Origin of the sequence: Mycetohabitans endofungorum, assembly GCF_002927045.1 — a bacterium.
Lineage (GTDB): Bacteria > Pseudomonadota > Gammaproteobacteria > Burkholderiales > Burkholderiaceae > Mycetohabitans > Mycetohabitans endofungorum.
In genome coordinates, this window is sequence record NZ_PRDW01000015.1 from 1 (window position 1) to 54,098 (window position 54,098).

Below are 54,098 nucleotides of genomic sequence, written 5' to 3' on the forward strand. Positions count from 1 at the left end.
TGGATCATCTGCTCGACCCCCGGCCCGGATGCCCGGATCCACCGAGAACCGGTTCGCCAGCACGCAGCATGGCGTGCCCGCCCCCACAATGATGTAGCCATACTCGCCGGCGCCACTACGAGCCAGCGATTGCTGCCGCGCTGCGACTAGTCGAACAACAATGGGCACAATGACACGATGATACGCTAAGCTGCATGAGCAGCCGCGCGGCAGGCGCCGTTCGGCCATTTACCGCACTCATCGTCGTGGAGAGATCAATGGCACGTAACATCGAAATGAAGGCCCGGATTCCGAACATCGACGCGCTGCGCGAGCGCGCGGCGGCACTCGCCAACGGCGACGCCCCGCTGGTGTACCGCCAGCAGGATCACTTCTACGATGTGCCGCGCGGCAGGCTGAAATTACGGCAGTTTGAGGACGGCACGCCCGCTGAGTTGATCTTCTACCAACGCGATGACCGCGATGGCCCAAAGGTGTCGTTCTACCAGCGCTGTCCGGTCGCGAATCCGCACGCCACGCATGCGCTCCTGGCTGCGGCACTGGGCACGAGCGGCATCGTCACAAAAGAGCGCACCGTCTACCTGGCCGGCCGCACCCGGATTCATCTGGATCGCGTCGACGGCCTAGGTGATTTCGTCGAACTTGAAGTCGTGCTCGCGCAGGATGACGAGGAGGCAGGCGGCGAGGCCGAAGCACTCGATATCTTCGGCAAGCTGGGTGTATCCGACACAGACCTTGTGCCGCACGCCTATGTTGACCTGCTGCAGGAACAAGTGACGACATGATCCAGAAACTCAGCGCCGACGAGCGCTCGAAGCTCGGCTCGATATTGCCCGCATGGCAGCCGGTCAGCGGCCGTGACGCGATTCGGCGCCAGTTGCAGTTCGCCGACTTCAACGCGGCGTTCGGCTTCATGACTCGTGTGGCGATCAAGGCGCAGGAAATGAACCATCATCCGGAATGGTTCAATGTCTACAATCGGGTCGAAATCACGCTGGCCACGCACGAGGCAAGCGGCATCACCACGCGCGACGTCGAGCTGGCCGGCTTCATCGATTCGATCGCCGGCGCGTCATGCTGTTGAAAGCTCGCGCGGGCGCTGCCTTTCACAAATGTCAGCGCCCGTTCAACCGTATGTAAGCCTGCCACGCATCGCGCGCCACGGGGTCTAGCGCGTCCTCCGGAATGGCGTGCTGACGCGTTACAATCAAAAGCGCATAAGGTTTCGATAACGCGCTCGCCTCGTTGCCCAGGCGCAATTCATCGCCGGTGGACGGCGAGCGAGCACGCCAGTAGTTGATTGCAGCTTCCAGTTCGTGAATCGAGATATTGGACATTACGGGCCCTTGTGCAAAACGCGGGGCCTTGTCGCCCCGGCAGGCGGTCCAACCCATTGTACTTGAGCGACTTTCATGCGACTCCTCCTGATCGAAGATGACCGCCCCATCGCACGGGGTATCCAGAGCAGCCTAGAGCAGGCGGGCTTCACGGTGGACATGGTCCACGACGGCATTTTTGCGGAACAGGCCTTGACGCAGAACCGGCATGAACTCGTGATCCTCGACCTGGGTTTGCCGGGCATCGACGGCATGACGTTGCTGGCGCGATTCAGGCAGACGAATCGCCATACGCCGGTCATCGTGCTGACCGCCCGCGACGAATTGGACGACCGCGTGCAGGGCTTGAACAGCGGCGCCGACGACTACATGATCAAACCGTTCGAGCCGGCCGAACTCGAGGCCCGAATCCGTGCGGTCATGCGCCGCAGCGGATCGCATAGCGACATGCCGCGTCCGGAGGTGAGCCTCAGCGGACTGAGGCTATCCGGCGTCGATCGGCGCATCTTCAACGACGACAAGCCGCTCGAGTTGTCGCCGCGCGAGTTCGCGGTGCTTGAGATGCTGCTGTTGCGCCACGGGCGCGTGGTCAGCAAGGCGCAGTTGCAGGACCACCTGACGCACTTTGGCGGCGACCTCGGCGACACGGCGATCGAGGTCTATGTGCACCGCGTACGCAAGAAGCTCGAGCATTGCCGCGTTGAAATCGTGACCGTGCGCGGCTTCGGCTACCTGCTTCAGGAAATCCGCCAGAATTCGTGATTGCCGCCAAGAGTCTACGCCGCTCGCTGCTGCGCAAGCTGGCGGCGCCGTTGTCGATGCTGGCATTGATGAGCGGACTCATCGCGTACTGGCTCGCGTGGGAATACACCGAGCGAGTCGTTGACCGTTCGATGGTCGACTTGGCCAGCGCGATTGCACGGCAGGTCGAGCTGTCCGGGCCGGACGCGCCGCGGACCGTGCCGCCGCTCACGCATGCGATGTTTTCCGATCCGGTGCAGCAGTTGATCTACCGTGTGAGCCGCGGCAATCAGCTAATCGCTGGCGACCCGGCATTGCCGCTGCACGGCACGCGGGTGCGCCACATGCGCTACGCGTACGTGTTCGACGCCCGCTATGGCGACAGCCTGGTGCGGGTAGCCCAGGTACGGGTCGAACAGGTAAACGGCGATGCAATCATCATCGAGGTGGGCCAGCACGTCACACACGGCTACCAAATCGCTGCTGAATTCCTCGTCGCGATCATGATGCCGCTGCTGATTTTGCTGTTCGCCGGTTGGGCAATCGTATGGCGCGTAGTCAACCAGCAATTGAATCCGCTCACCAACCTGGCTGACTCGCTGAACCGCCAGACGCACCGATCGCTGGAGCCCGTGGACGAAACGCACGTGCCACTGGAAATCCGCCCATTGACCAGTGCGCTGAACGCGTTACTCGATCGGTTGAAAGCGGCGCTAGACGCACAGCGCAAGTTCATTGCAGATGCCGCGCACCAACTGCGCACGCCGTTGACCGCAATCAAGCTACATGCCGAACAGGCCAGCGTGGCCAAGGACAACACGACGTTGCGGCTTGCGCTACACGAGCTGCGCACCTCGGCAGACCGCGCAGTGCGCCTATCTAACCAGTTGTTGTCGTTAGCCCGTGCGGAACCGGAGGAGCAAAACGCGCGATTCGTCGACATCGACCTGACCGAGCTTGCGTTCGACACCGGCGCGGAATGGGTGCCCCGTGCGCTGGCCGCGCAGCTGGATCTGGGCTTTCACTACGATCCGCCACCGGATGGCAAACCGCTGATCGTGCGGGGCAATCCAGTGCTGCTACGCGAGGTCATCGGCAACTTGATTGATAACGCGCTCAAATATGTACCACCGGCGCGGCCCAGCGGCGGCGGCACCGTCACGGTCACGGTCGGCCATGTCGATGTCCCGCTCCACGATGCCGGATCAACCGACGATCGCGCGACTGTGGCCGTCGAACCAGCCACCCGCGCCCCCGGAGCCCGGCCGCCCGCCGACCTACGCCGCTGGGCGGAAGTGGTTGTCGAGGATAACGGCCCCGGGGTGCCGAAGGCGCTGCATGCCGACCTGTTCAAGCGCTTTTTCCGCGGCGATGCGCAGACCGGCAGCGAAGGACCGATGGGCGCGGGCCTAGGGCTGGCCATCGTGCGGGACATCATCGCGCTGCACGGTGGCTCGGTCCACTATGAAGACGCGCCAGGCGGCGGATCGCGATTCATCGTGCGCCTGCCACTGCCGTCGTTACGCCAGCCTGGACACGATGATCCGCCGCCGAGACCAGTCCACTGAACTCTGGCGCGGCCTACGAATGCAACCTGGCCCGCCGGCGCGGGCCCCAGCCGCGTTCAGCGCTTTTTCTTCACCGAGGCCGAATTGCCGTGCTGGCGACTGCTGTTGCGCGGCTTCACGTCGCCGCTGCTGGCACGCGGCTTTTTACCGCCGCCGCCGGGTACCGGCGACGATGTTGCGAGCATCGTGCCGCGGCACTTCTTCGCGCCGCACCGGCATTCATATTCCTTCTTCAGCTTCTTTGTCAGTCGTGCGTCGATGACCAGCCCATAGTCGTAGAACAACTCCTCATCCGGCTCGATCGTGCGGATCGCATGGATGAACACGCGCCCGTCGATCTCCTGCGCTTCGCAGTTCGGCGCACACGAATGATTGATCCAGCGCGCACTGTTGCCGTCAACCTTACCATCGATCACTGTGCCGTCATCTAGCGCGAAATAAAATGTATGGTTTGGCTGCTCGGGATCGTGCGGATGGCGACGCAGCGCTTCCTTCCAGGAAATGCGCTCTCCTTTGTATTCGATCAGCTGCTCGCCCGGCGCAATCCTGCTGGTCGCGAACACGCCTTTGCCATGCACTCCAGAGCGGCGTACGGCGATCCTGCGTGAACTCATCGAATCGTCCTTCCCCGAAGAATCAACTGTGAAACTCCGCATCGTACACGCACACCCTTGTGCTGTTCAACGCGGGCACGCATCGAATGCATCGCGGATCGCACCGACGAGCCGTACCGCACATGTCCCACAGTCCGAGGTCCGCTGGCGTGATACGGCCGGCCGGTTCCACCACACTCGCCTCGATGTCCAGCATGCCGGCCCTGGACAGCGCCAGTTGGCCCAGATGGATCATGTGCCAGTCCGCGACCCCGCCCTGCGACGCTGAGTACTGGCACATCGGCGACATGACGATCCGGTTCGCGAGCGTCATGTCGCGCAGCCGACAACGTTGCAGCGCTCGCCCTCAGGCAGCTTGCGAGAAGATCTTCCAGGTTCTCTTCTGTGTGGGTACGTCGGCTTCTTCAAAGACCGAACAATCGAGCCGCAGGTCTGTGTCGCCCATCGACAGATCGAGCAACTCGCACCGGTGCGGTGTCTTCTTCGGAGTTTTGCTCGGCACAAAATGAGTACATGAGACACACATCCGATGACGCGGAATATGGTCCTTCTCCTGCATCTGCCAGATCATCTTCAACAACGAGCGATAGAAGTGCGATTGCTCCTCCGTGCGCAGCACACTGAGCGCATGCCCGATAAAGTCGGGCCATTGCAACGCCTTTTTGGCAGCCGTCTTGCCGCGCGCGCTCAGGCGCACCGCGAGCGCCCGCCCATCGTCCAGCGCGCGGCGTTTCTCGACCAAGCCCTTGCTCTCCAGGGTACTAACCGCATCGCTGGTGGTGGCCGGCGTCAATGCCGTCTCACGCGCGATCTCGCCCAGACGCATCGGTCCCTTGCGCTGCATCAGCAACACCAGGATTTCTCCCTGGGTCGGCGTTAGGCCCACGCCTTCTGCCCAGCCCCAGGCCTGGCTGCGCATTGCCGTACTCAGCCGCAGCAACCCATGGGTAATTCGACCGGTTACCCTATCGCCGTAGACCCCTTCGCTCATAGTCGTGTTTTGCAATCCATCCAAGATAATTATAAAGATGGGAACCTGCAGCGATGCACTGCGGCTCCCGCCGCCCGGTTTACTGCTGGCGCCGTGCAGCCGTGCGCCAGGACGCCAACAATGAAAGTTCGTACCACGATGTTCTGGTGGCCACGTTACCGGATCGACGTGTCCATTCTATGCGAGCCTGGATGATAGGTCATGTCGCAATCGGACATAAACTGTGGATAAACCCGTGAAAAAACGGCGTCGATCACGGTGCATCGATTCTGAATAAGTGTCCGACGGTAGCGACAAGCTAACATCTGTTCATCGCGATCCACCGTAGCAACGCCGTAATCTCTATTGTTATCATTTTCATAACATATTGATGTACTAGTGTTTTCTGCGATTTTCCACGCTGTGGGCCCGCCTTTGTTAACGACTATTATCGTTGTATACGAAAGTTCTGATCACCCTGGTGAGGAGGTCGAATCGAGTTCACTACCGTATTAAGCGCAAACATTTCCAACGTTTACCAAGCTTTCCGGACGCCTACATATTATGGCGGACAACGATAAATTGCCGAGGTTCCGTGGGGCTATTCGTTATTCAGCAAGTCGATCCGGGCGCGGCCACCACGCGCCATACAGCCGGGATTGCGAAACAATTGCCGGCACAGCGATAGCAGCAACGCGGCGATGTGTCAGCCTCGCCAGCGTAGCGTCTGCTGCCGCACCACTTCGGGTAACGACTGTTCCTGGCTGAAGACATTGCGCAGCCATGTCGCATCATTTTCGCCGCCTCGCGCGATTCGCTCAATGTCGGTCAGCGCGCCGATCGAGCCCAGCGCGCGCGCATGCGGCTCTAGTGCAGCAAGCGTCGCCAGGATATCTTCACCGATCGTGCGCCGCTCACGGGTCTGTGGATTGACAAGTACACCGGAAAGTCCGAAACGGCATGCCTCAAAACGGTTGAACGTATAGACGAGATAGTCGTCCTCGGACAGCGTCAGCGGCCGGTCGAGCAGTAAGTAACGCGCGAGCGCCTGGATGTACGACGCAATCGCCGCAGCCCGATCGATCGACAGCGGCGTATCCATCACGCGTACCTCAATGGTGCCGTAGCCGGGCTTCGGCCGGATGTCCCAGTAGAAGTCCTTCATGCTGTTCACCACACCGGTGCTGACCATTTTCGAGAAATACGTCTCGAAACCTTCCCACGTCAGCTCGTACGGCGCGCGGCCCGAGAGCGGAAATGCAAATACCGAATTTAGCCGCGCCGAATGAAATCCCGTATCCACACCCTGCACGTACGGCGATGAGGCCGACAACGCGATGAAATGCGGAATATACCGCGACATCGAATGCAGTAGGAACAATGCACTGTCCGCGTCCGGGCAGCCGACGTGCACATGCTGGCCGAACACGGTGAACTGCTTGGCCAGATAGCCGTACAGTTCCGATAGATACTGGAATCGCGGCATGTCGAAGATCTGCCGCTCGTTCCATTGCTGGAATGCATGCGTGCCACCGCCGCATAGCCCGACATTGAGTTGGTCGGCCGCGCAAACCAGCATGTCGCGCAGCGCGCGAAGCTCGTCCAGCGCTTGTGCGTGGGAGCGGCAAATGCCGGTCGACAGTTCGATCATGCTTTCGGTGATCTCGGGTGTGACCACGCCCGGGGCCTTTTGGTCCTTGATCAGTCGCATCAGGTCGGATGCGGCCTTGGTCAAGTCATAGTCGTGCGTATTGACGACCTGAATCTCTAGCTCGATGCCGAACGTGAACGGTTCCGAATTGATGAAGGGTTCGAGTGCCATGATCAACGCCTCTGGATGCTTCGCTTGTTTTACACCTGGCCGCAGCCGCGATACGCGGCTGCGCCAATCGTCATTGACGCCGTTCACCCGCGCGCGCCAGTCCCCAATACACGAGCAGTGGCGCAACCAGTTGCAGCGTGACAATCGAGCACATCAGCACGGCTCGGAACGCGGGGTCGAAGTCAGGATACAACGCATAGGTGTCGTCCATCAGCAAGTACGCGAGCGCGGACATCGGCGCAAGCGACACGCCCAGCGCAGTGCCTTGACGCAGGTCGATACCGCTGGGCTTAGCGAATGCCAGTACACCCACCAGCTTGGCGACGAAGCGCGCGACGATTAACACAAGCGCGGCCAATCCACCCATTGCGATCTGCGACCATTGGAAGCTGAGCAGCGTCAACACAAACAGGATCACGGTTAGCAGCCAGCCGGCGCTGCCGAAATGCTCGGGCCACAGCTGCGGGCGCTCATCCAAGTTCTTGAAGATGATTCCCGCCGCGAGCAAGGCCAGGACCGTCGACAGCTTGAACAGATGCGCGATGGCGATCGCCAGGAGCACGAGGCCAAAGATCGCGACAAATGAATGCTCGTCTTGCAAACCGATACGCCGGTACAGGAAATTACAACTGCGCGCGAGCCCATAGGCCAGCACTGACGAGCCGACGATCAAGTAGATCGGCTGCACAATCGTGGCGAACGCGTTGCCGTAGTACTCCTGGTGCAACCAGCCAGACACCAGCTTCACCAATACGACAGCGTACATACTGTTGAGTGCCGCGAGGGTCAGCAAACGCTGCGTGACCTGCCCCTGCGCACGCAGTTCGGTCTTTAACTGGATTACCATCGCAGGCGAAGTCGCGATCGCGATCGCCGCCAGCACGGTTGCCTCGACGACCGGCATCTTCAACGACAGCAATGCGCCAAGCACCGCGATAAACGTCAACGCGCCCTCGGCCAGACTCGATACGATCAGCCATGGATTCTTGCGTAACCAACGCAAGTCGACGCGGCTGCCAAGCTCAAACAGCAATAAGCCGAGTGCCACGTCCATCAACAAGCGTGTCGAAAAACCCAATGTCGCATCAATCGCATGCGCACCGGCGCCCGAAGCCACCAGGCCGATGATCGCATAACCGGTAATGCGCGGTAAGCGAAACGCCCGCCAACAGGCTTCACCGCACAACCCGGCGATCAGTAAGACGAGGCCGGCATAGAAAACCGCGTCGGGAACCAGCGGCCAGCTCGGAAAAAAAGAAAACGCCGACTTCATCGTGATGCCTTCTCCTGTCAAGTATCCAGCGTTTCTGCAAAGTATTTGCCTAGGGGACAGTCGTTGCGCACCACCGGCGCGGCTGGCTCATTATCTACGATCGTCACCGGTTTGCGCGTGGCCGCCGAGCGGCACGCATGGCGAGATACCCCGTGCGAACACCGCATCGAAACACCGCGGTGTGAAGAAATCCGCAGCCTGATATGACCGTTGGGCACATTCCGTCAAGGTGGCGGCTGCGTCGACTGACGGGCGCGCCCGCTGTTGCACCGCAGATCGTTATAGCTATGCGTCCCGCGCGATGCCGGATAAGCCGGATTGGCTGCCCGAGCAAATACGAGCAGAGTAGAAAGTGCCTGATTTTGCCACAGCCCGGCTATCCCGAAGCAACGTTGTGGATCTCGAATGAAATCGATACGCCTGAGCCGGTAAAAACAACGCAGTATTCATTGGCCAGGTATGAACGATAGGTAATTTTGACCGATGCATGCCACCCGCGATGCTATTCGAAGAGTTTGACGGATGTGCGTCCGTTCCCGAGTAGCCGCTCAATGCATTGACACCGGTCTTGTTCACTTGACTCCCGCGTAATCAAACCCCCTTAGTAGATGCGACAGTTGGGTTAGCAAACCGTACTGCACGGGTGTAATGGCAAATTGCTTACAGCGCGCGAAGAACAGCGAGTAGTGAAGTTAATTGACTTGGTGCATGAGGAAATCTGGCTGTGTTGTGTAGACGGTCCTGACATATCGTACGTTCGTCTAGCTCGGCATGACCGAACGTTGGTTTTAAGGTTTACCGTATATGTAAACGTAGTAGCAGTTAACAAAGCGATGCTCTGCCTGTGGATAACCTAAGTTAACCTCTTGTAAACATCTACTTGCCATATTGAGAAGTCTCCGGAAAAAATGTGCGGCGCGCATTGCTTTCGCCGAACAACTTTCTTACCGCAAGTTCACAGCCAGCTGTTACCCAGAATGGGTCCACATGTCGTGCGTCAGTAACCCATACGGTTATCCACAGCACGAGGTGGATAACCGCGAACGGGCGTCAGGCTAACGCGCCGCTCTATCGCTGAGCTGAAGCGCGCAGTGTCCGCAGCAGGTAACGCGCCGGATCCAATGCATCGGCCAGGTCCCGCTCCAGAGGCCAAGGCTCGCCGTTGATCTGGCTGGCGAGCAATTCGCCGCCTATCGCCGACCACACGAGTCCTCGTGAACCATAAGCGAATGCACCGTACAGGCCAGGGCGCCGTTGCAGGTCCGGCAGCCGTGCACCGGACTGGGAGGCGCCGGCTGCCATCGGATTCGCTTCGTCCGCCAGCGGACCGACCATGGGCAGCCGGTCACTGACCACGCAGCGTAGGCCCACCCGCCCCTGTACCCTGGCCCAGTCGATTGACGGCGCAATTCCCGGTATTAGCGCGCGCAGGCGGGCGAGATTCTCGTCATGTGACGCGCGCCGCTCGTCCAAGCCGGTGTCGTCCATGTCGTAGCTGGCACCGGTCATCAGGCGGCCTTTATCCAGTGCCAGTGCGTAGCCATCGCCGATTACGGGCACACGAAGCGAAGTCGGCGCGGCATGTGGCAATATTGTCAATTGCCCGCGAGCCGATCGCACCGGCGCGTGTGCCAAATGGCCCAGACGGACCGCGTCGTGCGCGTTGGCGATGACCGCGACGGGCGCCGTGGCGATCCGCCTGCCCGCTGCATCAAGCGCGTGCCAGCCTTCCACATCATGGACGAGTTGCTCAACGCGCACGCCGAACAGCGTGCGCCACGCCGGGCTTTGGCCGTTTGCGGCGAGCGCGGTGCGAGCCGCGGCCAATTGGGCGCGGCACAGCGATGGCGGCGCGATCCACCCGCCATATGGAAACCAGACGCCGCCGCGTTCAAGCGTGACGCCAGCGTAGACGCTGGCTGTATCGCGGTCCACCGCGACGGCGAATCCAGTTGGCAGTCCGGCCGCGGCGAGGGCGTTGCGTAACGCCGCGGCGTCGACGTCGTCTTGCGCGAGCTGCAGCAGCCCGCCGGCGTGCCAATGCAGCGTATGGCCGGCGTCGGCCAATGCCTGCCAGGCTCGCAGCGCATACAGGAAGCCCGCACTCGAGAGCCGCGTGGCGGGTGTCACCGTGCGCGCGATCATCGGATGGAACACGCCCGCCGGGTTACCTGACGCTTCGCTCGCCGGTGCTTCGCGTTGTTCCAGCAGTGTGATCGCCCAGCCACGCGCAGCCAGCCGCTCGGCTACCGCGCAGCCGGCCAGTCCCGCGCCGACCACGATCGCATGGCGGTGCGTCCAGGCAGCGCGCGGCGGCGGTTCGTGGCGCCGGACCCGGTAGGCCGGTGCAAATTCACCGACCAGCATGTCGCGCTTGGTGCCGTAGCCCCGTGCCTTACGGTGCACGAAACCGGCGACGGTGAGCGCGGCTTTGACCTTGCCGGCCGAGGTATAAGTGGCGAACGTGGCGCCGACTTCGGCCATCCTGGCCAGCGCCTTGAAGATCGCGGGCGACCATAGCGCGTCGTTCTTGGCCGGTGAGAAGCCGTCGAGATAGAACGCATCGGCGCGCACGGCCAGCTTGGGCAGCATTTGCGCTGCATCACCCAGTGCCAGTGTCAATGTGACGCGTCCATTATCGAACGCCAGCCGATGGATGCCGGGCGTGAGCATGGGCCAGGCGCTTACCAGCTCGTGCGCGAGGCCTGCAAGTTCGGCATGCGAATCGAGCAGGCGCGTGAGCAGCGTGTCAAGATTGTCGCGGCTGAACGGATGTTTTTCGACGGAAACGAAATGCAGCCGATCGCATCGCGAGGGGTCGCCGCGCCATTGCGACCATGTGACGAGGAAGTTCAAGCCGAGCCCGAAGCCGGTCTCCACAATCGAAAACACCGCCTTGTGTTGCCAATTGGCGGGTAGCCGATTTCCCGTAACGAACACGTGCAGCGCCTGGCCGATACCTCCCATCGCGCTATGGTAGACATCGTCGAACAGCGGCGAATAAGGGGTGCCATCCTCGCGCAATGCAAGCTGCGCGGCAACGAGCGGACCAGTCATCGGGTTCTAACGTTGGCAAAAACCAACGCTGACCGGGTTTTTATTGGGATGGGAGCGAACATCACGTTCCTTTTCGGCACAAACTGCGCACAGCGTGTGAAAGAGCAGGTAAATTCTGCAGAACCCTTGTCAATAAAGGGTTTGCCGTGGTTATCATAGCAAGTATCGTCTACACACGTAGGGGGGTGCCAGTTCGAGCTGGGAGGCGGCAACGCTAATGTTGCATCGCCGCAGGTGGCTCGGGGAACGCTTGCAGCAAGATCGCGGGACTCGACGCCAGGGCGCGCGCACGTATAATCGGCGCGTTTGTGGCGTTCATAATCAACCAACTTTAAAAGGATACGTATGAACAAACAGGAACTGATCGACACGGTCGCCGCGCAGACCGGTGCCAGCAAGGCGCAAACCGGCGAGACGATCGACACGCTGCTCGAAGTTATTAAGAAGGCCGTGTCCAAGGGCGACAGCGTCCAGTTGATCGGCTTCGGCAGCTTCGGCTCGGGCAAGCGCGCAGCGCGCACTGGCCGTAACCCGAAGACCGGCGAGACGATCAAGATTCCCGCTGCAAAGACGGTCAAGTTCACGGCCGGCAAGGCGTTCAAGGACGCCGTCAACAAGCGTTAAGCGCTGACGCAGGCAGCCGTGCCGCCCGCCGTCCGTGAGCGGGTGCACTTTCCCCGCGCCACGTCCGGTGAACGTGCCGGACGTGGCGCGCGGCGCCGCGGTGTACATTGACCGGCTAGCGAACGCCGGCAACCCCGGGTGTGTTCCCGGGCGGGTCATCGGCATCGCTGATGTGATCGAACGTTTCGCTCCATTGCGGAAACGGGTCGGCGAATTCCTGCCATGCCGACGGATCGGCGCCCTCCTGTCCCGCTTGCCATTGCGTATCGGTCAGCACGCACGCGTCAAGCCGTGCTTGCCACGCATCGCGATCCAGATGCGCACCGATCAGCACCAGTTCCTGGCGACGATCACCGATCGTCGGATCGCTCCAATCCCCCTGCCAATCCGTTTCCAACTCCGACAGAAACGCGTCGTCCTGCGGCCACGTGTCGCGCGGCTGGGCGGCCCACCACGTCCCAGCTGGCCCGTGCCGGCATACCGTGCCGGCCTGAGACAGCGTGCCGGCAAGATCGTTGCGGGTAGCGAGCCAGAAAAAACCCTTGCTGCGCAGCACGCCGCGCCAGGCCGTCTCGTCGTGCAGCAGGTCCCAGAATCGTTGCGGATGAAACGGCCGGCGTGACCGATACACCACATTGCCGATGCCGAATGCGTCGGCCTCGCCGGAATGATCGTGATGCAGTGACGCGAGCCAGCCTGGCGCGCTTGCCGCCAGATCGAAATCGAAGCGGCCGGTGTTGAACACGTCGGTCAGCGGCACGTCAGCAAAGCGCGAGACGACTTGGCGTGCGCGCGGATTGATCCGCGCAAGGATGTGCTGTAGCCGGGATAGCTCGTCGGCGCTGACCAGATCGGCCTTGTTCAGCACCAGCACGTCACAAAACTCCACTTGCTCGATCAGCAGCTCGACCAGCGCGCGATCATCGCCGGCATCGGCGGCCATGCCGCGGTCGGCCAACGCGTCGGCCGATTCATAGTCACGCAGGAAATGGCACGCATCGACCACCGTGACGATGGTGTCCAGCCTGGCAAGGTCGGCGAGTGCTACGCCGTCGCTGTCGACGAACGTGAAGGTTTCGGCGATCGGCAACGGTTCTGCGATGCCGGTCGATTCGATTAGGATCGCATCAAAGCGGTTCTCTGCGGCAAGCCGCTTGACCTCACGCAGCAGATCGTCGCGCAACGTGCAGCAGATGCAGCCATTCGAAAGCTCAACGAGCCGCTCATCGACGTGCGACAGCTCGCTCGCGCCGCGTACCAGTTGCGCATCGATATTGACCGACGCGACATCATTGACGATGACGGCCACGCGTAAGCCGGCGCGGTTCGCGAGGATATGATTGAGCAGTGTGGTCTTGCCGGCGCCAAGGAAGCCGCAGAGTACGGTGACAGGCAGGGGGGCGGAAGTCATCGTCACATTCTACGCCTGCCGCCGCCGTCGCTTGTGCCGTTCAACTCAGGTCAGCTCAGCGCTGCGCGAGCAGGTTCCACTTGTTCAGGATCGCCATGATTTGCTTAGCGTACTTGTCGCGCAGCGCCGGTGTTTCGGAATGGTAAGAACCGACCGCCTGCCAGGTATTGCCGTACTTGTCCATTTGGCGCCGCAAGTGCCAGGCGGCGATGTAGACGGCTTTGCATGGTTCCATGAGCGTTTGGTGCGAGATACCGTACGACGCAAGCTTGGGTAGATGGATCGAGTTGATCTGCATCAGGCCGTAGTCGGTCGAGCCATTCGCGTTCTTGTGCAGCGCATCGGGCCGGTTGTGCGACTCCTGCCACGCGATCGCGCGCAGGATCAGTGGATTTACGTGATGATAGGCAGCCGCGTTGTCGAAGCAGTCCGCATGCGCGCGCGGCGACGTCAGCGCGAGCAGGCTGGCGGCAAAGGCGACCGAGGTGACGGATCTCAATTTCATCGTTTCGGACAGGAGCAGTTTCAAGGCGGCACCCGGCGTGTACAATGCGACTCCGGCACGGCCGGCGCGTGCCGGCACGCGTACCCTCGTGCCACTTCGTCGCTCATGGTAACGCATCGGGATGCCCGGTCTGGGGCGTGGCTTCGCGCCGGCACGCGTCACTGCGCGGCGCGCCACCGAGTTGTGCCGCGCGTGGCCCATTATCTGGCACGATAGGCGGCGGAACTAGGCGTTTGCCCACAGAGGCGGCAGGCGGAATAATCCGCCGCTGGCATTTTTGCCATTGTGAGCAATGCGTGCGCAAGTAAGGATCGGTTAGAGATAGCTTTTTGTCCGAATTCGACGAATGATCGTTCTTGTGATAGTTCAGCGTTAAAAAGCTGTTAATGTTGCAATTTTGGCACCCCGCATGGCATCTTTTGCGGCATTACACCAAACTACTTGCATAATTGATCGGCCTGAGCACCGCCCGGCCGGCGCCAAACACCACTATCCAATGACACAGAATCGTTTTCCTGCGCGGCGCATGGCGCGTTCGCTGCTGGTCGCGGGTCTGATCGCCGCCGTGCTCGGGGCGTCGCCCGCTCGCGCGCAGGTCACCTTGAATTTCGTCGACGCTGATATTGACCAGGTCGCCAAGGCAGTCGGCGCGGCGACCAACAAGACGATCATTGTCGACCCCCGCGTTAAGGGGCAATTGAACCTTGTTTCCGAGCAGCCGGTGCCGCAGGATCAGGCGCTCAAGACGCTGCAGTCCGCGTTGCGGATGCAAGGTTTCGCGCTAGTGCAGGACCATGGGGTGCTGAAGGTCGTGCCGGAAGCCGATGCGAAGCTGCAAGGCGTGCCAACCTATATCGGCAACACGACACCGGCCCGCGGCGACCAAGTGGTCACGCAGGTGTTCCAACTGCGCAACGAGTCAGCGAACAACCTGCTGCCGGTGTTGCGTCCATTGATCTCGCCAAATAACCAAATTGCCGCCTATCCGGCGAACAATACGTTGGTGGTGACCGACTACGCGGACAACGTGCGCCGTATCGGCCGGATCATCCAGGGCATCGACACGTCGGCCGGGACACAGGTGCAGATCGTGCCGTTAAAGAACGCCAGCGCAGTCGATGTCGCGCAACAACTGGGCAAGCTGCTCGACCCGGGTGCGATCGGGGGCACCGATGCAACGCTGCGCGTGAGCGTGAACGCTGACCCGCGGACCAATTCGGTGCTGCTGCGTGCGGCGAGCCCGTCAAGGCTGGCGGCGGCGAAATCGTTGATTGCGACGCTGGACGCGCCGACGACGCAACCGGGCAATATCCACGTGGTGCCGCTGCGCAACGCGGAAGCGGTGCGCTTGGCCAAGACGCTGCGCGGCATGCTCGGACAGGGCAGTCGCGGCGCAACGGGCTCGGAATCGCTAGGCAGCGGCGGCAAATCCGATTCATTCGGCGGCGGTCTTGGCAGCTCCACCGGCGCCTCTGGGCTGCCACCGCTGCCGTCGGGCTCGTCCAGTGCAATGAGCAGCAACCCGCTGTCGGGCCGTGGCGGCGCCGGCGGATTCGGCTCCGGGCAGTCGAGGGACCAGAGTTTCAGCGACAAGGAAAGTAGCAACGACGACAATGCGCAGGGCGGCATCGTGCAGGCCGACCCAGCCACCAATTCGCTCATCATCACCGCGCCAGAGCCGTTGTACCGGAACATCCGCAACGTGATCGACCAGCTCGACCAGCGCCGGGCGCAGGTCTACATCGAAGCGGTGATCGTGGACATGAACGCGACCACCGGCGCCAACCTTGGTATCCAATGGCAGGGCGCGCTGCTGTCGAACAACGGCAATAATGCACTGTATGGCGGCTCGAACTTCAATGCAAACGGCAGCCAGGGCATCGTCGGCTTGACTGCCACTGGCGCTATCGTCGCGCAGAACCCGGCCACTGCGGCCGCACAGATTGGTCCGAACAACCTGCTTAATAACGGCCTGAACATCGGCCTGTTGCACCGCTTCGGCAAGATCTTCGGCCTGGGCGGCCTGTTGCAGGCGCTGGCCACTAGCAGCGATACCAACATCCTGTCCACGCCTAACCTGATCACGCTGGACAATGAAGAGGCGCGGATCGTGGTCGGCCAAAACGTACCGGTGGTGACCGGTTCGTACGCGACGCCGACCGCCAATACGACGACGTCGGTCAGCGCGTTCAACACGTTCGATCGCCAGGACGTGGGGATCACGCTGCATATCAAGCCGCAGATCAGCGAGGGCGGTGTGCTGAAGCTGCAAATCTACCAGGAGGATTCCGCCGTGCAACAAGGCACGGAGTCCAACCCTGGTGGGGTGTCGATCACCAAGCGCTCGATCCAGTCCACCGTGCTCGCGGATGACGGCGAGATCATCGTGCTCGGCGGCCTGATCCAGGACAACTACATGAACGGCAATTCGAAGGTGCCTTGGCTGGGCAATATCCCGGTGATCGGCAGCCTGTTCCGTAGCGAACAGAAGGCGCGCACGAAATCGAACCTGATGGTGTTCCTGCGCCCGGTGATCGTGCGCGATCAGAGCACCAGTAGCCAGCTGGCGCTGGACCGCTACGAATACTTGCGCGCTGAGCAGGCCGCATACCAATCGGATAACCGGATCATCAAGGACCGCGAAACGCCGTTGCTGCCGCCCGCGCCGCTGGGGCCGAACGAGGGAGGCGGGCCCGCGGCGAACAACGTGTTCGACCTGCGCTCGACATATGGCCACGGCGGGCCGTACCATGGCAATGGAGCCGATGCGCGTGACAACGGCGCGGCGGCGGCGAGCGCACCGCCCGCTGTTGGTACTGCACCGGGTGCCCTCGGTGCAACCGACGCGTCCGTCGATAATGCCGCTGCACTGGTGGGCGCGTCGCCTGCACCCGCGTCGCCGGCTGATTCCACGGTGGCGCCCGGACAGCGTCCGTGACGCCCGCCCTTTCTGTACCGACAGGTCCGTCGATGCGTACCGTGACTGCTTCGAACGAAACCGTTGCCGGCCGCGAGTCGCCGTCGCCGTTGGCTGCGCGGCTGCTGCCTTACGCGTTCTCGCGCAGCGGCCAGATCCTGATCGCGCACCAGCACGCCAGCGGACTGGATGTCTGGATCAGTGAGCGCACCAGTGCCGCGGCGCTGGCTGAGGTGGCGCGCAACTTCGGCGCGCTGACGCTGACCCGCTTGCCGTCAGACGAATTGACGCAGGCGATCAACAACGCGTACGCGCGGCAGGACGGTAGCGCCGCGCAAGTGGTTGGCGAGGTCGAGGGCGAAGTCGATTTGTCCAGGCTGATGCAGGACATTCCGGAGGTCGAGGATCTGCTCGAGTCCGAGGACGACGCGCCGATTATCCGGATGATCAATGCGCTGCTCACGCAGGCTGCCCGCGAAGGCGCGTCGGATATCCACATCGAGCCGTTTGAGAACACGTCAGTCGTGCGCTTTCGTGTGGACGGCACGTTGCGCGACGTGGTGCGGCCAAAAAAGGCGCTGCATGGCGCGCTGATCTCGCGCATCAAGATCATGGCGCAACTGGACATCGCCGAAAAGCGCCTCCCCCAGGACGGACGCATCACGTTGCGCGTCGGCGGGCGTCCGGTCGATGTTCGGGTATCGACGTTGCCCACCGGTCACGGCGAGCGCGCGGTGTTGCGGCTGCTCGAGAAGGATGCGCAACGACTGAACTTGGAGCGGCTCGGAATGGGCCCCGATACGCTTGCGCAATTTGACAAGCTGATTGGACGCCCGCACGGCATCGTGCTGGTGACCGGCCCGACCGGCTCGGGCAAGACCACGACGTTGTACGCGGCGCTGTCGCGGCTGGAGACCGAGACGTCAAACATCATGACGGTCGAGGATCCGATTGAGTACGACTTGTCCGGCATTGGGCAGACGCAGGTCAACGATCGCATCGGGATGAATTTTGCCCGCGCGCTGCGCTCAATCCTGCGCCAGGACCCGGACATCATCATGATTGGGGAAATCCGTGACCTGGAGACGGCGCAGATCGCGGTGCAGGCGTCGCTGACCGGGCACCTGGTGCTGGCCACGTTGCACACCAACGATGCGGCATCCGCGGTGACGCGGCTCACCGACATGGGCGTGGAGCCCTATCTGCTCGCGTCGAGCCTGTTGGGCGTGCTTGCGCAACGTCTGGTGCGCCAGTTGTGTCCGGTATGCAAACGACAGAGCGTCGAGGACGGCCGCGTGCAGTGGCATCCAGTCGGCTGTGCCAAGTGTGGCCACTGCGGCTATAGCGGCCGCCGCGGCGTGTATGAATTGTTGCTGATCGATGACGCGATCCGCACGCTGATTCACCGTAATGCATCGGATGCCGAACTGCTCCAGCGCGCACGCGCGAGCGGCATGCGTACCTTGCGCGAGGATGCGCAGCGCTGGCTCGACACCGGCGTGACCTCGCTCGAGGAAGTGCTGCGTGTGACCGGCGGGGAATAACACAGACCGCCTATGCCCGCTTTCCGATTCGAGGCGATCGACGCCACAGGCAAGTCTCAACGCGGCGTCGTCGAGGCCGACAGCGCGCGTGCCGCGCGTGCGCAGCTGCGCACGCAAGGGCTGACACCACTGCTGGTCGAGGCCGCCGGCAGCCGCGCACGCGGCGAGCGCAGCCAGCGGTTGGGGTTCGGCCGCAAGCTGTCGCAGCGCGAGCAGGCACTGTTTACGCGGCAGCTGGCCAGCCTGTTGATCGCCGGGCTGCCGCTGGACGAGGCGCTCGGCGTGCTGACGGACCAGGCCGAGCGCGAGTACATCCGCGAGTTAATTGCGGCAATCCGTGCCGAAGTGCTTGGCGGTCAGTCGCTGGCCGGCGCGCTGGCGCAGCATCCGCGCGATTTCCCGGATATCTATCGTGCGCTGGTGTCGGCCGGCGAGCATACCGGCAAGCTCGGGCTCGTGCTGTCCCGGCTGGCCGACTATATAGAACAGCGCAACGCGCTGCGCTCGAAGATCCAACTCGCCTTCACATACCCTGCCATTGTCACACTGGTGGCGTTCGGCATTGTGACGTTTCTGCTCAGCTACGTGGTGCCACAAGTGGTCAGCGTGTTCGCGAGCACGAAACAGCAATTGCCACTGCTAACGGTGATGATGATGTCGCTGTCCTCGTTCGTGCGGCACGGCTGGTGGGCGATTCTGTTGACCGTGGTGGTCACGATCTGGCTCGTGCGTCGCATCCTGCAGCAAAGCGGGCCGCGCCTGGCGTTCGATCGCTGGCTACTCGGCGCACCGCTCGCCGGCAAGCTGGTGCGCGGCTACAACACGGTGCGCTTCGCATCGACGCTCGGGATCCTGACCGCCGCCGGCGTGCCAATCCTGCGCGCGCTTCAGGCCGCCGGGGAAACATTGAACAACCGTGCTATGCGCGCGCTGGTGGACGAGGCGATCGTGCGCGTGCGCGAGGGAACCTCTTTGTCACGCGCGTTGGGTAACACGCGCACCTTTCCGCCGGTGCTGGTGCATCTGATTCGCTCCGGCGAGGCGACGGGTGACATGACGTCGATGCTCGATCGCGCATCGGAAGGTGAGGCGCTGGAACTGGAGCGGCGCACGATGTTCTTGACCAGCTTGCTGGAACCGCTGTTGATCCTCGCGATGGGCGGGGTGGTACTGGTGATCGTGTTGGCGGTGATGCTGCCGATCATTGAGCTGAACAACATGGTGGGTTGAGCGTCGCGGCGCAGCGGTGGTCGCGCTGCGCCCGGGGTTCAGCGCATGTAGATCGTTGGTTGGCCTTGTGCGTTGGGCGGCAGAAAGATTTCCGAGCGCCCGCCATTGCGTTCGACGACGATCGAGCGCTGCCGCACGGCGACGAGCTTCACACCCCGCGCAATCGGGCTGTTTAGCGATATCGCGCGGGCCGGGTCGGCGCCGTACGACACGATCGCGGCCGCGCCGTCGGCCAGCGCGAGGATGCCGGACAGATGGATATCGGCCGCGCGCGTGTCACCGGCGTGCGAGCCGAACAGGGTTTGAGCCGCGTCGATGGTGACCGGCAGACGGCCCGGCGCGGCGGCCGGAAGCGGTGCGGTGTCGTGGGAGCCGAGTGTGACGACCCAGTAAGTGACGGTCGCGCACAGCACGGCGAACAAGGCGAGCGATGCAAGCCGCACCGCAAGGCGTTGAGTCAGAAAGTTCATGATAGATATTGTACGAGCTTATATGACATTGAGAAGAGTGCATGGCGCCGGATTACAGCAGACGGCATGGCGAGCGCGTGCGTCATGGCGCCACGGGGGAGCGCAAAACGGCGGCCGTGCGGACCGGCCGCCCGGACAGCGGCTTAAAATGGTTGCGGCACGGGGCTGGTCGATGAGCGCCGATGCACCGGCGCGTCACGACGGCTTTTTTCAGTCAATTCGAGTAACGAGGTAGGAATGCAATACGCAAGACCAACGATTCGCCGCCAAGCCGGCACGCCGGCGCACCGCCAGCGTGGTTTTACGCTGATTGAAATCATGGTCGTGATCGCGATCCTTGGGATCCTGGCCGCCCTGGTAGTGCCCAAGATCATGAGTCGTCCCGATCAGGCACGCCGCGTGGCGGCGGGCCAGGACATTCATACGATCATGGATGCGCTAAAGCTGTACCGGCTCGACAACGGCCGGTATCCGACACAGGAGCAAGGTTTGCATGCGTTGATCCAGAAGCCGTCGACGGATCCAGTACCAAACAATTGGAAGGAAGGGGGTTACCTCGAGAAGCTGCCGAATGATCCCTGGGGTAACCCGTACCAGTACCTGAACCCGGGCGTGCACGGCGAAATCGACGTGTTCAGCTATGGTGCCGATGGTAAGCCAGGCGGCGAGGGCAACGACGCCGACATCGGCTCGTGGCAGTAGGGCGCGAGCCAGCGCGCAGGCCATGGCCCGCGTGATGGGCGTGGCGATGATCGCCCGTGGCGCCGCGGCGCGCGGCGCTGGCTGCGTGCAGCCGTGCCGAGGCGCGCGCGGAGCGGCCGGCTTCACGCTGCTGGAAATGCTGGTGGTGCTGGTGATCGCGGGCATCTTGGTATCGATGGCGACGCTGACGATGACGCGCAATCCGCGCACGGATCTGAACGAGCAAGCGCAGCGTCTGGCGTTGCTGTTCGAGTCGGCCGGCGACGAGGCGCAGGTGCGTTCCCAGCCGATCGCCTGGGTGCCGGTGGCAGGCGGCTATCGCTTCGAGGTGCGTACCGCGGATGGCTGGCGTGTACTGCGTGACGACCTGCTTGCGCCGCGTCGCTGGGACACGGAAGTGACTGGGGTGGCGATACATTATCCAGGGTCGGACGAGACGGCCAGCCGGATCGTGTTCGGGCTGGAGAGCATTGACACGCCGGTGCAGGTCACGCTTTATTCGGCGATCGGTCAGGTCAGCATCGCCGGCAATGGCAATGGCCGCTTCGAGGTGCATTGAGATGAGGCGCGGCACACGCGGTTTCACGATGATCGAGGTGCTGGTTGCGTTGGCAATCATCGCGATCGCGCTTGCTGCATCGTTGCGTGCGGTCGGCGTGCTGGCCGTCAATAGCAGCGAGTTGAACAAGCGCATGTATGCGGGTTGGAGTGCAGACAACGAACTAGCCAGGTTGCATTTGACGAAGGCGTGGCCCGATATCGGCTCGCGCACGTTTGACTGTTCGCAGGGCAACCTCGCGTTGAGTTGTACGGAGCGGGTATCGGCCACCCCGAATCCGATCTTCCGGCGCGTTGAGGTGTTTGTCGCTACCCCGGGGCAGCCGGGCTACCTGGTGCAAATGGTTACGGTCATCGCCAATGAAACCGGCCGCTCGCTCTGACCAGCAGCGTGGCTTCACGCTGATCGAACTGCTGGTCGCGATTGCGATCCTGGCGGTGATCGCCGTGCTGTCGTGGCGCGGGCTGGATTCGATCACGCGCAGTCGCGAGGCGATCAGCCGCTCAATGGAGGACGAGCGCGTCCTGGCGCAGCTGTTCGATCAGATGCGCGCGGACGCTCGACAGGCGGCCACCGATGACCAGGCGGGCGCCGCGGCGGTGGCGATCGGTCATGGCGAGCTGCGCATCGTGCGCCTGCTGTTCGCCCAGGACAGTGCGCCGCGGTTGCAAGTGGTGCGTTACCGGCTCGACAATGGGCGGATCATCCGTCTCGCGTCGCCGCCGATCGCCACGCGGGGACAATTGCGCAGTGCGCTGCGCGGCGGCTTGGATGGCTGGAGCGAGGTGTCGCTGATCGGTGGTGTCGGCGCGATGCGCATGCGTCTGTTTGTGCCGCAAGTCGGTTGGACCCGTTCCATGGCCGACGTCGACGCGACCATCGCGAAGAGCATGAACAACCTAAGGGTACCCGGCTTGAACGCCGCGCCGCTGCTGCGCGCGGCCACAGGGCTGGAGGTGACGCTGCGCGCGCCGCAGGTCAGCGCGCCGCTCACGCGCGTCCTGTTGATCGGGGAATGATGATGTGCGCCCATCGCCGTCCAGATCTTCTGCGTTGCGCCCGGCCGCCACGGCGCACGCGCGCCGAGCGCGGCGCCGCGATCGTCACGGCGCTGTTCGTGGTCGTGCTCGCGGCCATGCTGGTCTCCGGAATGCTGTGGCGACAGCAGGTGCAGATCCGGCGGATCGAGAACCAGCGGTTGCTGGCACAGGCGCGCTGGATTTCGCGCGGGGCGACCGATTGGACGCGGCTGATCCTGCGCAGTGAGGGCGACACCACGCCGGGTTTCACGTACCTGGGTGGTGTCTGGGGCGTGCCCATCGCACGCACGCGCCTGTCCGACTTTCTCGGCCAGATCGGCGAGGTACGTGCCGAGGAAGGGGCCGCAACGTACCTGTCCGGTTCGATCGAGGACGCGCAGGCGCGTTTTAACTTGCGTAACCTGGCCACCATTCCACGCCCCGGTGTCATCGCGGTCGATTCGAACCAACTGCTGGCGTTCCAGCGACTGCTGTCGTCGCTGGGATTGGATGGACAATTGGCCGGCCGTGTCGCCAGTGCGGTGCGCGACAGCCTGGCGGGCTCCGCGACGCGCTTTCAGACGAATGCACAGGCGTCGCTTGGCGCGAGTGGCGCGCCCGTTCAACAGGCAGCGGCCGGCTCGGCGATCGGCGGCGAGTTTACCGACAAGCCGGGACTCGAAGGCGGCGACGATGCGTCCGCGCGCCGGCCGATCCAGATGGTTGATGCAACCGCGCTGCTGGATGTGGCCGGTTTCACGCCGGAGATGGTCGCGCGCCTTAAGCCGTTTGTGATCGTGCTGCCAACCAGCACGGTGCTCAACATGAATACCGCCAACGCCGAAGTGATCGCCGCCACTATACCGGGTATGTCGATCGGTGCGGCGCAAGCGCTGGTGGCGCGCCGCAGCACGGTGTTCTTTCGCAATACGGGCGACGTGCAGCTCGCGTTACAGGCGGCTGGCATCCCTGCGGTGGAGAGGAACCTGAACACAATCGGCGTCGACACGAACTACTTTATCGTGCATGGCAAAGTCCAGCATGAGCGCGCCGAATTGATCCGTACGACTTTGATATACCGCGACGCGTTGACTAAGACCACGCGCGTCGTCAGTGTGAGGGACGAGTGATGCGCCAGCCTCGCGTCGCGCTTCCTTGCCTTGCAATTCAACCCCGTCATCGAACGAGGACTGCTTCTTGACCACGCTGATCGTCCAACTGCCGCCGCGCGACCCGGCGGTGCCGTCGCAGGAATGGCAACTGCCGGATCTGCCGTTCTTGCTGCTCGACAAGCAAGGCCGGACCCAACGCGCCGGCCGCGCGTCGCTGGCGTTGCTGCCGCGCGCCACCCGTACCGTGCTGATACTGGCCGCGCGCGACCTGCTGATGCTGGCCGCGACAGTTCCGCCGCTCAAGGGCCCGCGCTTGCGCCAGGCACTGCCCAATGTCATCGAGGATCACCTGATCCAGGATGCGCAGACCTGCCACATCGCGCTCGATCCGGCCGGGCCGATCGACGGCAAGCGCGTGGTCGCCGCGATTGACCGCGGCTGGTTCCGCTTCATCTGTCATGCGTTTCGCAGCGCTGGCCATACATCGCTGCGTGCGGTGCCGGTCACGCGATGCCTGCCGCAACCGGGCGCCGTGCAGCACGCACTGGACGAGGTTGACTCGCAGACTGCCGCCGGCGCGGCACTGCCCCGGGTCGCGGCTGACGGCGGCGCGGGTCTGTCTAATGCTGAGGCGGGTGATGAGGCCGGCGTTCCTGCGCATTTGCCGATCGTCGCCGCAATCCTCGGCGATGTCGTGCGCACGAAGCCGGCCACGCTGCTCGGCGAACCGGGTGAGCTGGCTGGCGCGTTTGGACCGCATTGGGAGCTGGCGCTGGCGCGCGGTGCGCTTGGCGAGGGTTTTGCGGTGCCGGTCGATGCGCTGGAGCCGACGCTTGCTGCCCTGGCCGCCGATGCGCCGGTTACCCTCTATCGGCTCACCGGGGTGCCGGGCAGCGAGCTGCACGCCAGCCGTGACGGCAATGACGCGGCGCCGGCCACGCATATTGAGGCCTTGCCGCTGACGTTCGAGACGCTGGCACACAACGCGCTGGCGCAGGACTTCGACCTATGCCAGTTCGAGTTCGCGCCGCAATTGTGGAACCTGTCCGGCGCCACGCTCGCGCGCTGGCGCTTGCCAATCGCGCTCGCGCTCGCGTCGATCGTCGCCGCGGTGATTGGCGTGAACGTGCAATGGCTGATGTTGGCGCGGCAGTGTGATGCAATCAATACACAGATGACTGAGTTGTTGCTCAGCGCCTTTCCGAAAACTACGGTCGTGCTCGATCCGGCCGATCAGATGACGCGGCAACTGGACCAGTTGCGGCTGGCTGTCGGCGAGCCGGCGCCAGACGATTTCCTGTCGCTGGCCGATGCGCTTGCCCGCTCGCTGGGGCCAGTGCCGTCCAATACGATCGCGCAGCTGGACTATCGCAACCGCGCGCTGGAGGTGACGTTCAAGCCGTCGGTCGTCGTCGACAACGGGCTCACACGACGCCTGGCCCGCAATGGCGTAGCCGGCGAGGTGGATACTAGCACCGGCAAATGGACGATCAGGAGTGCACGATGAAAGGGAAAAGCGCCGTAGCGACGGCTCTGGGCGATTTTTGGGGCGAGCGTGCGCCGCGCGAGAAGAAGTTGATCACGATTGGCGGCGCCGTGCTGGCACTGGTCGTGCTGTATTCGGTGGCGTTGGGCCCCGCACTGAGTGGCCGCGCAAAGCTGCGCGCTGACTTGCCCGCAATGCAGCGTCGCCTGGCGCAGATGACGGCCGACGCGAACGAGGCCCACTCGCTCGCCGCGCAGGCGCAGGGCCGCGCGCCCACCGGCAATGCGCTTAAGGAGGCGTTGGCCGCGTCGCTCGCGCAACGTGGATTGGCGGCGACGCAGTTGAACGTGGCCGGCCCTAACGTCCAGCTTCAATTAAAGAACGCGCAGTTCGGCAGTTGGGTTGCATGGCTGGACGACGTGCGCCGGCAGTTCAAGGTTAAGGCTTCGCAGGTGCATGTCAGTGCATTGAAGGACGACGGCCAAGTGGACGTCACCGCGACGCTGCAGCCGGCTAATATGAAATGATCCGACGAGACCCACGATGACTTTTTTCTGGCGCCGGATCGCGCGCGCGTTGCCTTGGATCGTCGCGGGCGGCTTGGCGATGCTCATTACGCTGTTATGCATCGCGCCCGCCGCGTGGATCACGCCGCAGTTCGGGCGGGCCACCGGCGGACGTGTGAACTTGGTGGATCCGGCCGGCTCGCTGTGGCACGGGTCAGCCACGCTGCTGCTGGCTCCCGGCAACGATCGCGCCAATTCGACGCTGCTGCCCGGTCGGGTCGAATGGCACACCGCCTTTTGGCCGCTGTTCGGCGGCCGCTTGCACATGACGCTGCAGCATACCGAAGCAATGCACCAGCCGGTCACGCTGGACGCGTCGCGCAGCCAGGCTGTGCTCGGCGCCGGTTCGCTGACGTTGCCCGCCACGTTGCTCGAAGGGCTGGGCGCACCGTTCAATACGTTGGATTTGCAAGGTGACGTGCGGTTGTCCTGGACCGACATGCGCGTGCTGAACCAGCAGGCGTATGGACAGCTCACTGTGCTGCTGACCGATATGGCCTCGCGCATATCGCCGGTCCGGCCACTCGGCAGCTATCGTGCCACGTTGCTTGCGCAAGGCTCGGCGGCGGCGCTGCAACTGGCGACGCTGAGCGGCCCGCTGCAACTGGACGGCGTCGGGCAGTGGCAGCAAGGGCGCTTCTCGTTCAATGGCGCCGCCCGTTCAACGAGCGAGGCCCGCGGCAGTCTGGCCGGGCTGTTGAACCTGCTGGGTCGCCGCATCGATGACGCGACATACGCAATCACCCTTGCGCGCTGAAACCTAGGCAGGTAGGTCAATGCAGCGGGAAAACATTGCGCGGCAGGCTGTTCAACGGGCCGAGCGCCGCGTCCGATTACAGGAATTTCAATGCATTTGGATTTTTGCGATTTTCCGGCGGCACAACGCGGTGCCGCCGCGCCTGGCCGCACCTCTGTTTTACGCTATGCGCTGGCGTCCGCACTACTGCTCAGCGGCTGCGCGGTGGGTCCCGACTACACGCGTCCGGGCGTCATGGTACCGGCGAGTTTCAAGGAGGCCGCGCCCGGCTGGAAAGTGGCGCAACCAGCCGATCAGCAGGACCGTGGCAATTGGTGGGCCGTCTATCGCGATACGCAATTGGACGCGTTGATGGACCGGCTCAATGCCGCAAACCAGACCGTCGCGCAGTTCGCCGCGGCGTACCGGCAGGCGCGCGCGCTGACTGCCGAGGCGCGCGCAAGCTGGTTCCCGACCCTCAGCGGATCGGCCTCCGGCAGCCGTGCCGGATCGGGCAGCGCGTCGCGCGGCACGACGACAAGCGGGGTGGCGACCGGCGGCTCGCGCGTATCGAACAACTTCAGCGCGTCGCTGGACGCATCATGGGAGGCGGACCTGTGGGGTGGGATTGCCCGTGCAGTGGCGTCGCAGAAGGCCGGGCAGCAGGCGGCTGCGGCCAATCTCGCCAATGCGCGACTGTCCGCACAGGCGACATTGGTGCAGAATTATTACCTGCTGCGCACGTCGGACGCACAACAAAAGATATTTGACGAGACCGTGGCCGCGTATCAGCGCACGCTCGAGTTGACCCAAAACCAATACAGGCAAGGTATCGTGCCGCGCTCGGACGTGATTCAGGCGCAAACACAATTGCAGTCGGCGCAATCCGCCGCGCTCGGCAACGGTATCGCCCGGGCACAATATGAGCACGCGATCGCTGTGCTGGTCGGCGAGCCCGCCTCGACATTCTCGCTGCCACCCGCACCGCTTGACGTGACCCCGCCGGCGATCCCGGTATCGTTGCCCAGCGCGCTGCTCGAGCGCCGCCCGGATGTCGCATCCGCCGAGCGCAAGGCTGCCGCGGCTAACGAGCAGATCGGCGTGGCGACGGCCGCGTTCTTCCCCTCGCTGACGTTGTCGGCACAAGGGGGATTCTCCAGTTCGGTGCTGGCGCAGTTGCTGCGGGCGCCGTCGCGGTTCTGGTCACTTGGCCCGGAGCTGGCCGCGACGATCTTCGATGCAGGCTTGCGCAGCGCGAAAGTCGACGCGGCACGTGCCGCATACGACGAGCAAGTCGCGGTGTACCGGCAGACCGTGCTGGCGGCGCTCCAGGATGTCGAGGACAACCTGACTTCGTTGCGGATCCTGGAGCAGCAGATCGTGCTGCAGCAAGCCAGCGTCGATTCGGCCCAGCAGGCGCTGGACATCGTGCTCAACCAATACAAGGCCGGCACCGCCGCGTACCTGTCGGTGCTCACCGCACAGGCGAGCCTGCTGTCCGCGCGGCAGACGTTGCAGTCGCTGGCTGGCCAGCGCATGACCGCGTCGGTCGGACTGATCAAGGCACTCGGCGGTGGCTGGGACGTTGCGCGACTAGGTATCGGAACCGGCTCGGTGGCGGCGCCGACCGCTGCTTCCGAGGTCTGCGGCAGCTGATGCCGGCACGGCTCGACTGCAGGTAGGCGTTGCCGGCGGACACGGCGCGTGCATCGCGCGCCGCCGGCGTGGCACTGGTGTTCGGGTCGGCACTGTTCAGCGGGTGCCGAAATACGGCGACCAGGGGCCGGACGGGGGGGCATGGCGGCGCGGCGCGCGCACCAGACGAAGGTGGGGCGTTTGGCGCGGATGGCGCAGCGCCCGCGCCGGCGCGACGCGCACCGAGCGGCCCAGCGAGGCACGCCAGATGCTGTGCAGACGCAGATGGACGAGCGAGTGCGCCCACGCGCGTACGCTGCTGCTGCTCCAGCGCTGCGCGATATCGTGCGACAAACGCGCGGCCAGCGCGCGTGTGCGCGCGACGTGATGACGCAGTGAACGCGCGGCGCGCCGTTGCGCGATACGCGTGATGTGAGCGGCACGCCAGACGGTGACGGACATGCGTTTGGACAAACGGGCTGACATGATCATTAACTCGAGATTGAAAGCGCCGAAGCGCCATTTTGCAGCGGTAACGGGCTCAGCGTACACCCGAAATGGCTTACCTAACAGTGACACGGACCACGCCGCCGCGTGCGGGTTCAAGGGTAAAAAAAGGGTTGGAAGCGTGCCACGCGTACTGCACGTAAAATCGTTGAAATCGAAATCATTGAACCGGATATGCGATGGCGGAGCATTTCTCAAAGAGAGGGCAGGTCGAGTTGCTGAGGCAGCACGGTTTTGTCGTCGTGCCCGGATTGTTGCCGGCCGAGCGTTGCGAGGCGATCAAGCAGGCGGCGCGTACCGAGCTTGCGCCGCCGCAGGGGCCGGTCGAATTTGAGGCGGATCTACGCTATCCTGGCGCACCGCAATCGCATGCCGCGCCCGGCGGCAATACGGTACGCCGTTTGCTGGACGCCTACGCGCGCAATGCACTGTATCGACAGTGGGCCACGTCAACGGCAATCCGCAACTGGATGGAATTGTATTTTGGCGAGCACGTGGCGCTTTCGCGCGCGCATCATAATTGCATGATGACCAAGCACCCGACATACGGCAGTCTGACGGGCTGGCACCGCGACGTCCGGTATTGGGCATTCGAGCGCGAGGACCTTGTATCGGTGTGGCTCGCGCTCGGTACGGAGACCGTGGAAAACGGCGCGCTGTGGTTCGTGCCCGGATCACACGCGGTGGATTTTGCCCCGGAGCGTTTTGACAAAGCGAAGTTCTTCCGCGCGGACGTGCCCGAGAATGCAGCGTTGATCAGCACGGCGGTTTCCCCGGTGCTGAATCCGGGCGACGTAGTGTTCTTTCACTGCAACACATTGCATTCGGCGGGCAAGAACCTGACTGACGACGTCAAGTTCTCGCTGGTCTTCACCTACCATGGCGTCAGTAACGCACCGGTGCCGGGCACGCGCTCGGCGGCCAAGCCGGAAGTGCCGCTGTGAGCGCTGACGGGCGGTGGGCACGCGTGGCAACCGGACCGGGTGCGCCGCCGTGTGCTCACGCGCAGGACCTGCGTGCTTTAACGCCGCGAGCTGAGCGCGAGGCCGACGATGCCGGCAACCAATGCCACCGCGCCGGCGGCGAGCAGCGTGATGGTGCGCTCGGTCGGCGTGCCGGTGAACAGGCGCGACACGTCATTGCTGAATGAGTGCAGTGATGTACCGCCGAAATACAGCAGCACGATACCGCCGACAATCAGCGCGATCGATACAGCGTTGCCCATGAAAGTGTCCTCCGTTGTTGTGTGATGCTCGTCGAGCGTGACCTGATTATCGCCGACGCACCGTGCGCCGCGGCGCACTGGATCGTTTGATTGCGTATAGCCCTAGGACTTTTCGCATAAGTTGCCAAGCTGCCGTGCAACGCTATTGGTCCGGCACTGCAGTGCCGGCCGTGCGGCCGCCGCGGTCTCATGCTATCGGCCTGTCGATCGGGCTGTGGCGCCATTTTGGCGATATCCCGCCCAACTGCGCGCCGATACGCGGCAACACGCACGCCAGCGTGATACCGCGCGCCGCCATGAACAGCAGCAGTGACGCCCATAGCCCATCGTTGCCGAACGGGCCGGGCAGCGTCACCGTGCCCAGTATGAATACGGCGAGTGATATTGCCATGGCCCACATAAGGTCCCGCGTGCGCGTCGCGCCAATGAACACGCCATCGAATAGGAAACCCCAGACGGAGATCACCGGTAGCGCCGCGGCCCACGGTAGAAAGCGCACGGCCGTATCGCGGACCGCATGCTGATCGGTCAGGCAACCGATGATCCATGCGCCGCCGCTCGCGTAGACCAGCGAAAAAACCAGTGCGCCGAGTCCGCCCCACATCATCGTGGTCCGCACGGCCTGACGGAAGGCATCGCGTTGGCGCGCGCCGATGGCGGCTCCAACCAGTGTCTCGGCGGCATGGGCGAATCCGTCGAGCGCATAGGCCATGAAGGTTTGGAAGTTCAGCAACAGTGCGTTGGCCGCCAGCACCAGGTCGCCCTGCGCCGCGCCGGCGTGCGCGAACCAGCCGAAACATGTCAGCAGGCACAGCGTACGCACGAAGAGGTCGCGATTGAGCGCAACCAATCGCCGCAGCGCGCCGGTATCCAGAAGCGTGGCCCAGCGTAATGGCGGCAGCGCGCGTGGCCGCTGTCGCCACAGCAGCCACGCGCCCAGCGCGAAGCCGCACGCGTCGGCCGTCGCGGTAGCCGCACCGATACCGGCGATGCTCCAGTCGAAAACATAGACGTACAGCAGTACCGCCGCCACATTGACGGCATTGATCAACAGTTGAATGAACAACGCGATGCGCACACGCTGGCAGCCCAGCAGGAAACCCAGTATCACGTAGTTGCACAGCGCCAGTGGGGCGGCCCAGATCCGTGCGTGGCAATAGTCGCTCGCGTACTGCTGCAGTGCGTTGCTGCCGCCGATGAGGCGCAACGCGGCACTGATCAATGGCGTGCGCGACGCGAGCACGACTAGGCCAATCACGATCGCCAGTGCCGATGCGCGCAGCAGCGTCGCGCGCAACGCGACGGTGTCGCGTGCGCCGAATGCCTGCGCCGTGAGCCCGGTAGTGCCCATGCGAAGGAAGCCGAAGCCCCAGAAAACGAAATTGAAGAACAGGCCGGCGGCGGCGACCGCCCCCAGATACGCTGGGTCCGGCAGGTGGCCCGCGACGGCCGTGTCCACCGCGCCGAGGATCGGCTGGGTTAGATTTGCCAGGATGATCGGTATTGCCAGCGCGAGCACGCGGCGATGCCACCGAGCAGCGCTGATCGGCGTATTGGGCAGGGACGCGGACAGCGGTTGGCACGGCGGCAAGCGGTCGTTGGATTCGTTCGTGGACAGCGCCATGTTGAGCAAGGCCGTCATTATGACGGGGAAGGCTTGGAGCGACGGATTCGTGCCCTGCGCGTGGCAGCGACATAAAAAAAAAGCCCGCTCATCAAGCGGGCTGAATCCATATCAGGAGGAGACATGGAGGAGACGGTTCTCACTATACTGATTCGGGTGCTGCAATGCAACATCTTTGCGTGGAAATTTTAGAGTAAGCATTCTATCGATCGGCGGATGATCCGTTCCTGATAGTGTCGAACCAGCGCTTTGCCCTGCCGAATGACAGCGCAAGATACGTGGCGCCCGGGTACGGCGACATCGATAAAGTGAATCACACGCCATCCATATAAAGGTCCATCATGAACGATCGAGCCACCATGCCAGCTCATCCGACACACCGGGCCGGTTCACCGCGCGCGGTCGCCCCCGCGTCCCCGCCGAACACGTATCATTCGATCGTCATGACGCACGATACAGCCAGTCCATCCAGCGGCGCGCCGGGCGATTACGCGAGCGATGATGCGCGTTGGGACGCGGTACGCGCGCACGACCCGTGCGCCGATGGGTATTTCTTCTTTGCGGTCCGCACGACCGGCGTGTTCTGTCGGCCGTCGTGCAAGTCACGTCTGCCGCGGCGCGAAAACGTACGCTTCTTCGCGTCCGCCGACGCGGCCATGGCGGCGGGCTTTCGCGCGTGCAAGCGCTGCCAGCCGCTACGCGTTCCCCGCGAGGTCGGATTGGTCGCGCGGGCCTGTTCGGTGCTAGCCGAACGGATCGACGAGCGCGTCACGCTGGCGCAGCTCGGCGACGCGGTCCACACGAGTCCCTATCATCTACAGCGCGTCTTCAGTCGCATGATGGGGATCTCGCCGCGCCAATACCACGCGAATTTGCGCGCTGAGCGGCTGCGCGAAACGCTACGCTCGGCCAGCAGCGTGACCGATGCGGCGTTGGACGCTGGCTTCGAATCTGCGTCGCCGCTGCGCAATGCCGCACGAGGGCATCTGGGCATGACTCCATCGGCGTACCGCAAACATGGCGCCGGCATGACGATCGCCTATGCGATCGCCTCGAGTCGGCTGGGTCCGGTACTGATCGCAGCCACCGGGCGCGGCCTGTGCAAGGTGGCGTTCGGTGACGACGAAGATTCACTGCTACACGCATTGCACGAAGAGTTTCGCAACGCGAAGCGGGTCTGCGACCCTGAACGCCTCGCGCACTACGTCGAGTGTATCGACGCCTACCTGGACGGACGTGCCGATCCGACGAACTTGCCGTTCGATGGGGTGGCGACGGCGTTCCAGCGCCGCGTCTGGGACGCGCTGCGCCGGATTCCGTACGGACAGACGCGCAGCTATACCGAGGTTGCGGCCGAACTTGGCGTGCCGAACGCGGTGCGGGCGGTCGCCGCCGCATGTGCCGCAAATCCGGTGGCATTGGTCATTCCTTGTCATCGCGTGGTCCAGAAAAGCGGTGCGTTGGCCGGCTACCGGTGGGGGCTGCAACGCAAGGCGGCGTTGCTCGACGCGGAACGGCGCGATGGCGCGGTCCGCGCTGCAACACCCGGCTCGGAATCCATCGATGCGTAATGCGTCCACCACGTCGATCGCTTATCAGCTGCCGTACGACTGGCATCGCATGGCGGGCTTCTTTGCCGCGCGGCGGCTAGGCCTCGCCCCAGCCGCGACGACGCCGAAGCTGTCGCCGCGCGCGGCGGTGGGCATCAGACGCTGATCCGGTTCAGCGTATACGCGCGGTAGGCTGCGACGAACTGATCGAAGTGGCCGACTTCGGTGCGCTCGATCTCGGCTTGTTGCTGCAGCGAGCGCGCTGCCAGGGCCGCGTAATGGGCATGCAGCTCGCGCGGCAGCGGCCGGGCACGCATCCCCGCGGCGTGCTGCGCGCTGTGCTCGAGCGCGAAGCGCACGAACGAGCGCCCGGTCGTGCGCATGTCTTCCAATACACGTGCCGAAGGGGTCAGCGAGAAGTCCTCGACCTTCGCGCGTTGCGCAGCCAGTGCGTCGCCATATCGGCTGCCGCCCTCCTGTGCGTCGAGCAACGCCGCGGCCGGCCCAATCTGCTCGAGCAATTCGACGGCCCAGTCCCGCAAGGGCAGCGGGCGGCCGCCGCGGGACAATTCAAGTCCCGGACGCCGCCCCTGCGTCACCACACGGGCGAAGTTGTTGCCTGCTTCGGTGCACTCCGCCTCATGGAGCAACGGGCTCGCGTCCAGCGCGCAAAACAACAGATACGCTTCGACAAAACGCGCGGTGGTGGCCGAGATCCCGGTGGCCTCGAACGGATCGATGTCCAGCAGGCGCACCTCAATGTACTGCACGCCGCGCGACGCGAGCGCGTGCAGCGGCCGTTCGCCTGGTTGCGTGACGCGCTTCGGGCGGATCGTCGAGTAGAACTCATTTTCGATCTGCAGCACGTTGGTGTTGATCTGCAACCACTCGCCGTCGCGCTGCGTGCCAAACTGCTCATACGGCGCATAGGGCTGGCTGACCGCGTTCGCCAAGTTGTGTAGATAACCGTCCAGGCTGTTGTAGTCCGCGCGCAGCGCCGCCTGTGCGGATGTGTTCTGGTAGCCCAGGTCGCTCATTCGGAGGCTGGTCGCGTACGGCAGGAACAGCGTGTCGGCATCGAACGTATCCAGCGCATGCGCGCGTTCGCGCACGAAGCTGCGTGACAGCGCTGGCGAGGCGCCGAATAGCAACATCAGCAGCCAACTGCTGCGGCGGAAATTGCGGATCAGCGCAAGGTAGGCATCCGACTGGTACTGGAGCGGCGAGCCGTCGACCCGCTCGTGCTGTTGCAGCAGGCGCCAAATGTCCTCGTGCAACGAAAAATTGTAGTGAATGCCGGCGATGCACTGCATCGCCCTGCCATAGCGCAGCGCCAGTCCGCGCCGATAAACATGCTTGAGCCGGCCAATATTCGACGTGCCGTATTGCGCGATCGGGATTTGTTCCTCGGGCGGCAGCACGCAGGGCATCGACGCGTTCCACAGCAGCTCGTCGCCGATCGATTCGTAGACGTAGCGGTGCAGCGTATCGAGCTGCTCCAGCATTACATCGGCGGCGTGCCCGGCCGGCGTGATCATCTCGAGCAACGCTTCGGAATAATCGGTCGTCAGCTGCTCGTGCGTGAGCGCCGAGCCCAATGCGGCCGGATGCGGCGTGGGCGCCAGCGTGCCATCGTGCTGGACCCGCAGGCTCTCCTTCTCGACGCCACGCAGACCTTGCGCCAGCAACGGGCGATGCGCGGACTGCGCCAACAACGCCAGGCGTTGAGCATACGCATCCGTCGTCGGGAGGGTGGGCGTGTTCTTGAGCATTATTCGTATGGTGTGCTGGTGGCCGGTCTGCCGCGGCGGATGGATCCACGAATAGCGGGCACTTTAGCACGCGGTGCAAAGCGTTGCTGACACTATGCCAGACAAGGCTAAGCGGGCGTTTAGCGTCGTGGCAGTCGCGCCGCGGCGCGGGCGGACATCACGACGATTAGCTTCATCGTGGCACGGGTCGCCCCGACAAAAAGCTTGCGTGCGGCCCGCTCGTCGAATGCATCGAAATCCACCTCGGTCAGGATTACACATGGCGCGGCTTGGCCCTTGAAGCGGTGGATCGATTCGTACAGCACGTCGCCGTCGCGGTACTCGGGATTGCCGAACAGATCGTAACGGCCGGTGAAGCTACGCAGCCGGTGCGGCCCGAGCTGTTCCAGTGCGGCAAAGCGTGATTTCTCACGGCCGCGGAACGACAGCAGCGCGATATCCTGTTTGCGAAAACCCAGCGACAATGCCTGAGTGATAGCGCGCTTGGTCGGCTCAAGGGGATCGTCGCCATCATAGGTCGACACGGAAACGTCCGAGCCACCGAAGGGACTGCCGCTTTCGACGGTGAACGACGGGCCGATCACCTCGCGCAAGTAGTCGAAGATCTCGCGTGGGCTGCGATAGTTGACGCAGGCATTCAACGTGACCCAACCCGGCAACGGGACCGGTTCGCGCATATACAAATTCTGCATCGGGTCTTCCAGCCACCACCATGCGCCGCCCGGTGCCAGCAGCCGTTGCAGCGCGGCGACCCAGTGCGCGCGGAAGTCCTGTCCCTCATCGACGATCAACACGTCAAAGCGCCACGCCTCACCGGGGGGCACGTCGGCAAAGCGTGCGTCGAGCCAGCCGAAGACATCCGGTGAGGCAAAGTCCGGCTCCTGCCCGCCGTCGCGCACGACCCAGTCGCACAGCTGGTGGTAGGTCGCGACCTTCACGCCCGGCGGCGCGACGCGCGCGATGTGGTCCGCCAGTGGACGGTTGAAGCATACGTACAGCGCGCGCCGGCCCTGTGCGAGCGCGTCCTTCATCACCTGGATCGCCAATTGCGTTTTGCCTGAGCCCGCCGTGCCGGTCACGCGCAGCCTGAACGGCTCGAACGACAGGCGCCGCGCCCATTCGGCCAGGCCGCCGGAGAGCCGCGTGACCAGCGTGTCTGCCTGCCCGACCAGTGCGCTGGCGTCCGGCGTGAGCGCAAGGTGATCGGACAGGAAATGATGCAGCTTGGCAGCACAGTCGAATGGGGTCTCGTCGGGCGGCAACGCGCGCTGGATAACCGCGGCGAGTTGGTCCTTGCGCGTCGCATCGACGATGCGCTCTGGGGCGACGCCGGCAATGCCCGGGTCGCGCACGATATAGTCCGGGCAATACAGCAGCGCCTCGATGCAATAGGTGCCGGCGCCGAACGCTGCAGTGAAGCGCCGATGCAGGCCTTCGATCGTGCGGGCCAACTGGATTGCGACATTGCGTTCCTTCTGCAGGTAGACCTTGACCAGGCCCGTAGGTGTCTCGCGCAGGAATCCCGACTTCTGCTCGATCACCATCAGGCGCCCCGACGGGCCCACCACGACGAAGTCCGCTTCGCCGAAGACCGAGAAGCCCTGGTTCACGCGGGTCCAATGCACGCCGTGATAGACCGTGTAGCTGCCCGGCAGTTGCTCGGCCAGCGTGGTCAACGTCTCGCGCTCGCGGGCGGCGGCGCCTGCCGCGTCCAGGTGTTTCCAGTCGTCGGGAATGATGCGTGCCATGTTCAGCAGTGTCTCAGATAAAGGCTAGCGGGTACGCGGTGCTGTGCAGCATTCATTCTATGCGAGCCGCCGCGTGTCGGTTAGAATGCGCAGGTCTTTGGGGAGTAGCCTTTCCTGCGTTGCCGGGTCGCGGATGCGATGCGGCGGCCGGCCCGGGTGGCCGCGCCGCGTGAGTCCGATGCCGGTACGCTAGGAAGATCGCGCCAACAGTCTCCGGCTCATGCCGTGGCGCGCTCGGCCCACCCGGGTTTGGCCAGACCATCGACGCCGCGCCTCGTCCCGGTCGGACCGTTGCGCCGCGTCATGGTTCATGTGTCCGACCGTGGAGATATCGTGCAACATCCCCGTTCCCCTTACCCGCCTGCCCGTTTGGCCATGCTGCCTGTTGCGATGGGAGCGTGCGCATGACTTGGCTCGTGCTCGAACTCGTGCTGATGCTCGCGGTGATCCTGATCGCCGCCGAATTATTCACGAACGCGCTAGAACACCTGGGCGAGCGGATGAAGCTATCCGAGGGCGTGACCGGCTCATTGTTCGCGGCGGTCGGCACTGCGCTGCCCGAGACGTCGATTCCGCTGATCGCCATTCTGTCGGGACGCGGCGAGCGGCTCAACGAGGAGATCGGCGTGGGCGCGATCCTAGGTGCGCCGCTGATGCTCGCGACGCTGTCCACATGTCTAATGACCGTTGCGGTACTGCGCCAGCGCGGGCTCTGCGGACGGATACGGCCGGAGACCGGCGGCATCAACCGCGATCTCAACTATTTTCTGTTTGCGTTTGCATTATCGGCCGCCGCGATGTACGTGCCGCATACGAATGTGCTGGTGCGGGCAGGGTTGAGCGCCGCGCTCGTAGGCGTGTATCTGCGCTACGTGTATGCGACGTTGCGTGCATCGCAAGCGTTGGTGGCTGGCGGGCACGGCACCGAGGCGCCGAACGTCATGCATCTGTCGCGCTTTGGTGTCCCGACCCGGCTCGTGACGATCGTACTGCAGCTGGGTATCGCGCTAGCCTTGCTGGTCTGCGGCGCGAAGGGATTCATCCATGGCGTGGACGGGGTCTCCCAGCTGCTGGGCGTGTCGCCGCTGCTGTTGTCGCTGCTGATTATCCCGATCGCCACCGAGTTGCCCGAGAAGACCAACAGCATCTTGTGGGTGCGTCGCGGCAAGGACACGCTTGCATTTGGGAATCTCACCGGCGCGATGGTGTTCCAAGGCACACTGCTGCCGGCGCTGGGCATCATGCTCACGCCATGGGAGCCGCGCATCGAGGTGCTGACTGGCATCGTGATCACACTGGTCGCGGCAGCGTGGTGCCGCGCGTTGTCGCGCGGTCGCGGCCTGCCGATCTGGGCGCTGCTGTTCAACGGCGTGCTCTATGCAGTCTATCTGGCCGTGACGTTGGCATAATGCTGCGGTGCTGTTCGATTTTTCGCCGTTCGATTCCGGAGGTAGGAATGCAGGTCAAGTCTCTGATAGGCGCCACTGCGGCGCTGTTTGCCATGCTGGGCGCCGGCGTGCACGCCGCCGTGCAGGCGGCCGGGCCGGCGGGGGTGCAGGTGAGCGGCTGCTGGGTGCGCACGATGCCGGCGACCCTGCCGTCATCCGCCTATTTCACGATAAAAAACGACGCAGACAAGCCGGTTTCGCTGAAGGACGTCGATGCGCCAGCCTTCGGAATGGTCATGATGCACCGGACGCAGAGCAATGGCAGTACGTCGCGGATGGTCCATGTTGATGCGGTCGATGTGCCGGCCCACGGTACGCTGCAGTTTGCGCCGGGCGGTTATCACGTGATGCTCGAACAGCCCAAGAGCACGCTGAAAGTCGGTACGACGATTCCGTTGACGCTCGATTTCGGCGCCGCCGGCAAGCTGGACGTACAGTGCGAGCTTCGGCCCGCCTCGGCGTCGGCGCATTGAAGTCGCCGCGCCAACCGGTTTGTTGTCGCGGGTGTGGGTGGCGCGCGGCTATTGACTCATATGCTCAATCCGAAGGTGATGGTGTTCTTTGCGTCCTTTTTCTCGCAGTTCGTGTCGGTGTACAGCGCGCACAAGTCTAGTGCGTTCCTTGTGCTTGGCGTCGGGTTCGCCGGTCTGGGCGTGCGGATGACGTTCGCCACGACGCGTGGGTGACACGATGAGCGAACCCGAGTGCCCGATGCTGAACTGGACTGAGGGTGGCCAGACCTGCCATGCGCGTTGGCGCTCGCACGCCGGGCTGCCGCCGCCGCGGCGCGTCGTACCGGCCGATGACACGGTCAGTGCTGATCACGCTTATCGCCTGGCATGCGAGGGAGTCGCGATCCTGTGGCGGGGCGACTTCAATAACGCGCGGCAGCTGCTGCAGGCCATCGCGCGGCGTGTTGAGCGCCGTCGGCCCAAGGGCGGTGCGACGCCACAGCAAACGTTCAACCTGCACCGGCTGGCGCAATCGCAACGGGCCCGTACGCTGGCGATGCTGCTGGTGCCGCTCGATGGGCATTACCGGATACCGCTGCGTCGCGCCCCGGACCTGAGTGATGCGTGCGCGCACGTATACGGCCCGCCGCCCGGCGGCGATGCGGCAAGCGTCGTTTCGCTGCGCGAGTTGCTGGGGATAGTCGGCGCGTTCGAGTGGTATCGCAAGGGCGTGGTCATCGACGCGCTCGGCGGTGACCGGATCCATCCGCACTATGGCGTGTTTTCGCCCGTACGCGGCGAATACCTGGAACTGATAGCGCAGGCGCCGTTGCCAAAGGGTGCCGATGCGCTTGCTTTCGACATTGGCACCGGCACCGGCGTGATCGCTGCATTGCTGGCCCGGCGCGGCGTGCGGCGCGTGATCGCGACGGACGTCGATTCGCGCGCGCTGGATTGCGCGCGCGAGAATGTCGCCCGGCTGGGGCTGTCCGCGCAAGTGGAGGTCGAACGGGCGGATCTTTTCCCGTTATCGCGTCGCGCGCCGCTGGTGGTCTGCAACCCGCCGTGGGTACCGGCGCGCCCGAGCGCATCGATCGAGCATGCCGTGTTCGATCCGGACAGCCGCATGTTACGAGGCTTCCTCGCAGGCCTGCCGGCGCATTTGACACCCGGCGGCGAAGGTTGGCTGATCATGTCGGACTTGGCCGAGCATCTTGGCTTGCGCCCGCGCGAAGCTTTCCTCGCGATGATCGACGCGGCCGGCTTACAGGTGCTCGACCGCGCCGATATCCGGCCGCGTCATCCCAAAGCGTCGGACGCCGCGGATCCGTTGCATGCGGCGCGGGCCCGCGAGGTGACGTCGCTGTGGCGCCTCGCGGTCCGAGGCGGCTGAACGCGCGCTATGCGGTGCCGCGCAACGTATGCGCGGCGTCCACCATGTTGCGCAGCGCCGGGATGACTTCTGTCCATGCGCGCGTCTTCAACCCGCAGTCCGGATTGACCCACAGGCGTTCGGCTGGGATGCGCTCGGCGGCCTTGCGCATCAACTGGACGATGTGCTCCTGCGTCGGGATGTTCGGTGAATGGATGTCGTACACGCCCGGTCCGATCTCATTCGGATAGTTGAAGTGATCGAACGCATCGAGCAGTTCCATATCGGAGCGCGATGTTTCGATTGTGATGACATCTGCGTCCATATCCGCAATCGACGCAATGATGTCGTTGAACTCCGAGTAGCACATGTGCGTGTGGATCTGCGTGTCGTCGCGCACGCCGTTGGCCGCAATGCGGAACGCGCCGACTGCCCACTGCAGGTACTCATGCCATTGCGACTTGCGCAGCGGCAAGCCTTCGCGCAAGGCCGCCTCGTCGATCTGAATCACGCGCACGCCCGCGCGCTCCAGATCGAGCACCTCTTCGCGGATCGCCAGCGCAAGCTGTTGGCACGATACGGCGCGCGGTTGGTCGTCGCGCACGAACGACCAGTTTAGGATCGTCACGGGCCCGGTCAACATACCTTTCATCGGCTTGTGAGTCAGCGATTGCGCATATTGGATCCATTCGACCGTCATCGGCTTTGGCCGGCGGATGTCACCGAACATGATTGGCGGTTTCACGCACCGCGAGCCATACGACTGCACCCAGCCGTACTGGCTGAACGCATAGCCTTCGAGTTGCTCGCCGAAATACTCGACCATGTCGTTGCGCTCGGCCTCACCATGCACGAGCACGTCGAGCCCCAGCGCCTCCTGTTCGCGTACGCTGTGCGCGATCTGCTCGCGCATGGCCGCGTGGTAGCCCGCCTCGTCCAGTTCGCCGCGGCGGAAATGGCTGCGCGCCTGGCGGATTTCCTCGGTTTGGGGAAACGAGCCAATTGTCGTGGTCGGATACGGCGGCAGTTGCAACTGCTCGTGTTGCTTGCGCGCGCGCTCCGGATAGGGGCTGGTGCGGCGTTCCATGTCGGCGTCGATGCGCGCAAGCGCCGCCTTGACGGCCGGGTTATGCACGCGCGCCGATACCTTGCGCGCCGCGATGGCGGCCTGATTGTCCCGCAGGTCAGCCTCTACGGCCTGCCTACCGTTGTTCAGTGCCGTAGCAAGCACATTGAGTTCGTCCAGTTTTTGCAGCGCGAACGCAAGCCATGAACGTAGCTCGGCGTCGAGTTCGCGCTCACTGGCCAGGTCCACCGGCACGTGCAGCAGTGAGCACGACGGCGCGAGCCAGAGCCGCTGGCCGAGTTGCCGGTGGATCGGCTCGAGCCAGTCAAGCGTAGCGACGAGATCGGTTTTCCAGATATTGCGGCCGTTGACGACGCCGAGCGACAGCACGCGGTCGGCCGGCAGCTTCGCAATGACGTCGCGGACTTCATCGCGCGCATTGAGCGTGTCCACGTGTAGGCCTTGCACTGGCAATCGGCATGCAAGCGGCAGGTTCTCCTGCAATTGCCCGAAGTAGGTGGCCAATAGCAGCTTAACGCGATCGGTGTGCAGCGTGTCGTAGGCGCGCATGAACGCTTGCTGCCACTGCGGATCGAGTTCGGTGACGAGGATCGGTTCGTCGATCTGCACCCATTCGGCACCGCACGCGGCAAGCTCAGCCAGCAATTGCGCATAGACCGGCAGCAGTCGCGGCAGCAGCGCGAGTTTGTCCGAGTCGTCCTTAGCCTTGCCGAGCCACAGGTACGTCAGCGGCCCGATGATCACCGGCTTGGCTTTCACGCCAAGGCGGCGCGCCTGTTCGAACTCGTCGATCAGTCGCGATGCGTCGAGCGAAAAGGTCGTGGATGCGCTCAGCTCCGGCACGATGTAGTGGTAGTTGGTATCGAACCACTTGGTCATCTCGCCGGCTTGCACGCCGCAGCTGCATGCTCCGTCCGTGGCCGAACGCCCGCGCGCGATCCGAAAGTAGTTGTCCAGCGAGTCGCCGTCCAGGTCGCGTACCCGCTCTGGCAGGTTGCCGAGCGTGAAGCTCATGTCGAGCACCTGGTCATAGAACGCGAAATCGCCCACCGGCGACCAGTCCAGTTTCGCCTGGTTGGCCCAGTGCTGCTGGCGTAGTTGAGCGCCCGCGGTCTTCAGTGCGTCCAGCGAGGATTGTCCCTTCCAGTAAGACTCGAGCGCGAATTTCAATTCCCGCTTCGCGCCAATGCGTGGAAAGCCCAGATTGTGCGTGATGGCCATGATTCGACAGTGGAGGAGTTAAGAGTGCGTCGATCATAGGGGTTGGGATATATGAAAAAAAGTGGCATTATTTCATTGATGCATTAACTATTCTCATATTTAGATATGCTCGAACGTATCCACCTGGCGATCGTGCGCGAGGTTGATCGGCGGGGTTCATTGACCGCTGCCGCCGAGGTGTTGTGTTTGACCCAGTCGGCACTGAGCCACACGGTCAAGAAGATGGAGCAGATGCTGGGCACGGCGGTCTGGCGCCGCGAAGGCCGCAATCTGCGGCTGACGCAGGCGGGCGAATACCTGTTATCGGTCGCCAATCGCGTACTGCCGCAGCTGGAGCACGCGCAGGCGCGCCTGGCGCAGTACGCGCAGGGCGAGCGTGGCACGCTGCGCATCGGGATGGAATGCCACCCTTGCTACCAATGGTTGCTTAAGGTGGTGTCGCCGTACCTGGCACAATGGCCGGACGTCGATGTGGATGTGAAGCAGAAGTTCCAGTTCGGCGGCATTGGCGCGTTGTTCGTTTATGACATCGACATCCTGGTCACGCCCGATCCGTTGCACCGCGCGGGTCTTCGCTTCGAGCCGGTGTTCGATTACGAGCAGGTGCTGGTGGTCCAGCGCGGACACGCACTGACACGTGGCACGCACGTCGAGCCGGCGCAGCTGGCCGGCGAAGTGCTGATTACCTATCCGGTCGATATCGACCGGCTCGACGTGTATAGGCAATTCCTGGTGCCGGCCGGGGTGCGGCCGAAGCGTCATAAGACGATCGAGACCACTGACATCATGGTGCAAATGGTCGCCAGCGGCCGCGGCGTTGCCGCGCTGCCGCGCTGGCTGGTGCAGGAATATGCGGACAAGATGTCGATCGAGCCGGTGCGGCTGGGACGCGACGGCATCGCCAAGCAGATCTTCGTGGGCATGCGCGAGGCGGATGCCGACACCGACTACCTTGCCGCCTTCGTCGCGCTTGCGCGGCATTCAGCCCGCTATGCGGCAGCGTAACATCACGGCGTGGCGGGACCTTCGATGATGGAGTCGACCAGCCATTCCTGCAACGACACCTCGATCGTGATAAACGAGCGGTTGCCGCCTCGTTGCAAGCGTCCCGCGAACATCCGCCCGTTCGGGTCCGCGACCATGCCGCTGATCGACGACGCACAGCCCGTTGCGGCCATACACGATATTTCGCCGGACAGGCTCAGGATTTCGACCCCGGGGCCCTCGACCGTGATGGCCGCGCTCGTACTACGCTGCGGCAGCAGCAGTGTCGCGCTGAGTAGGCTGCCGACCGCACCGCGCACCAGCGCCCGCTCGATCCCGTGCGCGTCGCACAGTTGTTCCAGCGACGTGATCAGGTCCTCGTTAGGTTTGACGCGCGCGACGACCAGCCGCCCCAGGCGGCCCGATTCGATCATGACGTGGTCTTTCATACGAGCGGTGTCCTCATCGGTTGCAACAGGTCGTAGGTGGTTTCCGGATCATGGGAGACGACCAGTTCCACCTCGTCGAACAAGCATACCCTGACCCGCATCGGCTCATGGCCGACCACGGTCCGCTGCAGGTCCAAATGGCCGCCGTGGTGCTTGCCGCGGGCATCGATCATGCCGCCATGGCAATGCAGCACGCGGCTGCCGTCCTCGCGCCGACCGATCGTGATCGCCGCATCCACTAGCGTGACGTCGCCGTCACAGACGATCGGCGGGCCATACACGTACGGTGGGCCAGCGTGCGCGGCACGAATGATGACGTGATATTCAACGTGCGCGCATACGCCACCGCCACTAATGCGTGCACAGCCGCTGCGCTGCGCGAAGCCGTCCAGTGTCCGGTGCAGGGTGGTTGCGACGTTGGCGCCCGGCGGCAGCGTGATGAGCAACTCGTGCGTGCCGCGATGAGCCAGCACCTGGGTGATGCGCGGCGATGTCGGAGGCCCCGGATGGACGAATGCTGGGGAGTGGTGCGCCGGGCGCGGACCGGCCGGTGACGGCCACATCGGCGCCGTGTCAGCAGGGAGTATCGTCGGATGCATGGTATCGACTCTCCTTTTGCGCCGGGCGCGCGCCCCTGGCACCACGCCGATCCTCTGTCCGACCCGGGGTGACGATGGTCGGCTGGTAGTGGGTCTAAGCCGAATCTTCTGCGTGCAGCCGCATCGCTTGCAATATGTGACGATCGTATCGTACATGTACGGCGTTGTCTGGTGCGGCGATATCAGAAACGACTCCCAGTGTAGCTTGGCGGCATTGGCCGTCGAGTGGCGCGCAAGCGGACGCTGCGCGGGCAGCGCAACGCTCAGCGGTTCGCGGGAACACGGTGTCGCTCGATTCCTGAGACGCTGGTTGAGAGCGAGTTGTTCGACTATGCGGGTGGCGCTGCGCTACACGTGCACGGTAATGAAGCGAGATCGGCGTGCGTGACCCGGCCGTGTATGAGGCTACACAGGTTCGCGCTTATTCGTGTTCTGGAACGTGCTGCCCAAGTCGGCCTATGGCAAGATCGCAAAGAAAGCAAAGAAAGGCGTGCGGGCCGGGTCCACGAAACGTGGGCGTCCTACCAGGCCTGCTCGTAGATGGCGAGGGCGTCGGCTTCGCGGACTTCACGCGGATTGTTCACGAGCAGGCGGGTCTGCAGCATCGCGTCAGCGGCCATTCGCGGCAGATCGTGCCGGCCGACGCCGACTTCGCGCAGCGTCCTCGGGATCCCGGTGGCGGCAATCAGCGCGTCGATCCGTGCAATCCATGCCGCTGTCCTGGCTTCGTCGCTGCCGCGTGCGTCGGGCGCGACGATCGACGCAAGCTGCGCATACTGCTGTGCGGCTGCGTTCGCGTTGAAGCGCAGCACGTGGGGCAGTACGAGTGCATTGGACAAGCCGTGTGGCACGTGAAACAGGCCGCCGATCGGATACGCGAGCGCGTGCACGGCGGCCACCGGTGCATTGGCGAAAGCCTGCCCTGCCAGCATCGCGCCGAGCAGCATTGCCTCGCGCGCCACGCGGTCCTGCCCGTTGTCGCACGCCGGCAGCAGGTGGCGGGACAACAGCTCCAGCGCCTGCAGCGCGAGTCTGTCTGACAGCGGGTTCTTCAGGCGTGCTGACGTGTACGCCTCGATCGCATGCACCATGGCATCGATGCCGGTGGCCGCGGTCGTCGCGCGCGGCAGGCCAAGCGTGAGTTCTGCGTCCAGAATCGCGACGTCAGCGAACAGCTGCGGCGCGACCACGCCCATCTTGCGCGCCTCGCCGAGCGTGACGATCGACACCGCGGTGACTTCCGAGCCGGTGCCCGCGGTGGTCGGCATTTGCACCAGTGGCACGCGCGTGCCGCGTACGTTGCCTACGCCGTACATCTCGGCCAGCGGTTGCTGCCCGGCCACCAGGATGGCGATCAGTTTGGCCACGTCCATTGACGAGCCGCCGCCGAGTCCGAGCACGATCTCGGCACCGACGGCCGAAGCACGCGCGGCGGCGTGGAGCACCACCTGTTCGGGCGGATCGGCTACCACGTCATCGATGACAGTGACATGCCAGCCCTGCGCGGTGAGGTCCGTCAGCGCGGGCCCGAGCAGTCCGCTGCGATGCAGGAACGCGTCGGTGACCACGCACAGTCGGCTCAGCGTGCCGAAGTGCTCGCGCAGCAATGCGCCGAGCCGGCGTGCCGCGCCGAACTCCACGATCACTGTCGGCACGGTCTGAAAGAGGAAGGGGGTCATTGGCTTGCTCCGTGAACCATGTGGCTTCTGACCTCGCGGCGTTCAAGCATCGGAATGATCTGACCGTAACCGATCCGCTGAAAATGCGGCGTTTGCCGATGTTCGTCCAATCCCGTTGCGTCGGTATACTGCTCGAGGATCACAAAATGGTCAGGATCGTGTGGCGAGCGGAAGAACTGATAGTCCAGGTTCTTCGGCTCATCGCGCGTGGCGCGCGCGAGCGCGTCGAGCAGCGTCAGCACGCGCTCACTCTGCCCGGGCTTGGCGAAATAGTGGGCAATGACCTGCAAGTAGGGTGGCTTCACCGTTGATTCCCTTTTCCACGGTCAGTCGCGCGTTCAGCGCGGCGATTTAGGTTCCACAGTTGACTGTCGCTGGTGGACACCGCCACCGCGCCGTGCGCCTGCGCCTGGCGCACATCGTGTTCATTGCAGACGAAGCCCGATGCGACGATCGGCGGCAGCGCCGCATGGTTTTGCTCACGCAGGTGCGGCAGCATCGGCGCCGGCATCAGCTGCACCAGATTGGGATCACTCTGCTCGATCGCCTTGACACTGCGCGGCCATGTCGAGCGGTCCGTCACGAAGACCTTCTGCATCGTCACCAGCCCGGCGCGGTTGGCGCGTTGCACCGTCGCCACGCGCGTGGAGACTAAGCTGGTGACGCCAATATCGACGAGATATTCGACGCCGCCCTTGTCCTGCGACAGCCCATCGCAGCTGTCGATATTGACGATCACGGACTTGCCGGCCCGCGTCAGCGCGGCCACGACCGCCTGCAGCTTGCGTAGCTCGACGTTGGCCACGATGCCGACTTCGGCCGCGCTGCCGATGAAGCTGTCGAGCTGCTCGGTGCCGTACAGCGTCGCAATCACAGGATGTCGGGCCAGACGCGCTCCGAGGGACTTGTCCATATCGAAATATCAGCTTGCCGGCGGGACGATGTCGTCATCCAGGCCGAGCTTACCAGGATTGAGAATGTTCTTTGGATCCAGCGTACGCTTGAGCGCCTGCAGCACGGGGAACGCGCTGCCCAGCGAGTCGCGCATGTAGGGCGCACGCAGTAGACCTACACCATGGTGGTGGCTCAGCGTCGCATTGTATTGGATCAGCACGGCATTGGCCGCATCCCACGCACGGCGGTACCATGCGGCGCGCTGCTCGATGGCCACTTCGCCGCGCAATGAAAAGTACAGGCACGCGCCGTCCACATAGGCATGCGACTGGTGCGCGGAGCCCGCCAACGTACCCGGCACCGATTGCAGTGCATCGACCACGTCGCGATAGATCGCGGCCAGATCGCGCCAGCGCCCCGCCATTTCCAGTGTGTCGGCGACAAACCCCGGGCTGCGTTTAAAGCCCTCCGCGCTTTTGCCGGTCAGGTATCGCGTGTCGAGCCACTTCTCAAAGATCGCTTCCCCGTCCAGCCGCTGCCCTTGCGGCTTGCACACCTGCTCGCAGACCGCAATCCCTGCATCCACAATCTCGCGCGTGCCCTCGTCGGCGATCAGCAGCACATTCGTGTCTGGCAGGCCGAACTGCACGCCGCTTTCGAGCGCATCGTACAGGCGCAGTGCCGCTGGATGGGCGCCGCGCTGCATGATTTCGCGGCATGCGTGCAGGCCGGCGGCGAACGAGTCGAAGCCATAGGCGATCGCCCGACCGTAGTCCGGCAGACGGTGCAGCTTCAATCGTGCCCGTACGATGATGCCCAGCGTGCCTTCGCTGCCGATGAACAGCTGTTGCAGGTCCGGCCCGACCGCTGCGCGCGGATAGCCGCCGACGTTGATCAGCGAGCCGTCGGCCAGCACGACGTCCATGCTGTACACCATGTCCTCGATCTTGCCGTAGCGCGTGGACAGCTGTCCGGCGCCGCGGCAGGCGATCCACCCCCCCACGGTGCTGATGCCGAACGACGACGGCCAGTGTCCCATCGTCAACCCGTGCTCGCGCTGCAGCGATGCCTCGAACACGTCGCCGAACATACCCGCCTCCACCTCGACGAGCTGGCTTTCGTGATCCACGCCGAGCAGCCGGTTCAGGCCGCACAAGTCCAGCACGATGCCGCCACGCACCGGCAGCGCCGCGCCGGTGACGTTGCTGCGCCCGGCCGACGCCGTCACCGGGATCGACGCCGCATGCGCAATGCGCATCACCGCCTGGACCTGCGCGACGCTGGACACGCGTACGACAACGGCGTGCGGCGTGGCTGGCCGGCCGGCGGTTTCCGTGACCATCGAGGCAGCCCACCAGTCACGGGTCCACGCGACTACTTGTGCCGGCTGCGTGATCACTTCGTCGGCGATTTTCCGCAGCGTGTCGCATTGCCGCTCCGAGACCTGAACCGGTGCGTGTTGCATGCCGCTGGCCGGCGCGTCGTACGGCACCCTGGGCAGGTTCAGCGAGTACGGTGGCGGTGTGTGTGCGCCGACGACATAATTGCCGCGGTTGTAGCCGCGCTGGATGGCTTCCTTGCTGATCATCCGTTATCTCCGATGAGGATCGATTTCTCGTATTGGACGGCCGCGACGTAGTCGCGCACCTGGCTGGCGACGAGCGCGTCGGACAAGCCGAGCTCCGCCTTCAGAATCTGGCCCACGCGCGGTGCGGCGCGGGCTGACGCATCGCGCGCCATCAATCGCGCGCGTGTGCGCCGCGATAGCACATCGTCTACGCTGCGCGCCAACTCATGGCGCGCAGCGTAGACCACTTCCGCTTCGCTGTACGGCAAGCCCTCGACGATCGGGGCGAGCAGTGACGGGCGCGCATCGATCAGGTCGCTGACGAAACGCGCCTCAGTGCCGTAGCGCTCGCCCAGATGCGCGGCCAGCCCGCCCGAGGCGACGATCGCCTGCGGGTCGTAGCCGGCCGCGCCCAGCAGGTAGGCCGATTTCGTACGGCATGGCGCGCGTTTGCCGATGACTGTCTGCGCCGCGTCGATGGTCTGCTCCGCCATGTGCCGGGAGGTCGTCAGCTTGCCGCCGACAATCGTCACCAGGCCGTCGGGCGCAACGTGGATTTCGTGGTTGCGGCGCATCTCGATCGTCTTGCCGCCGGGTGGGCCGACCAGCGGCCGGCAGCCGGCGATGCTGCCCACTACGTCGTGCGGTTGCAGGTCCGTCTTCAAAGCCGAGCGGGCGCCTTCCAGCAGGAAATCAAGTTCTTGCCGTGTGCAGTACACGTTGTCCAGGTCGCCGTCGTAGTCTTCGTCGGTGGTACCCAGGTACGAGACGTTGCCCCAGCGGGTGATCGTCGCACGCCGGTTGCGGCCCGGCACCGGGATCGTGACGGTGCAGTCGTTGCGAATCTTCAACCACGGAATCGCCACATGCACCCCTTTGGCCGGTCGTACCTGGAGCGCCGGTGCATCCCCCTTGCGGCGCCCGTCCCAGTCGCGCAGCCAGACGCCGGTTGCCATGATCACCACGCCGGCGCACACGCGGATCTCGCGGCCGTCGGCATGCACGATTGCACCGTCGACGCGTCCTTGCGCATTACGGGTAACCTCGGCCACGCGCGCATGATTGGCCACCGCCGCGCCGTGGAACGCCGCGGTGCGCGCCAGCGTCAGCGTCAGCCGCGCATCGTCCACGCGCGCATCGAAATACATGAAGCCGCCGGTTAAGTACGCTTCGTTGAACGTTGGGCAGTGCGACAGCACTTCAGCCTTGGTTAGTTTCTGGTGCAGGATGCCTTCGCGCCAGCCGCCGGCGAGGTCATACGTCCACAACAGGCTCTCGAAGGCCTTCGCCAGACGCTTGTCGAATACGCCGTCGCGCTCCATCACTGGAAACAGGAACGGTAGCCGTTGCACTAGGTGGCGCGCATTGCGGCGCAGGCGCTGCCGCTCCAGCAGCGAGTGGCGCACCAGGCTGAGATTGCCCTGCTCGATGTAGCGCAGGCCGCCATGAACCATCTTCGAGGATTTGGACGACGTCCCGGACGCAAAGTCGCTTTTCTCGACTAAAGCGACGCGATAGCCGCGCAGGCTCGCGTCCAGTGCCGCATAGGCGCCGGTGACGCCGCCCCCGACGATCAACATGTCGAATGTGTCGCCGCCCAGGCGCGCGAGCTGTTCCTCGCGTACCACGCGCAGTGGTGACGTGGCCGTCATCGCAGCCCGATCCTGCCTGCGCCGTCTGGAGGGTAAGAAAATCATACTGGTGAATCTCCGTACTCAACCGTGATCGAAATCGGCCGCGTGGGCGAGCTCAGATTGGATGCGCGCGTGCCATCTCGCGCGCCGCTGTTGCCGCAAGCCGGTGTCGGGCGACGGCTCGAACACCGCGTCGGTGACCAGCGTGGCGCGTGCCGCGTCCAGCGAGTCCCACAACAGGCCCGAGGCGCCGGCCAGGAACGCCGCGCCGCGCAGGCTCGCGCGGTCGCTCTCGTGGATACGCCGCACCGGCAGGCCGCTCAGGTCCGCCTGGATCTGCAGCAGCACGTCGCTGCCCGATAGGCCGCCGCCGACCACCAGCTCATGCACGTCGATACATGCCACCGCCTGGTTCGCCTCCATGCAAGACGTCACCGAATGACCAATGCCCTCGAGGAGGGCGAACGCGACCTCTTCCCGCGTGGTCGCAATTGATATCCCGGACAGCGATGCGCGGGCGCAGGGCTCCATCTGCGGCACGCGCAACCCGGTCAATGCGGGGATGAACAGCACGCCGCGCGCCGACGACACGGTGTGGGCCAGGGCGCTGATCTGCGCCGGATGGTCGAACCAGCGCAACGTGTCGCAAACCCAATTCAGTGCGTAGCCCGTCGTGGCGACAAAGTTTTCGAGCGAATAGTGTGAAACGCCGCCATGGCGGCGCGCTGTTATGGCCAGCGTTGCGCCGTATGATGGCTGGTGCTCATGCTCATCCATGAGCGTGGTGCACGGTAAGGCCGGGCCCGTCAGCAGGTCGACGAAGCTGCCCGTGCCGTGTACGCACATCGATTGCCCACGGTCGAGGCACCCGAGTCCGATCGCGCCGGCAAGCTGGTCGCCCGCGCAAGCCAGGATCGGCACGTCGATCCCGAGTAACTCGGGCCGGGTGCGGCCGAACGTGTCCGCGTCCTCGCGCAACGCCGGCAACAACTCATGCGGAAAGCCCAGCGCATCGATCCAGGCGTCGAAATACCGGTGCTCGCCCAGCAGATAGGCACTCGCCGAAGTCGCATTGGTCGGGGTGGTCACGCATGTGCGCTCGGTGGACAGGTGCCATAGCAGCCAGGTGTCGATCGTGCCGAACGCGAGGCGGCGGGCGCGGAACGCGTCGGCGACCGCCGGCACCGTGCGCAGTTGATGGGCGGCCCATAGATACGGCGAGCGCACGCCGGCGGGCCGGCCTACGCCCGCCACCAACCTGCGGTCCCATGTGGCGGCCAGGCGGTCGAGCTCGGCCGCATGACGCGTATCCTGCCAGACCATCGCGGGGACCAGTGCCCGTCCCGTGTGCGTGTCCCATAGCACGGCCGTTGCCCGCTGGGTGGCGATGGCCGCCGCGACGACACGCACCTTTTGCTGTGCAGCCTGTGCCAGCGTTGCGTAGCAGACCGCGACGGTCTTGTCCAGGATCGCATTTGCATCTTGCTCGACGACCCCTGGTTGCGGACTGTCCACGTGCAGCGGCAGATATTCGAGGCAGGATACGTGTCCACTGGCGTCGACTAGCGCGGCCCGTGTGCCAGACGTGCCTTCGTCGATCGCAAGGATGGCGTTTCGATGCGCGGTCATGGTTGGGTCTTCTCGATGGCGGGGTTCGTCAACGCCGGCTTGGACGACGGGGCATTCTTGAACTGAGGTGCGTCCGGCTCGTTATCCGGAGTGATCGTCGTGCGCGTGGGATCCCAGCGAATCGTCAAGCAGATCACACTGGCGACAAACGGCACGACGGCCAGGATCAGGAAGGTCTGCTCCAGGCCATAGCGTTCCAGGAACAGCGGGAAGACGAGCAGTCCCAGTGCCGCACCGATCGAGCCGAGCGCGCCGACAACGCCGTTGGCGCTGGCGCGCAGTTCGCCGCGGAACGACAGCGACGACAGACTCTTGCCATTCGCCCCTGGCCCGCCGGAATGAAGCAGAATGAACAACGACGGAATAACCACGCACGCCCATAGCGGCATCCGGGCATGGAACAGGCCCAGTATCAGCAACATCGCGAAGACCGCTGCAAATCCCATGGCCGATGCGCGCCGCAAGCCCAGTCGGCGCGCGATCAGCGGCGAAGTGAAGCCGCCCGCGATACCAAATACGTTGAACACTAGTGCGCCGAGTGTCGCGTACACGAAATCCTTGCCGAACAGCGCCGCGCTGATCAGCGGCAAATACCAGCCGATGGCGAAGTACTCGATCGATTGTCCGATCTGCACGGTGGCCGCCAGGACCGTGCGCGGCAGGTACACGCCGCGAAAGATCAACAGCACGTTGGCTAGCCCGCGCGTTGCCGGGTTAACCAACGGCACGCGCTCATGCAGCGGCGCAGCGACGAATGGACGACCATAGATTTGCGCCATCGCGCGGGCCGCGTCATCCAGTCTGTCCCTGCGAGCGAGCCAGATCGGGCTTTCAATCAGGAATGCAAACTGCATGAGCAGAATGGCGACGCCCAATACGGCAGTGGCTGCAACCGAGTAGCGCCAGATCGAATCCCCGACGTTCCATGAGTGGAACAGCAACGCCAGCAGCAAGTTCGTGCATACCGCCGTGTACCACATGCCTTGCCATGCGTTCAGGCGGCTTTTCAAGCGTGCTGGCGTGAACTCGGCCAGCATTGCCATGGCGATCGCGAAATCAACGCCATATGCCATGCCGACGAAGAAGCGCCCCAGCAGGATCACTTCGAAGCGCGGCGCGAACATCACCAGCACCGCGCCGAGCACTGACAGCAGTTTCGCGATGACTAGGGGGCGGATCCGGCCCCAGCGGTCCGCCATCCAACCGCCGATTGGATTGAATGCAATCGCCACCCATGATGCGAACGACGTCATTAACGCCACCTGCGCCGCCGTCAGATGGAGGTCGCGCGTCATTGGCCCGAGGCCCGCGCTCAGCGCTGAATTCGAGAATGCGTCGAGAAACAACCCACCGAGCGACAGCCACCAGATAAGGCCGGCTCTGCCCGCGATGCTGGGCCGTGAGTCGAGGAACGATATGATGTCTTCAATGCCACGAATCTTGATCGCGATGGCTTGCACTGCCGGCCTCCATTCCCATGATTCTGTAAGAGGCCTGCACAGACAACGCGATCGATGCGCGCAAGAGACCATCTTACAGATAGTCTCTTGTCTAGATCTGCGCGCCCACTTTACGGCGAGTGCGGGCGGCGTGTCAAGCGCGGATGAACTAGCCGGATCCCGCGCCCATGGATTGACGATAGCGCCGTAAGACGTCGATGTCGTGGCCCGTCAACGCGCGTGGCTCGTCCTGGATGGCCTGGCAGTAGGCCAGCACTTGCGCATCGTGCCGCATTCCCTCCAGCAGCAGCGTGGCAGCCGGTTCGTCATCTTTGCCCAGCGGCCGATATCGATTGCTGCGCATCGCGCGCAAAATGGCCCAGAGCACGGCCAGATGGCCGAGCAACAACGCCGAGGCGATTTTCCACTGCCCGCCGCGGCCTGCGTCGATATCCTGCAGCGCGCGGTAAATAATCATCATGCACAGCAATACGATGGCCGCCGCCGCGCCGATATGCAGCCATTTGGCCACCTCGAACGCGACGGCATGGCGGCTGAGCTCGTCACGCGTCAACGGCCGTTCCAAGGCGGCGTTCGCGCGTGTACCTGACTCGAAGCTCATGCCGCCACCTCCGATGCCGCTGTGTCCCGCCTTCGGCACCCGTGGCATCTAACCCGCAAAGGTGGGACCGGTCCGTTCGTGTCTTGCTGTACTGTCGCCTGCTGTCCAGGCCTGCCTGCACTACGCTCGTTCATTGTCAGCGTTGTTGCCTCCACGTTAAGGGAAACGGCCACGTGGCTTTTGCCTTCACATTGGCCAGCATGATCGAACCGTACAGATAGGGCTGCACTCCATCGGGAGCGGTTCGATGTCGTAGACGCGCCTCGTGGTTTGGATGAACCCGGCGGCGCAACGCGGCGATTACTGCTATGCAACGAATTGCATGGTCTTTTGCGTTATCAATCGTTTGAACTGCATGGGGATTTGTCAATTGAGGGCAACCGGCTGAGCAGTCTGTTCAGGCGTACGTCTTACCGTTGCAATATCGGCTCATCGAGTCCGCGGCGAGCAACGCTGAATTGACGCGGGCATGGGCCATCCAATCCATCGCGTTTGACTGAACCTATGCACCATGTCGGATTTATTGCGTTCATGGCGGATACCATTTATCCCATCAATGACTAGTCAAATCGTTGTGCGAGATGCAAGTATTAGCGGCTAAACATCGTATGTCAAGCAATATATTGCTGAGTTTCTTAAAAGAACATTGCATGTGATGCACGTTTTCTCCTAAAGTTGGGGCCGAGCAGAACGATTCG

Annotated in this window: 50 protein-coding genes and 1 pseudogene; 25 read left to right on the plus strand and 26 right to left on the minus strand. The window is 63.8% G+C overall.

All coding sequences use genetic code 11. The annotated features are described in order from the left end of the window. Positions 1 to 257 precede the first annotated feature (257 nt). Both B0O95_RS13105 and B0O95_RS13110 read left to right on the plus strand, forming a co-directional pair. On the plus strand, positions 258 to 785 hold the full coding sequence (locus B0O95_RS13105) for a class IV adenylate cyclase (protein ID WP_104078281.1): 528 nt from the start codon (positions 258 to 260) through the stop codon (positions 783 to 785). Beyond that, entirely contained in the window at positions 782 to 1,084 is a 303-nt protein-coding gene (locus B0O95_RS13110; RefSeq protein WP_104078282.1) for a 4a-hydroxytetrahydrobiopterin dehydratase, read from the plus strand. The genes B0O95_RS13105 and B0O95_RS13110 overlap by 4 nt, the downstream gene beginning before the upstream one ends. Before the next feature lie 31 nt (positions 1,085 to 1,115). Here the strand turns inward: B0O95_RS13110 and B0O95_RS13115 are convergent, their stop codons facing one another. After that, positions 1,116 to 1,337 (minus strand): DUF3717 domain-containing protein, encoded by a 222-nt coding sequence (locus B0O95_RS13115; protein WP_104078283.1) that lies wholly within the window; start codon positions 1,335 to 1,337, stop codon positions 1,116 to 1,118. 75 nt (positions 1,338 to 1,412) lie between these two features. Here B0O95_RS13115 and B0O95_RS13120 point away from each other — a divergent pair, with 75 nt between their 5' ends. Beyond that, complete coding sequence (locus B0O95_RS13120; protein ID WP_104078284.1) at positions 1,413 to 2,099, plus strand: response regulator transcription factor; 687 nt, start codon at positions 1,413 to 1,415, stop codon at positions 2,097 to 2,099. A 56-nt stretch (positions 2,100 to 2,155) separates the two neighbouring features. Then, the gene (locus tag B0O95_RS13125; RefSeq protein ID WP_233203367.1) at positions 2,156 to 3,646 is read left to right on the plus strand and encodes a sensor histidine kinase; all 1,491 of its coding nucleotides are present in this window, start codon (positions 2,156 to 2,158) and stop codon (positions 3,644 to 3,646) included. Positions 3,647 to 3,702: 56 nt separating this feature from the next. Here the strand turns inward: B0O95_RS13125 and B0O95_RS13130 are convergent, their stop codons facing one another. From B0O95_RS13130 to mnmC, 6 genes and pseudogenes are all read right to left on the minus strand, one after another. Next, entirely contained in the window at positions 3,703 to 4,260 is a 558-nt protein-coding gene (locus B0O95_RS13130; protein ID WP_233203364.1) for an SET domain-containing protein, read from the minus strand. A 124-nt stretch (positions 4,261 to 4,384) separates the two neighbouring features. Further along, positions 4,385 to 4,573 (minus strand): annotated as a pseudogene (locus B0O95_RS16680) (oxidoreductase); the annotation flags it as partial. A gap of 33 nt (positions 4,574 to 4,606) precedes the next feature. After that, positions 4,607 to 5,251 (minus strand): MarR family winged helix-turn-helix transcriptional regulator, encoded by a 645-nt coding sequence (locus B0O95_RS13140; RefSeq protein WP_104078287.1) that lies wholly within the window; start codon positions 5,249 to 5,251, stop codon positions 4,607 to 4,609. Between the two features lie 685 nt (positions 5,252 to 5,936). Continuing rightward, on the minus strand, positions 5,937 to 7,052 hold the full coding sequence (locus B0O95_RS13145) for a YbdK family carboxylate-amine ligase (RefSeq protein ID WP_104078325.1): 1,116 nt from the start codon (positions 7,050 to 7,052) through the stop codon (positions 5,937 to 5,939). Between the two features lie 70 nt (positions 7,053 to 7,122). Then, a complete protein-coding gene (locus B0O95_RS13150; RefSeq protein ID WP_104078288.1) occupies positions 7,123 to 8,325 on the minus strand; it encodes a cation:proton antiporter in 1,203 nt (400 codons plus the stop codon). A gap of 1,068 nt (positions 8,326 to 9,393) precedes the next feature. Next, positions 9,394 to 11,382 (minus strand): bifunctional tRNA (5-methylaminomethyl-2-thiouridine)(34)-methyltransferase MnmC2/FAD-dependent 5-carboxymethylaminomethyl-2-thiouridine(34) oxidoreductase MnmC1, encoded by a 1,989-nt coding sequence (gene mnmC / locus B0O95_RS13155; RefSeq protein WP_104078289.1) that lies wholly within the window; start codon positions 11,380 to 11,382, stop codon positions 9,394 to 9,396. A 345-nt stretch (positions 11,383 to 11,727) separates the two neighbouring features. Here mnmC and B0O95_RS13160 point away from each other — a divergent pair, with 345 nt between their 5' ends. Beyond that, positions 11,728 to 12,006: an HU family DNA-binding protein gene (locus B0O95_RS13160; protein WP_104078290.1), complete on the plus strand. Its 279-nt coding sequence runs from the start codon at positions 11,728 to 11,730 to the stop codon at positions 12,004 to 12,006. 115 nt (positions 12,007 to 12,121) lie between these two features. Here B0O95_RS13160 and B0O95_RS13165 read toward each other — a convergent pair whose 3' ends face one another. Continuing rightward, positions 12,122 to 13,417, minus strand: a complete 1,296-nt coding sequence (locus B0O95_RS13165) for a GTP-binding protein (RefSeq protein ID WP_104078291.1) — start codon at positions 13,415 to 13,417, stop codon at positions 12,122 to 12,124. Between the two features lie 55 nt (positions 13,418 to 13,472). After that, positions 13,473 to 13,922 carry a lytic transglycosylase domain-containing protein gene (locus B0O95_RS13170; protein WP_104078326.1) on the minus strand — a complete coding sequence of 150 codons (450 nt, stop codon included), beginning with the start codon at positions 13,920 to 13,922 and terminating at the stop codon, positions 13,473 to 13,475. 496 nt (positions 13,923 to 14,418) lie between these two features. Between B0O95_RS13170 and gspD the strand changes: the two genes are divergently transcribed. From gspD to gspF, 3 genes are read left to right on the plus strand one after another with little or no spacing between them, the layout of a single operon-like run. Continuing rightward, on the plus strand, positions 14,419 to 16,860 hold the full coding sequence (gene gspD / locus B0O95_RS13175; RefSeq protein WP_104078292.1) for a type II secretion system secretin GspD: 2,442 nt from the start codon (positions 14,419 to 14,421) through the stop codon (positions 16,858 to 16,860). 32 nt (positions 16,861 to 16,892) lie between these two features. Continuing rightward, the gene (gene gspE, locus B0O95_RS13180) at positions 16,893 to 18,383 is read left to right on the plus strand and encodes a type II secretion system ATPase GspE (RefSeq protein ID WP_104078293.1); all 1,491 of its coding nucleotides are present in this window, start codon (positions 16,893 to 16,895) and stop codon (positions 18,381 to 18,383) included. A 12-nt stretch (positions 18,384 to 18,395) separates the two neighbouring features. Beyond that, positions 18,396 to 19,613, plus strand: coding sequence for a type II secretion system inner membrane protein GspF (gspF, locus tag B0O95_RS13185; RefSeq protein ID WP_104078294.1), 1,218 nt, complete (start codon positions 18,396 to 18,398; stop codon positions 19,611 to 19,613). A 38-nt stretch (positions 19,614 to 19,651) separates the two neighbouring features. Here gspF and B0O95_RS13190 read toward each other — a convergent pair whose 3' ends face one another. Next, positions 19,652 to 20,083, minus strand: coding sequence for a general secretion pathway protein GspC (locus tag B0O95_RS13190; RefSeq protein WP_104078295.1), 432 nt, complete (start codon positions 20,081 to 20,083; stop codon positions 19,652 to 19,654). A gap of 237 nt (positions 20,084 to 20,320) precedes the next feature. Between B0O95_RS13190 and gspG the strand changes: the two genes are divergently transcribed. The 9 genes from gspG to B0O95_RS13235 all read left to right on the plus strand — a co-directional run bounded on the left by gspG (position 20,321) and on the right by B0O95_RS13235 (position 27,919). Then, positions 20,321 to 20,785 (plus strand): type II secretion system major pseudopilin GspG, encoded by a 465-nt coding sequence (gene gspG, locus B0O95_RS13195; protein ID WP_104078296.1) that lies wholly within the window; start codon positions 20,321 to 20,323, stop codon positions 20,783 to 20,785. Between the two features lie 22 nt (positions 20,786 to 20,807). Beyond that, positions 20,808 to 21,344, plus strand: a complete 537-nt coding sequence (locus B0O95_RS13200; RefSeq protein WP_370641713.1) for a GspH/FimT family pseudopilin — start codon at positions 20,808 to 20,810, stop codon at positions 21,342 to 21,344. After that, positions 21,316 to 21,726, plus strand: coding sequence for a type II secretion system minor pseudopilin GspI (gspI, locus tag B0O95_RS13205; protein WP_104078298.1), 411 nt, complete (start codon positions 21,316 to 21,318; stop codon positions 21,724 to 21,726). Before B0O95_RS13200 ends, gspI begins: the two co-directional genes overlap by 29 nt. Next, complete coding sequence (locus B0O95_RS13210) at positions 21,704 to 22,363, plus strand: PulJ/GspJ family protein (RefSeq protein WP_104078299.1); 660 nt, start codon at positions 21,704 to 21,706, stop codon at positions 22,361 to 22,363. The genes gspI and B0O95_RS13210 overlap by 23 nt, the downstream gene beginning before the upstream one ends. Beyond that, a complete protein-coding gene (gspK, locus tag B0O95_RS13215; RefSeq protein WP_199180520.1) occupies positions 22,360 to 23,493 on the plus strand; it encodes a type II secretion system minor pseudopilin GspK in 1,134 nt (377 codons plus the stop codon). Before B0O95_RS13210 ends, gspK begins: the two co-directional genes overlap by 4 nt. A gap of 67 nt (positions 23,494 to 23,560) precedes the next feature. Next, positions 23,561 to 24,982: a type II secretion system protein GspL gene (gene gspL / locus B0O95_RS13220; RefSeq protein WP_104078300.1), complete on the plus strand. Its 1,422-nt coding sequence runs from the start codon at positions 23,561 to 23,563 to the stop codon at positions 24,980 to 24,982. Beyond that, complete coding sequence (gene gspM, locus B0O95_RS13225) at positions 24,958 to 25,488, plus strand: type II secretion system protein GspM (RefSeq protein ID WP_104078301.1); 531 nt, start codon at positions 24,958 to 24,960, stop codon at positions 25,486 to 25,488. The genes gspL and gspM overlap by 25 nt, the downstream gene beginning before the upstream one ends. A gap of 16 nt (positions 25,489 to 25,504) precedes the next feature. After that, positions 25,505 to 26,284 (plus strand): type II secretion system protein N, encoded by a 780-nt coding sequence (locus tag B0O95_RS13230; RefSeq protein WP_104078302.1) that lies wholly within the window; start codon positions 25,505 to 25,507, stop codon positions 26,282 to 26,284. Between the two features lie 90 nt (positions 26,285 to 26,374). Beyond that, positions 26,375 to 27,919 carry an efflux transporter outer membrane subunit gene (locus B0O95_RS13235; RefSeq protein ID WP_104078303.1) on the plus strand — a complete coding sequence of 515 codons (1,545 nt, stop codon included), beginning with the start codon at positions 26,375 to 26,377 and terminating at the stop codon, positions 27,917 to 27,919. A 96-nt stretch (positions 27,920 to 28,015) separates the two neighbouring features. On the opposite strand, the gene B0O95_RS13240 is transcribed toward B0O95_RS13235, so the two are convergent. After that, positions 28,016 to 28,384: a hypothetical protein gene (locus tag B0O95_RS13240; RefSeq protein WP_146064079.1), complete on the minus strand. Its 369-nt coding sequence runs from the start codon at positions 28,382 to 28,384 to the stop codon at positions 28,016 to 28,018. 200 nt (positions 28,385 to 28,584) lie between these two features. Between B0O95_RS13240 and B0O95_RS13245 the strand changes: the two genes are divergently transcribed. Continuing rightward, positions 28,585 to 29,349, plus strand: coding sequence for a phytanoyl-CoA dioxygenase family protein (locus tag B0O95_RS13245; RefSeq protein ID WP_104078305.1), 765 nt, complete (start codon positions 28,585 to 28,587; stop codon positions 29,347 to 29,349). A gap of 77 nt (positions 29,350 to 29,426) precedes the next feature. Here B0O95_RS13245 and B0O95_RS13250 read toward each other — a convergent pair whose 3' ends face one another. Together B0O95_RS13250 and B0O95_RS13255 are read right to left on the minus strand one after the other, a co-directional pair. Next, complete coding sequence (locus B0O95_RS13250) at positions 29,427 to 29,630, minus strand: DUF3185 family protein (RefSeq protein WP_041753951.1); 204 nt, start codon at positions 29,628 to 29,630, stop codon at positions 29,427 to 29,429. Positions 29,631 to 29,817: 187 nt separating this feature from the next. Then, on the minus strand, positions 29,818 to 31,254 hold the full coding sequence (locus tag B0O95_RS13255; protein ID WP_370641714.1) for an MATE family efflux transporter: 1,437 nt from the start codon (positions 31,252 to 31,254) through the stop codon (positions 29,818 to 29,820). A gap of 443 nt (positions 31,255 to 31,697) precedes the next feature. Here B0O95_RS13255 and ada point away from each other — a divergent pair, with 443 nt between their 5' ends. Together ada and B0O95_RS15915 are read left to right on the plus strand one after the other, a co-directional pair. After that, positions 31,698 to 32,825 carry a bifunctional DNA-binding transcriptional regulator/O6-methylguanine-DNA methyltransferase Ada gene (ada, locus tag B0O95_RS13260; RefSeq protein WP_199180521.1) on the plus strand — a complete coding sequence of 376 codons (1,128 nt, stop codon included), beginning with the start codon at positions 31,698 to 31,700 and terminating at the stop codon, positions 32,823 to 32,825. Continuing rightward, positions 32,818 to 32,970, plus strand: a complete 153-nt coding sequence (locus tag B0O95_RS15915; RefSeq protein WP_158249497.1) for a hypothetical protein — start codon at positions 32,818 to 32,820, stop codon at positions 32,968 to 32,970. The genes ada and B0O95_RS15915 overlap by 8 nt, the downstream gene beginning before the upstream one ends. Here the strand turns inward: B0O95_RS15915 and gshA are convergent. Together gshA and B0O95_RS13270 are read right to left on the minus strand one after the other, a co-directional pair. Beyond that, complete coding sequence (gene gshA / locus B0O95_RS13265) at positions 32,960 to 34,576, minus strand: glutamate--cysteine ligase (RefSeq protein ID WP_104078307.1); 1,617 nt, start codon at positions 34,574 to 34,576, stop codon at positions 32,960 to 32,962. The two genes, B0O95_RS15915 and gshA, sit on opposite strands and share 11 nt — an antisense overlap. A gap of 119 nt (positions 34,577 to 34,695) precedes the next feature. Further along, positions 34,696 to 36,324, minus strand: coding sequence for an ATP-binding domain-containing protein (locus tag B0O95_RS13270; protein WP_104078308.1), 1,629 nt, complete (start codon positions 36,322 to 36,324; stop codon positions 34,696 to 34,698). 404 nt (positions 36,325 to 36,728) lie between these two features. Between B0O95_RS13270 and B0O95_RS13275 the strand changes: the two genes are divergently transcribed. Genes B0O95_RS13275 through B0O95_RS13290 form a run of 4 tightly spaced genes read left to right on the plus strand, consistent with a single transcriptional unit; the run spans position 36,729 to position 39,617 of the window. Continuing rightward, positions 36,729 to 37,733: a sodium:calcium antiporter gene (locus tag B0O95_RS13275; protein ID WP_104078309.1), complete on the plus strand. Its 1,005-nt coding sequence runs from the start codon at positions 36,729 to 36,731 to the stop codon at positions 37,731 to 37,733. 47 nt (positions 37,734 to 37,780) lie between these two features. Continuing rightward, positions 37,781 to 38,245 (plus strand): copper chaperone PCu(A)C, encoded by a 465-nt coding sequence (locus B0O95_RS13280; RefSeq protein ID WP_233203366.1) that lies wholly within the window; start codon positions 37,781 to 37,783, stop codon positions 38,243 to 38,245. A gap of 60 nt (positions 38,246 to 38,305) precedes the next feature. Beyond that, complete coding sequence (locus B0O95_RS13285) at positions 38,306 to 38,458, plus strand: hypothetical protein (protein ID WP_146064081.1); 153 nt, start codon at positions 38,306 to 38,308, stop codon at positions 38,456 to 38,458. Between the two features lie 4 nt (positions 38,459 to 38,462). Next, positions 38,463 to 39,617, plus strand: a complete 1,155-nt coding sequence (locus tag B0O95_RS13290) for a methyltransferase (protein ID WP_104078312.1) — start codon at positions 38,463 to 38,465, stop codon at positions 39,615 to 39,617. Positions 39,618 to 39,624: 7 nt separating this feature from the next. On the opposite strand, the gene metE is transcribed toward B0O95_RS13290, so the two are convergent. Beyond that, the gene (metE, locus tag B0O95_RS13295; protein WP_104078313.1) at positions 39,625 to 41,904 is read right to left on the minus strand and encodes a 5-methyltetrahydropteroyltriglutamate--homocysteine S-methyltransferase; all 2,280 of its coding nucleotides are present in this window, start codon (positions 41,902 to 41,904) and stop codon (positions 39,625 to 39,627) included. Between the two features lie 105 nt (positions 41,905 to 42,009). Between metE and B0O95_RS13300 the strand changes: the two genes are divergently transcribed. Continuing rightward, positions 42,010 to 42,909 (plus strand): LysR family transcriptional regulator, encoded by a 900-nt coding sequence (locus B0O95_RS13300; RefSeq protein WP_104078314.1) that lies wholly within the window; start codon positions 42,010 to 42,012, stop codon positions 42,907 to 42,909. Between the two features lie 2 nt (positions 42,910 to 42,911). Here B0O95_RS13300 and B0O95_RS13305 read toward each other — a convergent pair whose 3' ends face one another. The 10 genes from B0O95_RS13305 to B0O95_RS13350 all read right to left on the minus strand — a co-directional run bounded on the left by B0O95_RS13305 (position 42,912) and on the right by B0O95_RS13350 (position 53,400). Beyond that, complete coding sequence (locus tag B0O95_RS13305; RefSeq protein WP_104078315.1) at positions 42,912 to 43,337, minus strand: PPC domain-containing DNA-binding protein; 426 nt, start codon at positions 43,335 to 43,337, stop codon at positions 42,912 to 42,914. After that, entirely contained in the window at positions 43,334 to 43,936 is a 603-nt protein-coding gene (locus tag B0O95_RS13310) for a PPC domain-containing DNA-binding protein (RefSeq protein WP_104078316.1), read from the minus strand. The genes B0O95_RS13305 and B0O95_RS13310 overlap by 4 nt, the downstream gene beginning before the upstream one ends. Before the next feature lie 521 nt (positions 43,937 to 44,457). After that, positions 44,458 to 45,615, minus strand: a complete 1,158-nt coding sequence (locus tag B0O95_RS13315) for an iron-containing alcohol dehydrogenase (RefSeq protein WP_104078317.1) — start codon at positions 45,613 to 45,615, stop codon at positions 44,458 to 44,460. Then, the gene (locus tag B0O95_RS13320; RefSeq protein ID WP_104078318.1) at positions 45,612 to 45,920 is read right to left on the minus strand and encodes a putative quinol monooxygenase; all 309 of its coding nucleotides are present in this window, start codon (positions 45,918 to 45,920) and stop codon (positions 45,612 to 45,614) included. Before B0O95_RS13320 ends, B0O95_RS13315 begins: the two co-directional genes overlap by 4 nt. Beyond that, the gene (locus B0O95_RS13325) at positions 45,917 to 46,528 is read right to left on the minus strand and encodes a glycerol-3-phosphate responsive antiterminator (RefSeq protein ID WP_104078319.1); all 612 of its coding nucleotides are present in this window, start codon (positions 46,526 to 46,528) and stop codon (positions 45,917 to 45,919) included. Before B0O95_RS13325 ends, B0O95_RS13320 begins: the two co-directional genes overlap by 4 nt. Positions 46,529 to 46,537: 9 nt before the next feature. Beyond that, positions 46,538 to 48,097, minus strand: coding sequence for an FAD-binding oxidoreductase (locus B0O95_RS13330; protein ID WP_104078320.1), 1,560 nt, complete (start codon positions 48,095 to 48,097; stop codon positions 46,538 to 46,540). After that, positions 48,094 to 49,773 (minus strand): glycerol-3-phosphate dehydrogenase/oxidase, encoded by a 1,680-nt coding sequence (locus B0O95_RS13335; RefSeq protein ID WP_104078321.1) that lies wholly within the window; start codon positions 49,771 to 49,773, stop codon positions 48,094 to 48,096. Before B0O95_RS13335 ends, B0O95_RS13330 begins: the two co-directional genes overlap by 4 nt. Positions 49,774 to 49,791: 18 nt before the next feature. Next, the gene (locus B0O95_RS13340; RefSeq protein ID WP_104078322.1) at positions 49,792 to 51,339 is read right to left on the minus strand and encodes an FGGY family carbohydrate kinase; all 1,548 of its coding nucleotides are present in this window, start codon (positions 51,337 to 51,339) and stop codon (positions 49,792 to 49,794) included. Further along, a complete protein-coding gene (locus B0O95_RS13345) occupies positions 51,336 to 52,799 on the minus strand; it encodes an MFS transporter (protein WP_104078323.1) in 1,464 nt (487 codons plus the stop codon). Before B0O95_RS13345 ends, B0O95_RS13340 begins: the two co-directional genes overlap by 4 nt. Before the next feature lie 148 nt (positions 52,800 to 52,947). Continuing rightward, positions 52,948 to 53,400: a hypothetical protein gene (locus B0O95_RS13350; RefSeq protein ID WP_146064080.1), complete on the minus strand. Its 453-nt coding sequence runs from the start codon at positions 53,398 to 53,400 to the stop codon at positions 52,948 to 52,950. Positions 53,401 to 54,098 lie beyond the last annotated feature (698 nt).

Excerpts from the sequence above, each read along its gene's own strand:
- B0O95_RS13105 (WP_104078281.1), top strand. The coding sequence starts at position 258 with ATGGCACGTAACATCGAAATGAAGGCCCGGATTCCGAACATCGACGCG.
- B0O95_RS13110 (WP_104078282.1), top strand. The coding sequence starts at position 782 with ATGATCCAGAAACTCAGCGCCGACGAGCGCTCGAAGCTCGGCTCGATA.
- B0O95_RS13115 (WP_104078283.1), bottom strand. The coding sequence starts at position 1,337 with ATGTCCAATATCTCGATTCACGAACTGGAAGCTGCAATCAACTACTGG.
- B0O95_RS13120 (WP_104078284.1), top strand. The coding sequence starts at position 1,413 with ATGCGACTCCTCCTGATCGAAGATGACCGCCCCATCGCACGGGGTATC.
- B0O95_RS13125 (WP_233203367.1), top strand. The coding sequence starts at position 2,156 with ATGCTGGCATTGATGAGCGGACTCATCGCGTACTGGCTCGCGTGGGAA.
- B0O95_RS13130 (WP_233203364.1), bottom strand. The coding sequence starts at position 4,260 with ATGAGTTCACGCAGGATCGCCGTACGCCGCTCTGGAGTGCATGGCAAA.
- B0O95_RS13140 (WP_104078287.1), bottom strand. The coding sequence starts at position 5,251 with ATGAGCGAAGGGGTCTACGGCGATAGGGTAACCGGTCGAATTACCCAT.
- B0O95_RS13145 (WP_104078325.1), bottom strand. The coding sequence starts at position 7,052 with ATGGCACTCGAACCCTTCATCAATTCGGAACCGTTCACGTTCGGCATC.
- B0O95_RS13150 (WP_104078288.1), bottom strand. The coding sequence starts at position 8,325 with ATGAAGTCGGCGTTTTCTTTTTTTCCGAGCTGGCCGCTGGTTCCCGAC.
- mnmC (WP_104078289.1), bottom strand. The coding sequence starts at position 11,382 with ATGACTGGTCCGCTCGTTGCCGCGCAGCTTGCATTGCGCGAGGATGGC.
- B0O95_RS13160 (WP_104078290.1), top strand. The coding sequence starts at position 11,728 with ATGAACAAACAGGAACTGATCGACACGGTCGCCGCGCAGACCGGTGCC.
- B0O95_RS13165 (WP_104078291.1), bottom strand. The coding sequence starts at position 13,417 with ATGACTTCCGCCCCCCTGCCTGTCACCGTACTCTGCGGCTTCCTTGGC.
- B0O95_RS13170 (WP_104078326.1), bottom strand. The coding sequence starts at position 13,922 with ATGAAATTGAGATCCGTCACCTCGGTCGCCTTTGCCGCCAGCCTGCTC.
- gspD (WP_104078292.1), top strand. The coding sequence starts at position 14,419 with ATGACACAGAATCGTTTTCCTGCGCGGCGCATGGCGCGTTCGCTGCTG.
- gspE (WP_104078293.1), top strand. The coding sequence starts at position 16,893 with ATGCGTACCGTGACTGCTTCGAACGAAACCGTTGCCGGCCGCGAGTCG.
- gspF (WP_104078294.1), top strand. The coding sequence starts at position 18,396 with ATGCCCGCTTTCCGATTCGAGGCGATCGACGCCACAGGCAAGTCTCAA.
- B0O95_RS13190 (WP_104078295.1), bottom strand. The coding sequence starts at position 20,083 with ATGAACTTTCTGACTCAACGCCTTGCGGTGCGGCTTGCATCGCTCGCC.
- gspG (WP_104078296.1), top strand. The coding sequence starts at position 20,321 with ATGCAATACGCAAGACCAACGATTCGCCGCCAAGCCGGCACGCCGGCG.
- B0O95_RS13200 (WP_370641713.1), top strand. The coding sequence starts at position 20,808 with ATGGCCCGCGTGATGGGCGTGGCGATGATCGCCCGTGGCGCCGCGGCG.
- gspI (WP_104078298.1), top strand. The coding sequence starts at position 21,316 with ATGGCAATGGCCGCTTCGAGGTGCATTGAGATGAGGCGCGGCACACGC.
- B0O95_RS13210 (WP_104078299.1), top strand. The coding sequence starts at position 21,704 with ATGAAACCGGCCGCTCGCTCTGACCAGCAGCGTGGCTTCACGCTGATC.
- gspK (WP_199180520.1), top strand. The coding sequence starts at position 22,360 with ATGATGATGTGCGCCCATCGCCGTCCAGATCTTCTGCGTTGCGCCCGG.
- gspM (WP_104078301.1), top strand. The coding sequence starts at position 24,958 with ATGGACGATCAGGAGTGCACGATGAAAGGGAAAAGCGCCGTAGCGACG.
- B0O95_RS13230 (WP_104078302.1), top strand. The coding sequence starts at position 25,505 with ATGACTTTTTTCTGGCGCCGGATCGCGCGCGCGTTGCCTTGGATCGTC.
- B0O95_RS13235 (WP_104078303.1), top strand. The coding sequence starts at position 26,375 with ATGCATTTGGATTTTTGCGATTTTCCGGCGGCACAACGCGGTGCCGCC.
- B0O95_RS13240 (WP_146064079.1), bottom strand. The coding sequence starts at position 28,384 with ATGTCAGCCCGTTTGTCCAAACGCATGTCCGTCACCGTCTGGCGTGCC.
- B0O95_RS13245 (WP_104078305.1), top strand. The coding sequence starts at position 28,585 with ATGGCGGAGCATTTCTCAAAGAGAGGGCAGGTCGAGTTGCTGAGGCAG.
- B0O95_RS13250 (WP_041753951.1), bottom strand. The coding sequence starts at position 29,630 with ATGGGCAACGCTGTATCGATCGCGCTGATTGTCGGCGGTATCGTGCTG.
- B0O95_RS13255 (WP_370641714.1), bottom strand. The coding sequence starts at position 31,254 with ATGGCGCTGTCCACGAACGAATCCAACGACCGCTTGCCGCCGTGCCAA.
- ada (WP_199180521.1), top strand. The coding sequence starts at position 31,698 with ATGACGCACGATACAGCCAGTCCATCCAGCGGCGCGCCGGGCGATTAC.
- B0O95_RS15915 (WP_158249497.1), top strand. The coding sequence starts at position 32,818 with ATGCGTAATGCGTCCACCACGTCGATCGCTTATCAGCTGCCGTACGAC.
- gshA (WP_104078307.1), bottom strand. The coding sequence starts at position 34,576 with ATGCTCAAGAACACGCCCACCCTCCCGACGACGGATGCGTATGCTCAA.
- B0O95_RS13270 (WP_104078308.1), bottom strand. The coding sequence starts at position 36,324 with ATGGCACGCATCATTCCCGACGACTGGAAACACCTGGACGCGGCAGGC.
- B0O95_RS13275 (WP_104078309.1), top strand. The coding sequence starts at position 36,729 with ATGACTTGGCTCGTGCTCGAACTCGTGCTGATGCTCGCGGTGATCCTG.
- B0O95_RS13280 (WP_233203366.1), top strand. The coding sequence starts at position 37,781 with ATGCAGGTCAAGTCTCTGATAGGCGCCACTGCGGCGCTGTTTGCCATG.
- B0O95_RS13285 (WP_146064081.1), top strand. The coding sequence starts at position 38,306 with ATGCTCAATCCGAAGGTGATGGTGTTCTTTGCGTCCTTTTTCTCGCAG.
- B0O95_RS13290 (WP_104078312.1), top strand. The coding sequence starts at position 38,463 with ATGAGCGAACCCGAGTGCCCGATGCTGAACTGGACTGAGGGTGGCCAG.
- metE (WP_104078313.1), bottom strand. The coding sequence starts at position 41,904 with ATGGCCATCACGCACAATCTGGGCTTTCCACGCATTGGCGCGAAGCGG.
- B0O95_RS13300 (WP_104078314.1), top strand. The coding sequence starts at position 42,010 with ATGCTCGAACGTATCCACCTGGCGATCGTGCGCGAGGTTGATCGGCGG.
- B0O95_RS13305 (WP_104078315.1), bottom strand. The coding sequence starts at position 43,337 with ATGAAAGACCACGTCATGATCGAATCGGGCCGCCTGGGGCGGCTGGTC.
- B0O95_RS13310 (WP_104078316.1), bottom strand. The coding sequence starts at position 43,936 with ATGCATCCGACGATACTCCCTGCTGACACGGCGCCGATGTGGCCGTCA.
- B0O95_RS13315 (WP_104078317.1), bottom strand. The coding sequence starts at position 45,615 with ATGACCCCCTTCCTCTTTCAGACCGTGCCGACAGTGATCGTGGAGTTC.
- B0O95_RS13325 (WP_104078319.1), bottom strand. The coding sequence starts at position 46,528 with ATGGACAAGTCCCTCGGAGCGCGTCTGGCCCGACATCCTGTGATTGCG.
- B0O95_RS13330 (WP_104078320.1), bottom strand. The coding sequence starts at position 48,097 with ATGATCAGCAAGGAAGCCATCCAGCGCGGCTACAACCGCGGCAATTAT.
- B0O95_RS13335 (WP_104078321.1), bottom strand. The coding sequence starts at position 49,773 with ATGATTTTCTTACCCTCCAGACGGCGCAGGCAGGATCGGGCTGCGATG.
- B0O95_RS13340 (WP_104078322.1), bottom strand. The coding sequence starts at position 51,339 with ATGACCGCGCATCGAAACGCCATCCTTGCGATCGACGAAGGCACGTCT.
- B0O95_RS13350 (WP_146064080.1), bottom strand. The coding sequence starts at position 53,400 with ATGAGCTTCGAGTCAGGTACACGCGCGAACGCCGCCTTGGAACGGCCG.